The sequence below is a fragment of the Streptomyces sp. NBC_01268 genome (genome assembly GCF_036240795.1).
GTDB lineage: Bacteria > Actinomycetota > Actinomycetes > Streptomycetales > Streptomycetaceae > Streptomyces.
Genome location: NZ_CP108454.1, coordinates 980,418 through 1,035,508 on the forward strand (window position 1 = coordinate 980,418; position 55,091 = coordinate 1,035,508).

Genomic DNA, 55,091 nt, shown 5'->3' on the forward strand with positions numbered 1-55,091 from the left:
AACGAGCCGGAGAGCATCCGGTCCTCGTACTCCGGATTCAGGCCGTACTTGCAGTGATAGGTCTCCACGGCCGACTCCAGGCCCGGGTAGGCGGCGGAGAGCCGGCTGCCGGAGGAGAAGTAGAGCGGTGCCGTCTCCCCCACGAGCGAGCAGGCGAGCGGGACGATCAGCGGGGTGTCGGCGCAGGCGTCGTACTGCACGTCCTCCGCGTCCTCGATGCCCAGCACGTTGCGGGCGTACTCGATGAGCGCGTGCTGGAAGCCGCCACAGGTCCCGAGATACGGGATGCCGAGCGTCCGGGCGGTACGGATGGCGAGCAGCACGCCCGCCTGGTTGACGTACGGCGAGCCCGGGATCACCCAGATGCCGTCGTACTCGGCGATGCTCTCGGTCACGGCGAAGCTCGCGAGCCAGTCGACGTCGACGCCGAAGGCGGGTATGAGCTCGTCGAATCGGGCGTGGGAGGGCACACGGTCGCTCCGGTCGCCGACCAGTGCGAGCCTCGGGCTCCGGGTCATCGGTGGGTCTCCTGTCCGGTGGGGGTACGGGGGACGTTCACGCTGCCGCGGCGCCGGAATCCGGATGTCACCACAGCGGACGCCCGGTCATCCGGGGTGCCGGGGGGAGCCCGAGCAGCGCGAGCACGCTGGGGGCGATGTCGGCGAGGGTGGCGGGCCCGGTGGGCTGCCGCACCTCCTGCCCCTCCGCCGGAACGAGTACGGCGGGCACCGGGTTGGTGGTGTGACCGCCGTACGGCCGGGGGGCGCCGTCGGCCCCTTCGGCGAGCATCTTCTCGGCGTTGCCGTGATCGCCGACCAGCAGCACCCAACGCCCAGTCGCCCGTGCCGCGCGGCAGATGGCCTCGACCGCGCGGTCGGTGTACTGGGCGGCCTGGCGGGTGGCCTCGAAGTGTCCGGTGTGGCCGACGACGTCGATGTTGGCGAGGTTGGCGACCACGAGGGGCACCTCGTCGCGTCGCGCCGCGGCCGTGACGGCCTCGGTGACCCGGTCGATGTTCATCGCGGGCCGCGCCGTGTAGTCCGGGGCCGTGTCGCCGGTGACCCTGACGTGCTCCTCGACGGGCACGGGCCTCGCGTCCCTGCCGTTGAGGTAGTAGGTGACGTGCTCGAACTTCTCGGCTTCGGCGATGCGCACCGAGCGCACGCCGTGGGCGGCGAGCTGGGTGGCGATGCCGCCGCCCGCGTCCGCCCGGCGCACGAGCGGCGGGATCGGCGCCTTGGTGTCGTACTGGGCGAGGCTGAGGAAGGTGACGCCGCGCCCGGCGAGCCGACGGTGCAGGTCGTCCGCGAGCTGCTGGATGCGGTCGCTGCGGAAGTTGGTGAACAGGACGGCGTCGCCACCCCGCACCAGGCCGCGCGGTTGCCCGTCGGCACCGGTCACGACGCACGGCGGCACCCATTCGTCACCGCGCTGTTCGAGCTCCAGTGCCTCCCGCGGCTCGTCGATCGCCTCCCCCTTGCCGTCGACGACGGCGAGGGCGGCCTTCTCCGTCAGTTCGAGGTTCCCGCTCTTGTCCAGCGCGTAGCCACGCCCGACGACGGTCGCGATCCCCCCGATGCCGGCCTCGGCGGCGTACGCCTCGACGGTTGCGAGGTACGCGGCGGCGGTGTGGTCCGCCACGTCACGCCCGTCGGTGACGGCATGGACGTGGACCGCGGGCACGGAGAGCCGCGCCGCGATGCGCAGCAGCTCCTTGAGGTGGCGCACGTCGGCGTGGATCATGCCGTCGGAGCAGAGTCCGATGAGGTGGAGCGACCCGCCGGTGGCGGCGAGGCCGGTCAGTACGCCGGTCAGGGTCTCGTTCGACCGCATCCGGCCGGTGGAGATCTCCTCCTGGACGAGGACGCTGTCGTACGGGAGGGGCCGGCCCGCCCCGATCACCATGTGCCCGATCTCGGAGTTGCCGACGGTGCCGGGCAGCAGACCGACCGCCGTGCCGGAGGCGTCCGCGAGGACCGTCGGACAGCTGGTGAGCAGAGCTTCCAGGTACGGGGTGGAGGCGGCGGTCAGGGCGTTGGCGTCGCCCGGCTCGGCGTGGCCCCAGCCGTCGAGCACCAGGAGGACGCCTGGCGTCCCGGTGCTCACAGGGTGCTCGACGCGTCGTCGCGGAGGCTGTCCAGCTTCTGCCAGAAGGTCGGGAAGGACTTCGCGACGCAGCCGGGGTCCGTGATGACGACGCCTTCCGTGCGCAGGCCGGCGATGGCGAAGCACATGGCGATGCGGTGGTCGTCGTAGGTGTCGATGACGGCGCCCCGGGGCGTGCCGCCCGTGATCGTCATCGCGTCGTCGTGCTCCTCGACGGTGATGCCCATCTTGCGCAGTTCGGTGGTGACGGCGGCGATGCGGTCGCATTCCTTGATCCGCAGGCTGGCGATGTTGCTGATGTGCGTGGTGCCCTGGGCGAACGCGGCGACGACGGCGAGCGTGGGGACGACGTCGGGCATGGCCTCCATGTCGATGTCGATGCCGTGGAGTTCGCCGCCGGTCAAGGTGATGGAGTCATCGGTGACCTCGGCCGTGCAGCCCATGCGGACGAGGGCGTCGACGAGGCCGACGTCGCCCTGCTTGGATCCGCTACCGATGCCCGGAAGGGTGACCTTGCCGCCGAGGACGGCCGCGGCGGCCAGGAAGTAGGACATGCCGGAGGCGTCCGGCTCGACGGTGACGGTGCCGCCGCGCAGCTTCTGTCCGGCCGCGACGGTGAACCGGCTGTAGCCGTCGCGCTCGACGACGACGCCCATCTCGGCCAGGGCGGCGATGGTCATCTCGACGTACGGCTTGGACACCAGGTCGTCGACGATGTGGACCTCGGTGTCCTGCTCCGCGCGTGTGGCGTTGACGAGCAGGCTGGAGGTGAACTGGGAGCTGACGGCGCCGCTGATGCGGGTCGAGCCGCCGCGGAAGCTGGGGCCGGTGACGCGGATCGGCGGACTGCCGTTGCCCCGTACCGCCTCCGCCGTGACGCCGACGCCGGGCAGGGCGTCGAGCAGGGAGCCCATGGGGCGCTCCTGCATGCGCGGGGTGCCGGTGAGCACGGTCGTGCCCTCGGCGTGGCCCGCCATGGCGATCAGGAAGCGGATCGGGGTTCCGGCCGCGCCGACGTACACCTCCTCGGCGGGGGCCACCATGGGCCTGCCGGTGGGCGTGACCGAGATCCGCTCGGCGTCGGCGTCGATGTCCACCTCGACGTGCCCGAACGCACGCAGCGCGCCCGCCAGGAACCGGGTGTCGTCACAGACGAGGGCGCCCTCGATGGTGGTCGGCTCGCCGGACAGGGCGGCGAGCGCGAGGTAGCGGTTGGAGTAGCTCTTGGAGCCGAGGACCTTCACCCGCTTGTCGAAGGTCTCCAAGGGCCGGATGGTGACGCTCTCGGCCTTCATGCGCGGGTCTGTCCCGAACGAGCTCAAAGCCTCTCCCGGAGGTCATGGCGCCGTGGCGCCGGTGCTGACGCGTTCGAGACTGCGGGGGTTCCGGGGTGGCTGAGAAGGCGCTTCCCTGTGCAGCAAGTTGCCGGGCAACATGCTGCCTTACTTGATCGGAAAGCGAATCCGCGGCCCCATCAAGTGATCAACCACCGTGCTATCTTGAAGAAATTCGATTCAGCAGCAGACCCGGGGGGGCAGATGTTGCAGTCGCTCGGATTGGACGAACTGGCCCACACGATCTACCGCTTCGCACTCGACCACCCAGGGTCCTCGCTCGACGAGCTACTGACCGAAGTCGACGCGCCGGCGGCGTCCGTGCGCGACGGGGTGGGCCGACTCCTCGAACTCTCCCTCCTGCGCCAGGTCCAGGGCAGCCTCGTACCGACCCGGCCGCCGCTCGCCCTGCGCACGATGCTGGAGCGCCGACAGTCCGAACTCCTGCGCCGCCAGGAGGAGTTCGCCCACATCAAGGCGGCCGTGGACCGACTGTCGGAGGAGTACGAGGACGCCCAGGCCCGGGGCGCCCAGGCCGGCTGGGAGCGCCTGGAGTCGCCCGCGGCGATCCACGCGCGGATGGAGCACCTGGCGGACAGGACGACCGCCGAGTGCGTGTCCCTGCTTCCGGCGGACGTGAACGGCCCCGAGTCGCTGCACGCCCGCCGCCTGATGGACCAGCACATGCTGGACCGTGGCGTGCTGGTCTGGAACGTCTACCAGGAAAGCGTCTACAACGACCGCACCGGCCTCGCCTATGCCCGGTGGATCGCCCGGAGCGGCGGCAAGGTGGGGACGGCCCCGACACTGCCCCTCTGGCTCGTCGTCTACGACCGCACCACGGCGCTCCTGCCCGTCGAGCCGCGCGACCCGGCCGCCGGTGCGGTGCAGGTGACCGGGGCGGGATACCTCGCCGGCCTGATCGCCCTGTTCGAGCGGCTCTGCGAGAGCATGACGACCCTGGACGCCCCGGGAGCGTGCGACGGGGACCAGCCGACACCACTGGACAAGGAGCTGCTCCGGCTCATGGGCCAGGGGCTCACCGATGAGGCCGTCTGCAAGAAGCTGGGGATGGGGCTGCGCACCGCCCGTCGCATGATCGCCGACCTCATGGAACGCCTGGGAGCCCGCAGCAGGTTCGAGGCGGGGGCCAAGGCGGTCGAGCGGGGCTGGCTGCGCCCCTGCGCGTGCGGAGGCGATCAGCCGCAACGGCCGAGGGAACTCAAGAGCTCCTCCGTCCCGTTGGCGGTCGACCGGCGCCCGAACCTCGACATCCTGGTCTGAGTCCCGGAGGCTCAGGCCCCCGAGACCGCCAGTTCCTCCATGTCGGGAACGGCGAGCAGTCCGGAGAGCAGGCCGAGGTTGTCGCGGCGGATCCTGTAGTAGACCCACGTGCCACGGCGCTCGGAGGTCACCAGCCGGGCCTCGCGGAGGATCTTCAGGTGGTACGAGATCGTCGGCGCGGAGAGGTCGAAGGGCCCGGTGAGGTCGCAGACGCACACCTCGCCGTCACCGGTCGTGGACGCGATCATCGACAACAGCCGGAGCCGGATCGGGTCACCCAGCGCCTTGAACATCTTGGCCGTACCCGCGGCCCGCTCCTCGTCGAGAGGCGCGGCTATGACGGGCGTGCAGCAGGACACGGGCTGGATCACCTCAAGCTGTGACATCTGTTTAGTTTCACACTCGTCGAATCATTGTGCAACCGACCTGAGGCGTGACGAGAGGCACCGTACTCGCCTTCCGGGGAGGGGAGATGGCCCTGCCTCCGCAGGGTGGGGTTGCGGAGGCAGGGACCGCGCCCGGCGGTGGGGTGCCGTGGAGGAGGGCCGCCGGACGGGTCCGGGTGTCAGGGGGTGCCGACGGGCGCCTTGGAGACGCGGCAGGCGAAGCACTTGTACGCCTGCTGCCCGGAGAGGTTGTCGTAGTAGCGGTCGTCGACGAGGGTGTTCGCCGCCTCGTAGGAGTCGCCGCCCAGCTCCTCCGCCGACTTCTGGGCCGGGCCGAAGGTGTTCGGCAGGAAGACGGTGTCCTCCCTGATGCCCTCCCAGTGGAGCGCCGTCGCGGTGACCCGGCCCCGGGGGCTCTCGACGACGACTTCGTCCCGGTCCTCGATGCCGAGCCGCCGGGCGGTGTCCGGGTGGATCTGGAGGAGACGGATCCCGTTGAGCCGAGCACCCGTCGGTGTCCAGTGGGTGACGGAGGCGAAGTGGACGACGCTCGGCCGGCCGGTCATGCCCATGAGCGGGTAGTCGCGGTGGACGGACCCGTCGCCCTCCACACCGAGCCGAACGGGGTGGGTGACGGCCTGCGGGTTGACCGGACTGGTCACGAACCGCTTCTCGTACGCGATCGTGGGGTGCGCTCCGGTCACCTCGGGGTGGGTGTAGAAGCCGGGCAGCGCGGCGTGGCCGGCGGTGGCGAGCTCCCGGTCCAGCTCCTCCGTGAAGATCTCGATCTTGCCGCTGGGAGTCAGGAAGCGCCGCCCCTTCGCCGCTCCGAGGGACTCGGCGGCCTCGTACCAGGACGGGTGGTCCTGGTAGAGCACACTGACGCCGGGGTGTTCGGGAGTGGGGCAGGGCCAGCGCAGCGGTTCGGAGCGCTTCTCCATCCGCTGCTGGGTCATGCCGCCCATGCCGGGGGTGTGCCTGACGAATTCCGCCCAGAGGGCGGAGTAGTCCTTCCAGGCCGGCGGAAAGGCGTCCGTCCAGTACGAGGGGGCGTTCCGCCGGTCCTGCCGCGCGAAGGCGTGGGCGAGTTCGATCCAGATCTCGTAGTCGGTCTTCGACTCGCCGCACCGGGGCACCGCGGCCTCCTGCCAGCGGATGGCGCGGTCGTCCCGGCGCATGTACACGCCCTCGTACTCCAGCGGGGAGCTCACCGGCAGGACGACGTCGGCGTAGGAGGCCGCCTCTTCCATGAACAGGCCCGTGTAGACGTAGAAGTCCAGCTTCCGGAACGCCTCCTTGACCTTCTCCGTGTTCGCGGAGGAGATCAGCGGGTTGCCCTGGGTGATGATCGCCTTGAGCCGGTACGGCTCGCCGGTGAGGATCGATTCGGCGAAGTAGTCGGGCCCCACGGGCAGGGCCGTCCGGTCGATCTCGGGCGTACGGACCGTGAGCTCGGGCAGGTGCAGGTCACCGGGCCAGGTGTTGTGCATGAAGTTGCATCCGGTGCCGGGCCGGCCGATGTTGCCCGTGACCGCGGCCAGGAAGGTGAGGACGCGGTACGTGTCGAAGGCGCCGAGCTGGTGCGAGATGCCGGCGTTGCAGAAGATGGCCGCCCTGTCGGCGCGGGCGTAGTCGCGCGCGATGCGGCGGATGGTCTCGGCGGGCACGCCGGTGACGGTGGCGGCCCACTGCGGGGTGTACCCGGACGCGGCCATGTGCGCCCGGAGCTCCTTGAAGCCGAGCACCCACCGGTCCACGAACGCAGGGTCGTACAGACGCTTGTCGAGGATGTGGTGGAGGATGCCGAGAACGAGGGCCAGGTCGGTGTGCGGCTTCGGGGAGACCCATGCGTCGGCGAGTGCGCCCGTGGGCGTCTGCCGGGGGTCGACGACGACGAGTGTGGCGCCCGTACGCTCGCGTCCACGCAGCAGGTAGTCGAAGGTGACGGGGTGCGTCTCGGCCTGGTTGGTGCCGAGGAAGAGGAAGTAGTCGGCGGAACCGAGGTCGTCCCGGCCGGTGGCGCCGTCCGTGCCGTACCCGTTGGTGAAGTTGCCGAGGCCGAACGAGGCCTTGAGGGCGTTTCCGCCCGCGTCGTTGCAGACCGGGCCCACATCGGTGTTGTTGGGGCTGCCGAGGAGCGCGAACAGGCGGGCGACGAGGGAGCCGGTTCCGCGCGGGAGACGTCCGGTGGTGCGGTTCGCGATCGATGCGGCCTGCCCGCTGTCGCGGAGCGCGAGGAGCCGTCGTGCGATCAGGTCGAGGGCCTCGTCCCACGTGGCCTCACGGAAGGCGGATTCCTTCGACCCCTTCGGGCCGCCGGTGCGGATCAGGGGCTTGGTCAACCGCAGGGGGTTGTGCGTGATCTCCGCCATCATCGGCGCCTTGACGCAGATGTTGCCCCGCTGCACCGGGTCACCCGAGGAGCCCTGGACGCTGATGACGCGGTCGGCTCGCACGGCGACGTCGATGGCGCAGTTCGAGTTGCAGAACTGGCAGGCGCTCCTGACCGTCCGGTCGGGCTGCAGGGCCGCCGAGCCCTCGGAGTAGTTCAACAGGCCGCCTTCGCCGACGATGGCAGGAGCCGTGCCCTTGCCAGGACTTGTCCCGGTCGCGGAAGCGGTGGGCACGTTGACCATCAGGGCCGCACTCGTGAGCACGGCGCTCTGGACCACGTTTCGTCTGGAGACAGGCTTGCTGCTGTGGGACACGTCCGACTCCCCCTGTGGTGTGGCAGGCGTCGTGAGCCTATGGTGATCACCACCTCCTGTCTAGAGATTCATCGAATCAGCGGGCTACAGTGAGGCGCGCGCCGTCCCGACTTCCGGACTCGCTTGCCCCCAGGCATTTTTGGCGCTCCGTCAGCTTGATTCGGATCTCGGCAGTGAACCCGTAGGGAGGTGGGAATGGCTTCGCATGCGCTCTCTCGACCCGGCGCCGGCCTGGTCCGCGCCTTCCTGATGACCTGGATCTGCGTGGTGATCTCCGCCTGCGCGCACAGCGTGGCCACCGGGGCGGCACCCTCCTCGGGAGCGGTCGCGATCGGGACGGCGACCGCCTCCCTCCTGATCGCGACCTTCACTCGACGCCGCTTGTCGGTACGCGCGGGCACCGGCACGCTGGCCGCCCTCCAGGTCGGACTGCACGCGTTCTTCACGGCCGTGATGCCGGCGCGCCCAGCCGGCCACTCCATGGTCCCGATGACGCACGCCGGAATGGCACGGGCCCCGGCGTGGCCGGCTCTCATCCCGAGCGCGCCCATGCTGTGCGCCCACATCGTGGCGGCGGCCGTCGTCGCCTGGCTGCTGCACGGAGCGGACATCGCGATCGGTCGGGCGCTGGAACTCGCGCGCCTCCGCACGGCCGACGCCGTCTCGCTCGTCCGGCGCGCCTCCCACAGCCTCCTGGTCGCGTGGCGCCGCTCCCTCGACGCAGCGGCGACGAGGCTGCCGGACCGGCGGACCGTGTCCGAGGGAGCAGCGGCTCCTCCGTCCTCTGCCGCGGGAACGCTGCTCTCCCATGAGGTGACGCGTCGCGGACCTCCCCGATGGGCGGCCGCCCCCGGCTGACGTCGGCATCGCCGTGCTCGACCCGGGGCGGGACCACATGCCATCCCCTCGTCTCGTCCCCCTCGCGTGCGGCCCGCCACGGCGCCGCACGGGGACCCGCCACACCGGAGCCTCATCCATGCGCACGTTCGCTCGCCTCGGCGTCCTGGCCGCGACTGCTGTCGCCACCCTCGCCGTGTCCTCCCCCGCCTTCGCCCATGTCTCCGTCCAGCCGGAGGGCGCCGCCGCCAAGGGCGGCTACGCCACCGTCAACGTCAAGGTCCCCAACGAGCGGGCCGACGCCTCCACGGTCAAGGTCGAGGTGTCCTTCCCCACCGACCACCCCCTGGCCTCGGTCATGCCGCAGGCCGTACCCGGCTGGGACGTCACGGTGTCCAAGTCGAAGCTGGCCAAGCCCCTGACGCTGCACGGCAAGAGCATCACCGAGGCCGTCAGCAAGGTCACCTGGACCGCCACCGACAAGGGCATCCGGCCGGGCTACTTCCAGAAGTTCCCCCTGTCGCTCGGCCGGCTGCCCGAGGACGCCGACGAACTCGTCCTCAAGGCGCTGCAGACGTACAGCAACAAGGAGGTGGTCCGCTGGATCGAGCCGCAGGCGAAGGGCCAGGAGGAGCCCGAGCACCCGGCGCCCGTACTGCACCTGTCCGCCGCCACCGGTGATCACCACGGCGGGGCGACGGCGACGAAGGCACCCGACGCCAAGCCGGCGGCCGACGACACCCACGCGTCCGAGAAGGCGGCCGAGGCGCACGCCGCCGGTCACGGCAGCGAGAAGTGGCTCGGCGTGGCCGGGATCGTCCTCGGCGCGGCGGGGCTCGTCACGGCCCTGGTCACCAGCCGCCGTCGTCGCGACGCCTGATCCGGCGGCAGGTCACCGATGACGCCCACCGCCTCCCGTGCGTACCGATGGATGACGGTCCTGCTGGCCGGCCTGTGCCTGCTGGCCCTCGGCGGCACCGCCCCGGCCGACGCGCACGCGGTGCTCACGGCCAGTACACCGGCACGGGGAGCGGTGGTCGCCGAACCGCCCTCGCGGGTGGTGCTCACCTTCACCGAGGAGATCGCGCTCACCGCGGACGCCGTGCGCGTGCTGGATCCCGCGGGCCGCCGGGTGGACGACGCCCGACCCGGTTCGGAAGGCGGCAGCACCTACGTGGTGGGTCTGCGCGCGCCGCTGCCGCGGGGCACGTACACGGTCGCGTACCAGGTGGTGTCCGCGGACAGCCACCCAGTGACGGGTGCGTACACGTTCTCCGTCGGCGCACCGTCGGCGACCGCCGCCACCGGGGTCGCCGGTGTGCGCGACCCGGACGCGGGTGCGGTCGGGCGGGCGTACGCGGCGGCGCGGTTCGGGGCCTACGCGGGGATGATCGTCCTCACCGGCGCGGTCTGCTTCGTCCTCGTGTGCCGGCCGGGTGGGCGGCATCGGCCGCTCCGCCGCACGCTGGTCGCGAGCTGGTCCCTGCTCGTGGTGTGCACGGCCGCGCTGCTCGTCCTGCGAGGGAGCTACACCGGTTCGGGAACCCTCGGCGAGGTCGCGGACCCCGCACGACTGGGTGACGCCCTCGCGAGCAAGACGGGTGTGCTGCTGAGTGCGCGCCTCGCGCTGCTGGCCGTCGGCGCCGGAGCCTGGGCCTGGTGGCGGCGCGGGCCCGCGGAGCGGAGGGACCGGATCGCGCGCCGCGGCGCGGTCCCGCTCGGCGTGGCGCTGGCCTGGACCTGGGCTGGTGCCGAGCATGCCTCGGCCGGGCTCCAGGCAGCGGTCGCCATGCCCGTGGACGTGGTGCACCTGCTGGCCGCAGGCGCGTGGGTGGGCGGCCTGTTCGTCCTGGCGGTCGCGCTGGCGCGCGTCCGCGAGTTGCCGGTGGGGGCCTTGGCCCGGTTCTCCCGGGTGGCGCTCGTCAGCGTCTGCGCTCTCGTCGCCACCGGGCTCTACCAGTCCTGGCGGCAGGTCGGCTCACTGCCCGCCCTGACCGACACCCGCTTCGGGGTGCTGCTGCTCGCCAAGTCCGCCGTCGTGGCGCTGCTGCTCTGCCTCGGCTACGTCTCGCGGCGCTGGACGATGCGGCTGGAGCACACGTCCGCAAGAGGGTTCCGGCGCTGGGTCGCGGCGGAGGCCGCCCTCGGAGTCGCCGTCCTCGCGATCACCACGGCGCTGACCACGACCGAGCCCTCCCGGGCAGAGGAGTCGTCGGCATCCGCCGGGGGCGGGCTCGTCGTGTCGGTCGAGGCCGCCTTCGACACCGGAGGACCGAGCGGGGAGGGAAGGACCGATGTCGTCGTGGACCCCGGACGGGTGGGCCCCAACGCCGTCCACGTGACGGTGACGGACCCGGCCGGAGGACCGCTCGACGTACCGGAGATCCGGGCCGCGCTCACGTCGTCCGCCGGGATCGGCCCCTTGCCCGTACTCCTCCGTCGTGCGTCGGAGGGCCACTGGACCGTGTCCGGGTTCCAGGTGCCGGCACCGGGAACCTGGCAGCTCTCGCTGACGATCCGGACCTCCGACATCGATCAGGTCACGCTGCGTCGGCCGCTCGCGTTCCGGTGACGTCCGCCGTCGCGGCGTTGCGGCCGATCTCCGCGACCAGGTCCTCGACCCGCGTCCTGATCTCGTCGCGTATGCGGCGCACGACGTCGACGCCCTGACCCGCCGGGTCCTCCAGGGCCCAGTCGCGGTACTGCTTGCCGGGGAAGACGGGGCAGGTGTCGCCGCAGCCCATGGTGATCACGTAGTCGCTGGACTCCACCATCTCCGGGGTCAGCACCCGGGGAGTCAGGCCGACCAGGTCGATGCCGACCTCGGCCATGGCGACGACGGCCTGCGGGTTGACCTGGTCGGCGGGCAGGGTGCCGGCGGAGCGCACCTCGACCCGCCCCTGGGACAGGTGCCGGAGCCAGGCGGCGGCCATCTGCGAGCGGCCGGCGTTGTGCACGCAGACGAACAGGACGGAGGCGGTGGGGGCGTCGGCCATGGTCGATCCTCGGGTGGTGCGGGGTGGTGCTCTGGCAGGTGAGGAGTGACGGCGCGCCGACAGCAGCCCTGATGGGAAACTGGGGGAATGCGGTGGCCGCGACACCCCCGGCCATGAGAGTATCAGTCCATGCTGACATCAGTCGAGAGTGACCTTTTGCGCGTCCTCGCCGACCCCCTCCGACTCAGGATCGTGACCCTGCTGGCACGCGAGTCCCTCTGTACGACCCACCTCGTCGAGGAGACCGGCGCCAGGCAGACCAACCTCTCGAACCACCTGAAGGTGCTCAGGGACGCAGGCCTGGTCGACACGGAGCCGTGCGGCCGGTGGACGTACTACCGCCTCAAGCCCGAGGTCCTGACGTCGCTCGTCGGCGAGCTGGGCGGCCTCGCCGAGGCCGCGCGCGAGACCGCCGAGACCGGCCGCAAGCGGAGCTGCTGACATCGACGGACACTGACATCACCACACGCTGGTGTCAGCACATGATGATGTGAGAGCATCCCCGCATGCTCACCTCAGTCGACACTGATGCGATCGCGAAGGAGGGCCTCACCCGCAGGCTGTCCTTCCTCGACCGCTACCTCGCCGTATGGATCCTCGCGGCCATGGCCGCGGGTCTGGTCCTGGGGCGGCTCGTCCCCGGCCTGAGCGACGCGCTCGCGGGTGTCGAGGTCGGCGGGGTCTCGCTCCCCATCGCCGTCGGCCTGTTGGTGATGATGTACCCGGTGCTCGCCAAGGTCCGGTACGACCGCCTGGACGCCGTCACGGGCGACCGCAAGCTGATGGCGGCCTCGCTGGCCGTCAACTGGATCGCGGGCCCCGCCGTTATGTTCGCCCTGGCCTGGATCTTCCTGGCCGACCTGCCGGAGTACCGGACCGGCCTGATCGTCGTGGGCCTCGCGCGCTGCATCGCCATGGTGATCATCTGGAACGACCTGGCCTGCGGCGACCGGGAGGCCGCCGCCGTCCTGGTCGTGCTGAACTCCCTGTTCCAGGTCCTGGCGTTCGGCCTGCTGGGCTGGTTCTATCTGGACCTGCTGCCGACGTGGCTGGGGCTGGGCGACGGACAGGGGCTGGACGTCTCACCGTGGCAGATCGCCCTCAACGTGCTCGTCTTCCTGGGGATCCCCCTCCTCGCCGGTTTCCTGACCCGCCGAGTGGGCGAGCGGCGGATGGGCAGGGAGAGGTACGAGCGGGCGTTCCTGCCCCGGATCGGCCCGTGGGCACTGTACGGCCTGCTGTTCACGATCGTCGTCCTGTTCGCCCTCCAGGGGAGGACGGTCACCTCGCAGCCGCTCGACGTCGCCCGCATCGCGGCCCCGCTGCTCGTCTACTTCGCGGTGATGTTCTTCGGATCCTTCACCCTCGGCAAGGCCCTCGGGCTGCCGTACGACCGCACCGCGACGCTCGCGTTCACCGCGGCCGGCAACAACTTCGAGCTCGCCATCGCCGTGGCCATCGGCACCTTCGGCGTCACCTCCGGGCAGGCGCTGTCCGGAGTCGTCGGCCCGCTGATCGAGGTCCCGGTCCTCATCGGGCTGGTCTACGTCTCCCTGGCCCTGCGGCACCGGTTCGCCCGCGCCTGACCCGCGCGGCCGGGCACGGCGAGGCGGGCGGGCGGCGGACCCGCCGGCCGCCCGCCCGCTCGGTTCACCCCACGGGAGCGGGGCGAGGCACCGCCAGCGGCGGGTCCAACTGCACGGTCCGGTCGCAGAGTCGCGCCACCTGTGCCGGATCGTGGGACACGAGCAGGACGGTACGGCGCCCGCGCAGGGCGGCCACCGACTCCTCGACCGTGTCCCTGCTCCTCTCGTCGAGGGCGCTCGTCGGCTCGTCCAGGAGCAGGGCGGCCGGCTCCAGGGCCAGCGCCCGCGCCAGACAGAGCCGTTGACGCTGGCCGGCGGACAGGGTCTGGGCCGGCGTGTCGAGCCGGTCGCAGACCTCCTTCCACAACCCGGCCTCGTTGAGAGCCTGCTCGGCACGATCGTGCAGGACATCCTTCGGCGCCCGCATGACGTGCCTGATCCCGAAGAGGGCGTTGTCGAGGATGCTGCCGCCGAAGACGACGGGCGTCTGGGGCACGAGCACGACCTTCGTCCGCAGATCGGCGTCCCCCTTCCTGTGACCGATCGGCCGCCCCAGCACCTCCAGGTGCCCGTCCCTTGTGAGGCCCGCGGGGAGCAGATCCACGAGCGCGCGCAGCACCGTGGACTTGCCGGCGCCCGACGGCCCGCAGAGTCCGGTCGTGGACCCCGGTTCGAGCCCGAAGGAGACCGGCCCCACGAGGGTCTTCTCCCGGTCCCGGACCCGGAGTTCCCGCACCGCGATCACGTCGTCCATCGTTCCCCCTCGAAGCGGTTGCGCAGCGCCACGGCCACGCTGAGCAGTACGGCGGTGATGATCACCAGGACCATCGCGCTCCCCCACGCCTGTGAGACCGCCTGGGGGTCGCCCGAGTCCTGGGACAGGGTGAAGATGTGGGTGGGCAGCGCCTGCACCGGCGCGTTCACGATCCCGCTGGGCACCGCCGGCGCCCCGAAGAACACCGTGGCGGTGAACAGGAGCGGCGCGGTCTCCCCCGCCGCCCGGGCGAGGCCGAGCAGGAGACCGGTGACCGTGGCCGGCCAGGCGTACGGGACGACGACGGACCGGATGTACTGCGCGCGCGAGAGGCCGAGCGCCATGGCGCTCTCGGTCGTCTCGGGCGGCATGCCGCTGACCCGCCCGGCGGTCGTGAGGGCCACGACGGGGACGACGACCGGCACCAGCACGAGGGCGCCCGCCAGCCACGACCGGCCCCAGCCCATGGCGCTGCACACGATCACGAAGCCCGCGAGGCCGAGGAGGATGGTCGGCGTTCCTCCCAGCACGACGGTCACCGTCTGCAGGACCCGCGCGCCGCGGGCGGAGGCGTGAACGCCGAGCAGGATGCCCGCGCCGAATCCCAGCGGCAGGGAGATCAGCCCCGTCGTGGTGATCAGGATCAGCGTGCCGAGGATCTGGTCGCTGACTCCGCCGCCGGCCGACCCGGACGCTGATGTGTACCAGAACGAGGGCGAGAAGGCGGCACTTCCGCGGGTGGCGAGCACGGCTAGCATGGCCACGAGGAGCGCTCCGGGCAGGAGCAGCGCCCCGAGACGCAGGACCCGCACCAGCTTGTCGAGCTCCCCGCGCATCCGCCCGGACCGGTGCTGCCGGTCGCGGCCCAGCCCGGACCCTGACCCGGACGAGCGCCGGGTCCCCCACACCGTGGCCAGCGCGACCAGGGCGAGCAGGACGAGACCGAGGCCACAGATCGCGGCGAAGTACGGACCGGAGGTCCCCGCCAGGACCGGTTCGGGTCCGGCCAGCTTCGTGGTCAAGGTCTGGCCCGGGTGGACGAGCGAGTCGACGAGCCCGCCGAAGGACGTGGGCAGCCGCCCGTCCGCCCGCCCGACGACCAGGAACACGGCGATGGCCTCGCCGAGCGCCCGGGCGAGTCCCAGCAGCACCGCGGCCCGCATGCCCTGGCGGGCCTGCGGCAGCACCGCGGACCGCACGACCTCGCGGCGCGTGAGCCCGAGGGAGTAGGCGGCCTCTCGGTACCGGTCCGGCACGGCGGACAGGGCGTCCACGCTCACGGCCACGACCGTCGGCGTGATCATCACGGCCAGCACGACACCGGCGGCGAGCAGGCTGTCCCCGCCCGGCACGTCCCCGATCCAGGCGATGAGGGGCCGGACGGCGAGGATGCCGATGAGCCCGTACACGATGGAGGGGACGGCCGCGAGCAGCTCCACGCTCATGCGCAGCGGCTTGGCGAGCCGCGGCGGCAGGTACTCCGTGAGGGCGATCGCTCCGGCCCAGCCGACGGGAACCGCGAGCACGAGCGCGATCAGGCAGACGACGGCGGACCCGTAGATCATGGCGAGCCCGCCGAAGACGGAGTCCGCCGGATTCCACGAAGCCCCGGCGAGCAGGGCGAGCCAGTCGACCTTCCCGCTGAAGAGCCCTGCCCCGAGGTAGCCGACGACGACCAGCAGGGACCCCGCCACCGAGAGCGCCCCGGCGCACACCCAGGCCCAGACCCACGAGGAGGGCCGTGGGCGAGGCGATGTGTCCGGTGCGGCCGGCGGCCGCACCAGCGTCTTCGCTGTCACGGGCTACTTCCCGATTTGCTTGAGGGTCAGATAGCCGTGCTTGGGCAGGAGTGCCTGCCCCTTCTCGGACAGGATGTAGTCGATGAACTTCTTCGCCGTGTCCTTCGGCTGCCCGTTCGTGACCATGTAGAGCGGGCGGCTCATCGGGTACTTCCCGGTGGCCACGTTCTCCGAGGACGGGGCGATCCCGTCGAGCGTGACCACGGCCAGCTTGTCACGCCCCTCGACGAAACCGGTCGACAGCGGGGCGACCGCTCCCGGCGTCGACTCCAGCTTGTTGCGCGTCTCCAGGTTGCCGCCGACGATGGCGAAGTTGTCGGAGTTCGGCGGCGGCGGGGGCTTCTCCCCGTGGTAGAGGTACTTGTCGAGCACCTCGCGGGTGCCGCGCCCCGGCTCCTTGTCGTAGACGAAGACCGGGAGGTCGGGACCGCCGATCTCCTTCCAGTTCGTGATCTTCCCCTCGAACAGGCCCTTCACCTGGTCGACCGTCAGGTTCTTGACCCCGGCGTCGGCGACCTGCTTCGTGATGATGACGCCCACCGCGTCGGCGCCGATCTGCGTCTCGACGAAGTCGGTCTTGGGACTGGCGGACCGGTCCGCGTCCGCGATCGGCTTGGAGCTGAGCGCGATGTCGATCTGCCCGGCCCCGAGCTGCGAGATGCCGCCGGCCGAACCACCCTGCGTGGCGACGGTGATGTTCAGACCCTGCGCCTTCAGCGCCTCGGCGGCATCGGCGGCGACGGGCGCGACGGTGGTGGAACCACTGGCCTGAAGCGCCTTACCCGAGCCCGCCTCGGCATCGGCGCAAGCCGTCGCGAGCGAGGCGACGAGCACCGCGCCGGAGGCGAGGTACGCGAACCTGCGCCGACTGACCAACCCTGCGGACCGCGCGCTGCCCGACGTCAAGTCCTGCGGCTGCGAAGGCGATTCCATGGTGCGGGACATGCAAGGTCCTCCCCCAGTCGGTCTCTGATTTGAACGGAGTCTAAGCAGCCAGGCAGGTGACTGAGAAGCCTCTACGAACAACCGTCTGTACAACTGGAGTTCACATTGCCCGCACTTCTCATACATCTTCCGTTTCCTTGATCGTCCGTTTGCGTGAGCCGGGTTGACATCCGGGTCCCGATGTCGGCCAGCGGCCGGGTCTGCCACCGGTGCTCCGGAACGGACTGGGCGGCGGCCCGCCCTCTCGTTCAATAGACGTCGCGGACGTACCGCTTGTCCGCGGACATCTGCTTCACGTACGCGGCCGCCGCCTCCTCGTCCATCCGGCCGTGGCGGGCGACGACCTCCCGCAGCATCCGGTCGACGTCCTTCGCCCTGCGGGCGGCGTCGCCGCAGACGGCGAAGCGGTAGTAGGAGTCGGTGGCCTCGCGCTGCTCGCCGAAGGAGAGCGGCCTCCCGAAAGCAACACGGTCCGGCTGTCCTGCTTCCCCTGGCTCATCGCCGCCCTCGCCGTCGGCGGCTTCCTCGGCCTGGGGCTTCTCCTCGTCATGACGCGCGAGCGGTGGCGTGCCCGGCTGCGGCGTCGCGCGGCAAAACGTACGGCGCTGCGCGCACTGCGGCGGGAGCTGCGGGCGGGGAACCCGCCTGCCGACCGGCACTCGTAGCGGTACTCCGAACGAGTCCGTCACCGTCGCCGCGCACGATAGCCCGCAGATCCCTACGGCGCGCGGCGTGCGACCTGGGCCGATCCAGGCGGGTGAACGGCCCACCGAAGTGCGACGACCGCGCTCCGGTGATGGAATTGACCTACGTGACGGGGGTTCCAGGGGGGCATCAGCGAGCACCAGAGGTGACGCAGTGAGCGACGCATTCGAAGAAGTGGGCGACGTAGGCCCGATCGACTATCTGGTCGTCGAGTTCCCCGGCAACCGGATGACCGGCGAGGGCTTCCCCATCCTCGTCGACCTCGTGGACCGCGGCCTGATCCGGATCCTGGACCTGACGTTCGTCAGGAAGGACGACGACGGATCTGTGACCGGCCTGGAGATCGCCGACCTCACCGGCGACGGCCGGCTCGACCTGGCCGTCTTCGAGGGAGCGTCGTCGGGACTCCTGGGCCAGGACGACATCGAGGAGGCGGGCGCCGCGCTGGAGCCCGGCAGTTCCGCCGGCATCCTGGTCTACGAGAACCTGTGGGCCGCACCCTTCGCCGCCGCCCTGCGTCGCGGCGGAGCCCGGATGGTCGCCTCCGGAAGGATCCCCGTGACCGACCTGGTCGACGCGCTCGACGCGACCGAGTCCGCTCACTAGCCGCAGAGCCCGCCAAGGCAGAAGGGACACAGTCATGCCAGGTCTCCTCCGCGGAGTCGCCCGCACCGCCGTGGTCGCCGGAACGGCGACCGCCGTGTCGAACCGTGTGTCACGCCGACAGCAGGGGCGGTGGGCGGCGCAACAGGGAAACGAGGCGCCCCCGCCCCAGCAGGCGTCCTACGCCGAACCGCCGGCGGCTCCGGCTGCCGTCGACATGAGCAGCAAGATCGAACAGCTGAAGCAGCTCGGCGAGCTCAAGGACCAGGGCGTCCTCACGGAGGCCGAGTTCGAGGAACAGAAGCGCAGAATCCTCGGATCATGACCGGACACCGGTGGCTGCGGGGCTGAGACGCCCCCTGCTGGGGCGTCACCGTGAGGGTCCCGCCGGCGTGCCTGCCACCATGCGGACGCCGTCCTGAGCTGGAGCACGAAGCGGCCGACGCCCGTGATGGCGGGCGTCGGCCGTGTCGTGGGGGTTGGGGGTGGATCCGGCGGCTGTTCCGTCGCTGTCGACGACTCCACTGACGTGGTACGTCAGAAGCGAGATCCGGGAGTGGGCGTCGATCGACGCGGCGAGCTGGGCGCGGCTGGTGCCGCCTCCGCCGCTGCCGGCGGGTCGCCGCCCTGTCGTACCTCCCGGACTGCCAGGTGGTCCGGCCCGCGGTGCGCTGGGCCGCGTCGGTGCGGGTCGGCCAGATGTCGATGTCGAGCCCGACCTCATGGCTGGCGTGGCCCGGGATGTCACCGCCGTGCTCGAAACCGGTGCGGGCGTCCGCTCCCCGCCCGCCTCGCCCCGCCGCGGACTCCCGGCGCGGACTCCCGGCGCGGGGGCGGGGCAGACACCGCGGGCCCTCCAGGGGCGCGTAAATCCGTGGACGGACCCGCGGAAGATCACGTACGGTGTGGCTCCACGCTCCGAGACCAACGGAAGGAGGCGAGTGCCGTGCAGTTCACACCTTTCCAGCGCTCCCTCTTCCGCTGTCCCGGCGTGGTTCTTCAGTTCTGACCGGGAGCGCTCCAAGCAGCCTGCATCCCGGAGGAACCCGTGACCGATCTGGTCATCCGCTCGCTTTCCGCGAGCGACGCACATCTTTTCGACGCACTCCCCGACCCCCTGGGCGCCCGTGAAGGCCACCGGCTCACCCGGTTCCGCCCCGACTGGAAGCGCGTCGCCCTGCGCGACGGCGAGGTCGTCGCACGCGGCGCGTGGTGGGGCGGTCCCGACGACGCGGAGCCCGTCAACGTCAACTGGTTCGACGTGGCGGAGGGCGAGGAGGAGGCCGGGGCCGAACTCCTGCGCTCCGCTCCCTGGCGGGTCGAACTCGAGATCAACCTGCCCGGCGGCTGGCGGGAGGAGCCCGAGCTGCGCGCCGGCGCCGAGGCGCGCTTCGCCTCGGCACGCGCCGCGGGGTACGAGCCCCTGGTGGAACGCTTCCTGTACCGCTGGACCCCGGAGCGCGGTCTGCCCGAGCGGCCCGGACGCCTGCGCTTCGGCGCCGAACCCGACGACACCGTGTTCCTCGACGCCCTGCGCCGCATCCACTCCGTCACCCTGGACGCCCACGCCCTCAGGGCCATCGAGGAAGGCGGCCTCGACCAGGCCGCCCAGGAGGAGCTCGACTTCTTCCACTGGTGCCCCTCGCCACGGGAGTGGTGGCAGATCGCACGCACCCCGGAGGGCGACCTGGCCGGCATCCACATCCCGGCCCACAACCCCTCCGGCCCGACCATCGGCTTCATCGGAGTCGTACCGGAACAGCGCGGCCGCGGCTACGCCTACGACCTCCTCGCGGAGTGCACCCACCACCTCGCCGAGCAGGGCGCGGAGTTCGTCACAGGAGCGACGGACCAGAGCAACTTCCCCATGGCCGCGAACTTCGCCAAGGCCGGCTTCCCCGTCGTCAGAGAACGCATCAACTTCCAGCCGACGGGCCGAGCCGCCTAGCGAGGAGGAGTGCGCGGTGGGTGGTCCGGGGCGAGGGCGGGTCCGGACCGCCGGCCGGCGCCCGCCGCCCTGCCGGTCACGGGTCCGCACAGCCGGTTGCCCGGTTCGGCCGGGTCGTCGCTGATCCAGAACTGGATCCACAACTCGGTGAACTCGGGGCGGCTGAGGTAGCCGTCCCCGTCCTGGTCGAGGTGGGCGAAGACGTCGGCGACGTCGACGCGCTCGCCGTGCCACGTGTCGACCAACCGCTGGTGCTCGGAGGGGGAGATGCGTCCGTCGCCGTTCTCGTCGACGGCGTCGAACACCGTCTCGGCGGTCGCGGCGACGACCTCGCGCATCGTGGGCAGCAGATCGACCATGGCCAGGAGTTCGTCCAGGTCCACCTTGCCGTCCCCGTCCGTGTCCACGTGGGCGGCGAGGTGGTCCCACCAGCCCAGCATGAGCGACTCCACGCGTACCGACAGTTCGGATCCCGGTGTCACGCGGGGCAGTCGCCTCCAGCGCTCCGCGAGCGCCTGGAAGTCGCGCTGATCGAGGTAGCCGTTGTCGTCCGCGTCGAACGCGCGGAACATGTCGACGAGCTTGTCCCGCTGGAACTGACTTGCCACGGTCTGCCTCTCCGCCGGGATCCGGTCCTCGGCGATCCTGCCCCCGGACGAGCGCGCCGCAACGGCGCCCGGTGGCACGAGGCGGCTCGCGCGGCCCCCGTTCGCGCCCTCCTTCCGGCCCCGTACGCACAGGAAGGAGCGGACGGTGCGGCGCAGGACCCGAGCGGACGCGTCCAGGACCGGCTCAGCTCACCGGCCCGATGCCAGCGCCCCGACGAACAGTCCCGACCCGACGGCCACGAAGACCCCGCCGATCGCGACGAACAGCCACCACAGCCCGGTGCTCTCGGCCGCCGGCGTCCAGCGCGAGGGCTTCGCCGGGTCGTAACGGACTTCGACCCTGGCGCCGAGACGAGGGCCCCTCTCCAGCGAGCGGGCGATGGGCGTCCTGGTCTCCATGGCCTGGCCGTCGGCCGTGGCCCAGGCTATGACCCGGTAGTAGACGGTGGTCCCGGAGCTGCGGAGGGTGATGCCGGCATCCGAGCCCGGACCCTCCAACTGCGTGGGTTCGAGGCGGACCACCACGCCCTGCGCCCTCTCTCCCTGCCGGACCAGTCGTCGGATCTGCCGGATCCTGCGGTAGGCGGCCGCGGCGGCGAGAACCCCCGTCGGGATGAAGGCCAGCGCGAGGATCCAGAGGACCTGGGAGGAGGACATGAGAGCTTCTCGATTCAGCAGTACGGCGCGACCGGGGGCCCGACGCAGGGATCAGACGCAGGGATCAGACGCAGAGGTCGGACACAGAGGTCGGACACAGAGGTCGGACACAGAGGTCGGAGGCAGAGGTCGGACACAGCACTCGGACGCGGGATTCACGGGGTCGGCCCGCCCCACCGGCCCGACCGGTCACTGCCCCGTGTCGACCGTAGGGCGCGGGTTGGTCGTGTCGAAGTAGACCCGGTCCCCGGTCTCGTCGAAGTGGAAGGTGCCTGCGTACAGCCCGCCCGTCATCTCGTCGTCGAAGGACGCGCTCCGGACCCACCTGGCGCTCTTGGACACGTACGGCACGAGCGCTTCCGGCGGCCGGCCCGGTGTCGCGGGCCGGAAGGCCCACTTCGGCGCCCCGGTGAGGGCGCGGACTCCGCCCGCCCGGAGCTGGGCGAATCCCACCACACGGACGTCGGTGGGGCCGGGAACGGAACCGCGCGAGTCGGCGCCGAGCACCGTGCCGAGCCAGTGCACGTCGGAAAGCCGGCCGAGGGCGGTGAAGCGACGTTCCAGCGGTTCGGGGTCCGTACGGACCTTGCCGTCCTCCGCGCTCTTCGCCGGCGACGTGCAGGCCCCGAGTGCGGCCGCCGCGCCGAGCGCGAGGACGCCCCGGCGCCCGAGTTTCACCACGCCGCTCATCGAACCCTCCCCCGCAGCCCCGGAAACAAGACGCCGTGATCGTAGCGGCCCGGCCCGACGCCACCGCCGACGGGACTCCACCCGCACCCGCGCCCCCCGCCCCAGGGCGCCGGGGCGACGGCCTTGGCAGGGGGTGTACACGTGTTTACCCTAGGGGTGAACAGATGTGCACCCCTCCTGGCCTTCTGGAGCCCGATGCCCTCCGCGATATCCGCGCCCGGTCCGACGCCCGGCCCCGCCCGTTCCCGGCTCGTCGTCCCCGTCCTCGCCTTCTGCGGCGTGGTCGTCGCCGTCATGCAGACCCTCGTCGTGCCGCTCCTGCCGCACGTGCCCGAGCTGACCGGGGCGAGCGCGGGCGCCGCGGGGTGGCTCGTGACCGTCACCCTGCTCACCGGTGCGGTGTTCACCCCGGTCCTCGGCCGGGTCGGCGACATGTACGGCAAGCGGCGGGTCCTGCTCGCCTCGCTCGGCGTGCTCACCCTCGGGTCCGTGCTCTGCGCGGTCAGCTCCGACATCGGCGTACTGATCACCGGCCGAGGCCTTCAGGGCACGGCTCTCGCGGTGATCCCGCTGGGCATCAGCATCATCCGCGACGAGCTCCCCGCCGAACGCGTACTGCCCTCGATCGCGCTCATGAGCTCCACCCTCGGCATCGGCGCGGCGATCGGACTGCCCCTGGCCGCGGTCGTGACCGAGAACTTCGACTGGCACACCATGTTCTGGGCGTCCGCCGCACTCGGCCTGCTCGACCTGCTGCTCGTGCTGTGGATCGTGCCCGAGTCCGCCGTGCGCTCCCCCGGACGCTTCGACGTACCGGGCACGCTGGGCCTCACCGCGCTGCTGGTCGGTGCCCTGCTGGCGATCACGCAGGGCTCGGGCTGGGGCTGGACCTCGCCGCTGACGCTCGGCCTGCTCGGCGCCTCCGGAGCCGTCGGACTGATCTGGGGCCGGTACGAGCTGCGTATCCCGTCCCCGATCGTGGACCTGCGGGTGTCCGCCCGGCCCGCCGTGCTCCTCACCAACGTCGCGGCGCTGCTCATCGGCTTCTCGTTCTACGCCAACTCCCTGGTCACCGCGCAGCTCGTGCAGGAGCCCACGAGCACCGGCTACGGCCTCGGCGCGTCCATCGTCGTCAGCGGGCTCTGCCTGCTGCCCGGCGGACTCTCGATGGTGGCGCTGTCCCCGCTCTCGGCGCGGATCTCCGCCACGTACGGCCCCCGTACCGCGCTCGCGCTCGCGGCCGCCGTCATGACCCTCGGCTACGTCGTGCGCGTCTTCACCAGCCACAGCCTCTGGCTGATCGTCGCCGGCGCCACCGTCGTCTCCTGCGGCACCGCCATCGCCTACTCCGCGCTGCCCGCCCTCGTCATGCGGGCGGTGCCGGTCAGCGAGACCGCCTCGGCCAACGGTCTCAACACACTGATGCGTTCCGTGGGCCAGGCCTGTTGCAGCGCCGTCGTCACCGCCGTACTGGCCCAGGTGACCTTCGTGGTGGCCGGCCGCACCGCGCCGACGCTCCACGCCTATCTGCTGATCTTCGTGGTCGCGGCCGGAGCGGCCCTCGCCGCGCTCGCCGTCACCCTCTTCCTGCCGTCCGACCGCCCGGACCGGGACACCGCGCGCGGCGGCGACCGCGCGGGCGATACGGTCGCGGTGTCACCGCCCACCAGTGCCGCCCGAGGGAACGCATGAGCACCGCCGACGAACCCACCGCCCCGGCCCCGGCCCCGGCCCCGGACGAAGCGGACCGCTCCGGACCGCCCGACGGCCCCCCGGACGCGGCGGACTCCCCTGGCGACACGGGGAATGCGGGGGAAGCCGGGGAAGCGGGCCCGGAGACCGGACGCGAGGCCATCATCCGCGCCGCACGGCGGGCGTTCACGCTCAGGCCCTACGCCGAGGTCACCATGCGCGGCATCGCCGCCGCCGCCGGCGTGAGCCCGTCCTTGATCGTCAAGCGGTTCGGCAGCAAGGAGGTCCTGTTCAACACCGTCGTCGACTTCCGCCCGGCCGCCGCCGAACTCTTCGCCGCCCCGCTTCCCGACCTCGGCCGGCACCTCGTCCTGACCATGGTCGACCTCCGCGACCGGCTCCGCGGCGACCCGCTCCTCCGCGTCGTCTTCTCCCTCGGCATCGAGGACGAACGCACCCTGCTGCGCGCCCGCTTCCGCGAGCAGGTCACCGACCGGCTCACCGGCCTCCTCACCGGCCCCGACGCCCGCCTGCGCGCGGAACTCGTCGCCGGCCAACTCCTGGGCCTGGGTGCCACCCTGAGCCTCCACCGCCCCGACGGCGCCACCGCCCACACCACCGCCGCCCGGCTCGCGGAGCTCTACGCCCCCGGCATCCAGCACCTCGTCGACGGGACCTGAAGAGCGGCGGCTCAGCGGACACTGCCAGGGTCGCGGCCGGCACCGGTGGCGGTATCGACATCGGCACCGGCACCGGCACCGGTGGCGGCATCGGTATCGGTGCCGCTGTCGGCCCCCGTCTCCGCTGCGAGCCGTTCCAGGTCCGTCGTCAGTGAGGCCAGCCACGACACGGTCGCGTAGTACGCGCGCGGCGCGCCCGGCGGGTCGGCGGCCAGGACGGCCGAGGCCGTGCGCGCGTGGAGCGGTGCCTGTGCCTCCGCGGTGTCCCCGGTCGGGTCCATGCCGGCGGAGGTGAGCAGCATGCCCGCCGCGACCCGGTCGCCGGCGCGGAGGACGGATTCCGAGGCCTCCGGGCCCAGCGGCGGGACCACGACCGGCTCGGCCGGTACGAGGAGCCGGTCGGCGCCCCACAGCGTGTGGTGTCCGGCGATCAGCGCGGCCTGCCAGTCCCGGCGGGCCGGCGGCGGGCCGTGGCCCCGGGGTTCGCTCTGGTACTGCGCGTACGCCGACTCCGCCATGACCAGGGCGTGTTGCAGGCTGCGGTGCCCCGGCGCCGTGACCACCGGCGTGCGTCGCCCGCCCGCCGCGATCTGCGCCGTGGTCGCCACCACGATCTCCGCGGTGATCCGCAGCAGCACCGCGACCGACCGCCGCAGTTCGTCATGGGCGCCCCGCGGCCAGGCCAGCAGTCCGAAGACGGCGCCGATGGCGCTGCCGGTCACCACGTCGAGCAGCCGGAACTCGGCGAGCTGCCAGGTGGCCGGTGCCAGCTGCGCGAAGACCAGCGCGACCACCACCGTGAACAGCGCCTGTGCCCAGCCGACGCCCTTCACCGGCCCCAGGGTGAAGGTGACCAGCATCAGCGGCGGGAGCGCCACCGCGTACACCTCGATGTCGGTGCCGACGAACGCCAGCAGCGCCGCCGCGACCAGCGCGCCGACGAGCGTGCCGGTCAGCGCCTTCCGTTCCGTCGTCCGGGTCTCCCGCACCGTCGTCCGCGTCAGCGTCAGGGTCGCCAGCAGCACCCAGAAGCCGTGCGGGAGCGTGTCGACACCCGCGATCAGCCGGGCGGCCGCCAGGGCCAGACTGATGCGCACGGCGTTCTGGAAGAACACCGACCGGCCGCCCGCGTGGCCCGAAAGCCGCCGCCACCACAGCCGGGGCGCCCGTTGCCGCGCGTACCAGAACCGGCCCGGCGCCGGTGCGTCGGCTGCCCGGCCCCGTACGGCGATGTCGGCAGCCGTGGACATCGCGAGCGCCGCGTCCGCCACCTCCAGGAGTGCCGCGTTGCGGCGCAGTGCGGCGGGAGAGCCGTCCTCGGTCGCCGCCAGCGCCTGGCGCGCCTGGCGCAGGCCGGCACGCGTCCTCCCGTCGGGCACGTGGCCCCGCAGCCGGGCGGCCGTCTCCCGCGCCGCCTCCGTGACCGCCCGCAACGGGTCCGGTCCGCTCGGTTCCGCGCCCGCCGGAGGGGGCGGCGGCAGCACCGTCAGTCTGCCGAGCAGGGTGCGCGTGGCGAGGCCGGTGTGGGCCAGGGCCCTCTGCCGCAGCCCCGCCCCGGCCGGGCGTTCCGCCTCCGGTACCTGGGAGGAGCGGAGCCCCGTGCTCAGGTCCCGGGCGGTGCGCCGTACGGCCTCCGGAAGCGTGTACGGGGCGGTGCGCAGCCGATCCGCGCAGTGCGCGGCTGCCTCGGCGGCCCGGGCGGCCCGTTCGCGGTAGGGCAGGGCCGCGGGCTCGGGCAGCAGCGTCAGCTCGGCGACGATCAGCAGGGCGAGTCCGAACGTCGCGCCCGCGAGCCGTTCGCCCAGGGAACCGGGGTCGTACGGGGGGAAGGACGGCAGGATGTACATCAGCTGCAGCCCCGTGGCCGCACCCGCGAACCGCGGTCCGCCGACGGCCATGAACGCCAGCGCGAACCCGACGACCAGCATCCCGAGAACCGCGCTCCACGTCCGCACGGAGAGGTAGGTGCCGAGCGTGATCAGCACCCAGCACACGGGCACCGCGCCCACCAGCACCATGGCTCGCTGGCGCCCGGAGCCGGGGAGGCGGGACAGGCCGGCCATCGCGATGGCGGCGAACAGCGCGTAGGTGGCGCCGACCGCCAGGTCGAAGCCGTAGAGCAGCACGTAGAACCCGGCCCCGGCGGCGATCGTGACGCGCAGCGCCCTGCGCGCCGCCGCCCGGTAGGCGGGCGGCAGCCGTCGCGGGAACGGGCCACCCATGCCCCCATGATCGCCCGCCCGGCGGCACCCGGCACGACGGGGGCCCGGCGGGCCCGCCGACCGGTGCGCCGGTGCGCCGGTGCGCCGGTGCGCCGGGCGGCCCGGTGGCTCGTCCCGTCGGGGTAGCCCGCCCGGCGGCCCCCGGGGCAGGCTGGTGCGCATGAACGAGTTGCGCGGCGCGGGCGTCGTCCTGCGCCCTTCCGGCCCCGGGGACGTCCCCGCCCTGACCGCCATCCGGACCACCCCCGAGGTCCGGGCCCGGTGGCGCGGCGGTGACGACATGGCGGGGGAGGTGGCCTCCGACCTCGCGGATCCGGCCACCCACTGCCTGACGGTGCTCCACGACGACCGGATCGTCGGAATGATCCAGTGGTACGCCGAGGAGGAGCCGGACTACCGGCACGCGGGGATCGACCTGTTCCTCGACCCCTCGGTGCACGGTCAGGGCCTCGGCACCGACGCCGTCCGCACCCTCGCCCGCCACCTGGTCGACGACATCGGCCACCACCGGCTCGTCATCGACCCGGCGGCCGACAACGTCGCCGCGATCCGCTGCTACGAGAAGGTGGGATTCCGGCCCGTCGGCGTGATGCGGCAGTACGAGCGGGACGCGGACGGCGGCTGGCACGACGGGCTGCTGATGGACCTGCTGGCGTCCGAACTCGTGCGGTGACCCCGGCCCGTCCGGCTCCGGGCCGGGCGTACGCGCCCCGGTCCCGGCGCTGCCACCTCCGGGGAATCGGGGTCGCCCTTCGGGGCAGGAGGGAGGGGACGGACACCCGGGGCGACCCGATCCGGTCGCCCCGGGTCCTCACGCCGGACCGCCGCCCGTCCGCCGCCGCTCCGGTAGCGGCTTCCGTCAAGGAGGCAGAGGGTGGGGTGGGCGTGTGTGACGACGAAAGGGAGAGTAATGACCGAGAGCCGACCCGCGACGACGACCGACTCCGGTGCCCCGGTGGAAAGCGACGAACACTCGCTCACCGTGGGGCCGGGAGGTCCGGTCCTCCTCCAGGACGCCTACCTGATCGAGCAGATGGCGCAGTTCAACCGGGAGCGCATCCCGGAGCGCCAGCCTCATGCCAAGGGCAGCGGGGCGTTCGGCCGTTTCGAGGTCACCCACGACGTCAGCCGGTACACCAAGGCCGCGCTGTTCCAGCCCGGGACCCGCACCGACCTCGTCGCCCGCTTCTCGACCGTCGCCGGGGAGCGCGGCAGCCCGGACACCTGGCGGGACCCGCGTGGCTTCGCGGTGAAGTTCTACACGTCCGAGGGCAACTACGACATGGTCGGCAACAACACGCCGGTGTTCTTCGTCAAGGACCCGATGAAGTTCCAGCACTTCATCCGGTCCCAGAAGCGCCGGGCGGACAACAACCTGCGCGACCACGACATGCAGTGGGACTTCTGGACCCTCTCCCCCGAGTCCGCGCACCAGGTCACCTGGCTGATGGGAGACCGGGGCATCCCCCGCACCTGGCGCCACATGAACGGCTACACCTCGCACACCTACATGTGGATCAACGCGTCCGGTGAGCGCTTCTGGGTGAAGTACCACTTCAAGACCGACCAGGGAGTCGAGTTCCTCCCGCAGGCCGAGGCGGACCGCATGGCGGGGGTCGACACCGACTTCCACGTGCGGGACCTGTTCGAGCACATCCGGGACGGGGACTTCCCGTCCTGGACCCTGCACGTGCAGGTCATGCCGTACGAGGAGGCGGCCGGGTACCGGTTCAACCCGTTCGACCTCACGAAGGTCTGGCCGCACGGCGACTACCCGCTCATCCCGGTGGGCCGGATGACGCTGGACCGCAATCCCACCGACAACCACGCCGAGATCGAGCAGGCGGCGTTCCAGCCGAACAACTTCGTCCCCGGTATCGGTCCGAGTCCGGACCGGATGCTGCTGGGCCGGCTCTTCTCGTACGCGGACGCCCATCGGGCCCGCATCGGCACCAACTACCAGCAGCTTCCGGTGAACGCGCCCGTCGTCGACGTCCACACGTACTCCAAGGACGGAGCGATGGCGTACCGGAAGACCTCCGACCCGGTGTACGCGCCGAACTCCAAGGGCGGGCCCGCCGCGGACACCGAACACCACGGCAACCCGCCGAGCTGGACCGCCGACGGCGAGATCACCCGGGCGGCGTACGTCGACCATCCCGAGGACGACGACTGGGGGCAGCCCGGCACCCTGGTGCGCGAGGTCCTGGACGACGCGGCCCGGGACCGGCTCGTGGACAACGTGGTCGGCCACCTCCTCGACGGCGTGAGCGAACCGGTCCTGGCCCGCGCCTTCGCGTACTGGACCAACATCGACGCGACGGTCGGCAAGCGCATCGCCGAGGGCGTCCGCGCCGGGCAGGGCTCGTAGGAGCCGGCATCGAGGAGGCACGGTGGAAGGGTTCTCCGTCTTCACCGATGCGCTCGACGGCCCGATGTACGTGGTCACGGCCGCGTCCGGGGGCCGTCGGGCCGGCTGCCTGGTGGGTTTCACCTCGCAGTGTTCCATCGACCCGCCCAGGTTCGTGGTGTGGCTGTCGACCGCCAACCACACCTACCGCCTCGCCCGCACGGCCGAGCACCTGACCGTGCACCTGCTCCACGAGGAGGACCGGGCGCTGGCCGAGCTGTTCGGCGGGGAGACGGGCGACCGGGTGGACAAGTTCGCCGGGGTCGGCTGGCATCCGGGGGAAGCGGGCAGCCCCGTCCTGGAGCAGCTCACCACGTGGTTCACCGGCCGGATCGAGGCACAGGTCGAGGGCGGCGACCACGTGGGCTTCCTCCTGGCGCCCGTGGCGGTGGGCCCGCCGACTGCGGGCCCGCCTCCCGCGCTGCTCCGGTACCGGGCGCTACGGGACCTCGACCCCGGCCACCCCGCCTGAGACGGCTCCGGACCGAGCCCGGGGCGTGCCGTGCGGGACGTCCGCGTCGCTCACGGGTGTCGCGGCGGCGTGGCCGCGGCGAGGGGGACGGGGTCGTGGAGCAGCGCGCCCGCCAGTGCCCCGCCGAACACGACGACGCCCACGCCCACCAGCCACGACTGGACGACGAGGACGGTCCCGAACACTCCGTAGGCGACGGCCCCCGAAGCGATCAGCGGTGAGAAGACGAACCGGGAGAACAGCCTGAGCCCGAGCAGTCCCAGCATCGTGGCCACGGATCCGGGCAGCAGGGCGCCCCAGGCGACCCGGCCGCCGAGCAGCATCCGCTGGGACCACCAGAAGAAGAGGGTGCCGGCGAGCGTGGTGACCACGCCGCGGGCCGGGGCGTCCCGCCACACCGGGGAGTTCGCGGACAGGAAGAGGACGCCGATCAGGGCGGCCAGCCACACCACCTGTCGCCATCTGGCCCGCCAGTGGGCCGGCGGCAGGTCCCACACCTTCTCGTAGCCGGACTGCACCAGCTGGCCGAAGGAGAGCCCGAACACGCCGAGCACGGCGAGGCCGAACGCCGTCGTGGCACGCCGTACCTGGCCGGGTTCGGCGAACAGTTGCGCGATGTCGCCCCGGGCGGTCGCGGACACGCCCAGCCCGTCGCCCAGCCACTGGGCGAAGCCCCGTCCGCTCGCCGGATCCGCCGCGGACACGACGATCAGGAGCGGCACCAGCGTCAGGAATCCGAGCGCCGCGAAGCCCAGGGCCCTCTCCCAGAGTCCGACCTCGCGGAAGCGCGCCCAGGCGTGGGACCACGCACGGCGGAAGGCGCGGCCCGCCCGGCGCAGCGGTCCCGGGCGGGCCGCGCCCCCGGAGCGCGCCCCCGGCTGCTGTGCCGGGTGGGAGCGCATCCGGCCCCGGTGTCCGCGTTCGCGCATGGGAAACCGCCCTGCTCGTCTCCGGTACCAGGCTCGTCGCCCTGGCGACTGCCCCGCGCGGCCGGAGGGAACCCCCGGCCGTCAGTCGGGCGGCTCCTGCGGGCGGGGCGCCCCCGGCTGCGGCGGCTCGGTCGGCGGGCTGGGCCTGCCGGGCGGTGCCGGGGGATCCGGTCGCGTCGGCGGCTCGACCGGATCCGGCGGGCCGGGCGGTCGCGGGGGTGCGGGCGGGGACACCGGCGTGGTGTCGGGGTCCGACGGGACGGGGACGGTGCCCATGGTGAGCGGCAGCCTATCGACCGAGAGCATGTTCGAGCTCCTTCTTGTTCATCTTGGAGCGGCCGTGGATGTTGCGCTGCCTGGCCTCGTTGTACAGCTGCTCCTTCGTGGGGCCCTGGGAGCCGCTGTGCGAGTGCAGGCCGCCGCGCCGGGAGGACGACATGTCCTTCAGGGAACTGCGGCTCGCGGTCTTCGACTCGCCGTGCCGGGCTCGTTCCTTGTTCACCGTGCGCGCGGCGATCTCCTTGGCGCGCTTCTCGCTCTCGCCTCGCTCTTCCGCGCTCTCCTTGATGTGCTCGTACTGCCGCTCCCGCTTGGGGCTCGATCCTCGAGGCATGATCACGCCTTCCTTTCCTGTGCTCGCGGTAGGCGTGTACCCACATCCGCGAGGGGCACCCGGCCTCCGGGCGGGCCGAGACCCGGACTCCGGAGGGGGTCCCCCATGGCCGTGCGGGCTCCTTCGTCCCGTACCCGCCCGTGGGCCGCCGGATCAGGTGCTGTCGGCGAGCATGCCCTCGCGCAGGCGGTTCAGCGTGCGTGAGAGCAGGCGGGAGACGTGCATCTGGGAGCAGCCCAGTCGTTCCCCGATCTGGGCCTGGGTGCGTTCCTCGACGAACCGCAGGTGGATGATCTGCCGGTCGCGCTCGTCGAGGTCGGCGAGGAGCGGGGCGAGGGCGTGGAAGTCCTCCACCAGTTCCATGGCCGGGTCCTCGCTGCCGATGTAGTCGGCCAGCGACGCGTCCCCGGCCTCGTCCTCGCCGCTCAGCGCGGCGTCGAGCGAGGAGGAGTTGTAGCCGTTGGAGGCCAGCCGCGCCTCGGTGACCTCCTCCTCCGTGAGGCTCATCAGCTCGGCCAGTTCCTTGACCGTCGGCGTCCGGCCCAGGCGCGTGCCGAGTTCCTCGGTCGCCTTGGCCAGTTCCACCCGCGCCTCCTGCAGACGGCGGGGCACGTGGACCGCCCAGGAGGTGTCCCGGAAGAACCTCTTGATCTCCCCGACGATGTAGGGGACCGCGAACGTGGTGAACTCGACCTCCCGGGAGAGCTCGAAGCGGTCGATCGCCTTGATCAGGCCGATCATGCCGACCTGGACGATGTCCTCCATCTCGTCGGCGCGGTGACGGAACCGGCCGGCCGCGTAGCGGACCAGGCTCATGTTCATCTCGATGAGGGTGTTGCGCGCGTACTGGTACTCGTGCGTCCCCTCCTCCAGCACCGTGAGCTGCCGGAAGAAGACCTTCGAGAGGGCCCGCGCGTCCTTCGGGGCGACCGCCGGCGGGTCCGGGACCTCCGGCAGTGTCCCCGTCCCGACCTCAGCGCCTGTGGTCGACATCGTGGTGACCGTCACACCGTTCCCCTCTCGTCCTCAACCCGACCCCGGGTCCGTGACCCCGGTGGCTGCCCGCCTACCCGGCGAACGCAAGACCATGCACGGTCCACGTGCCCGGTCCGGATCTCCTGCCTCCGGGTTCCGGCACGGGCGGGCCGGGCAGACGGAACGTGCGGCAGGGCCGAACGGAGGGGAGAGGAGCGGGACATGACACGGGATCCCTCGATGAGAGCCGTCGGATGGGCGCGGACGCTGCCCATCAGCAGCGGGGTGAAAGCGGCACGGGACTGGACGCGGGAGCATCTGGTGGCACTCGGTTGGGACCGCACGGCACCGGACCAACTGGACTCCGTCGTCCTGGCCGTGTCCGAGCTGGTCACCAACGCCCATGTCCACGCCCGCAGCGACGCGCAGCTCATCCTGACGTGGGACGAGGAGTGCCTGCACGTGACGGTGCATGACGGGTCGTCCCATGTGCCGGAGCAGCGCCACCCCGACGACGGCGCCCTCGGAGGGCGCGGCATGCTCCTGATCGACGCGCTCGCCGACGCCTGGCACACCCGCCCCTGTCCCCGGGGCAAGGACGTGACCGCCTGCTTCCGTCCGCCCTCCCCCGGCCGCCCTTCCTGAGTCAGCGCCTGAGGGAGGCGAGCAGCGGCCGCCAGTCGATGTGCTGCTCCTCCGAGCCCTGCGGGACGAGGGCGAAGGTCTCCTCCACGAAACGGGTGAGCCCGTCCTGGCCGCAGCGGACCGTCGCGCAGTCCCCGGGGTGGCCGAGCCTGATGAGGAAGTCGCCGTCGGGGGTGGGGCTCAGGTGGACTTCTCCCGTGCCCGTGGGGGTGTGCGAACCGGTGAGGACCATCTCCCGGTCCAGCCACCACACGATGGGGCGCGCGCCGAGGAGATGGAAGGCGATGCTCAGCGCATGGGGGTCGCGGGAGGAGTATCCGACGGTGGTGTCGACCGGGACCCCGGCGTCCGGGGCGAGGAGTTCCATGGGCAGGTGCCGCTTGAGGGTTCGCGGTGCGGGAAGCGGCGTGACGGGGTGCTGGGGCATGGAATCCTCCGGCTTCGGGGCATGGCGAGCGGGTGCGCTCTCCGCTTGACCCGTCATGCGCCTGTCACACCTCGTGCCCCTGAGGAGGGGTGTGCCGATCCTGTGGCGGATTCGTGAACGCCGGCTCGGGTGGCGCCCGGAAGGATCACGCAGCGTCCCCCGCACGGGCGGTCGGATCCCGATCCGTGCGGGGCGCGGCCGCCTCAGAGGTCGCGCCACTTGGCCTGGCCGAAGGAGAAGACCCCGAAGAGCATGAGACCGACGGCCACGGCGAGCAGCAGCCAGGGGCCCGCCGGGGTCTGCGCGTACGAGCGGATGGCGTCGTCCATGCCCTTGGCCCGGCTCGGGTCGAACGCCACGGCCGCCTTCACGCCGGAGAACCCGAGCGCGGCGAGGACGAGACCGCGCCCGACGCCGCCGGACACCCCGGTCACGTCCATGAAGCGGCGCTGACGCGTCGTCAGGCGCCCCCACACCAGGTGGTCCCGGTACTTCCGCAGGACCGCCCTGCCGGCGATCCAGAGCCCTGCCGCCAGGACGCCGGCGGCGACCGCGCCGACCCACCAGCGCCCACCGGGGAGTTCGAGCAGGCGGGCGGTGAGGTCCCGGCTCTGCCGGTCGGTGGAGCCCTCGCCGCTCCCGCGTTCCCCCGTCGCGAAGGCGAGGACGAGAAGGGCGGAGCCGGTGTGGAAGACGCAGCGGCCGGCGGCCAGGGCGCGCCGGTGCGCCTCGTCCCCCTTGGGGCCGGCCGCTCCGAGGAGCGCCTCGGACAGGCGCCACACCGCCATCCCGGCGAGCCCCGCGCCCAGGGCCCACAGGAGGACGGCGCCGAACGGGGTGGCCGCGATGTGCGCGAGGGCTCCTCCCCGGTCGGCCTGCTCACCGGTGCCCGTGAGGCCGATGCGTACGGCCAGTGCCCCGACGAGCAGGTACAGCACTCCGCGCGCCGCGAACCCGGCCCGGGCGCCCGCCCGTACGGCCTCGCCGCGGGCCCCTTCGCCGGTCGCGGTCCCGGACGCTCCCGCCTTCGCCGTCGTCTTCGCTGTCGTCATGTCGGCTCGCTCCTCTCGGTCGAGCTCCGGGTTCCCTCCCCGTGCCGGACGAATCCCCGGCGGGGCGGTTTCGACCGCGGACGGGCGGTCAGGCGAACGGAGAGACGAGTCCCGACTCATTCACCAGGAGGACCGCATGGGAACCCGGGAGCGCCGCATGGACAGCTGGCGGGCGGACGCGGCCTGCCGCGAGGTGGACCCCGACCTGTTCTTCCCGGTGGGGGTGGGCCCCACCGCGCTCGCCCAGGCCGAGGAGGCCAAGGAGGTCTGTCACCGCTGTCCCGTGCGGGAGCAGTGCCTGCGCTGGGCCATGGACGACTCCCGTCAGGTGACGGGCGTGTGGGGAGGGCTCACCGAGACCGAACGTCGTTCCCTGCGGCGGCGGTCGCGCCGCACGTCCGACGAGCGGCACTGACGCCCGGACGGCGGCCCCGGGGCCGTCCGGACCGGCACCCCGCGCGGGCACCGGTCCGGACGCATGCCGGTCCGCTGGGCCAGGCGCAGGCCCGTCCGGCGGGTCAGGCGCAGGCCCGTCGGCCTCCTGCCCGTCAGTCGCCGGTTCCGGCGTCCGGCAGGAGGGAGAGGCGGGCCCGGACCCGCTTGCCGTCCGGGTCCGGCTCCACGCTCACGGTCTCGCACACGGCGACGACGATCTCCAGGCCGTGCTGCCCGATCCGGCGCGGATCGTGTCCGCGGGGTACGGGGGCGGCCGTCGCGCGGTCGAACACCGAGATCTCCACGGCGTCCTGACGCAGCTCGAGGAGGAGGCGGCAGGGGCCGGAGGTGTGCCGGACCGCGTTGGTCACCAGCTCGCTGACCACCAGCGTCGCCAGGTCGATGCGGTCCTCGGTCACCGGGCGGTGCCGGACGGCCGGTGCGGCCGCGAGGAAGTCGGCGGTGAAGGCGCGGGCGGACCCGATCGCGCCGCCGTCGGCGGTGCTGTCGAAGACGGTGCTCGCGGACAGCAGGGGTTCCGGCGCCGTGCGCTCGGCGGTGATGGCGTCCGTCATGGCCCTTGCTACTCCCCTCGTACGGATGGGCGGGCGCGCTGGGCACCTCGTACTCCGCCTTTCCCCACTTCACGGTTTCCACACCGCCCGTATCCGGGATCACCCCCGGCGCCGTCGTGTCAGGGGGTCCCGGGAGGCGGGAGGGGGCCGCCGTCCCGGGGCGTCGCGGCACCCGGCCGGCCGGTCTCGGGCCCGTGCCAGTCGAGGCAGACGACGAGGACGGACTCGGGGGCGCCGGGGGACGCCTCGCGCAGCGCACGGACCACGGCTCGGGGAGCGTCCGCGCAGCTCAGGTGGCGGGCCTGGGCCAGCGCCCGGGCGACGGGACCGTCCCCCGCCTCGCCGTCCCCGGCGGAGCGGGGCTCACCCGGGTCGCAGGCGACGAACACGGAACGGTCGCCGGGCAGGAGGCGCAGGCGCTGCGTGGCGTAGACGGTGTCCTCGAACATGCCGAGGGGCAGTTGCCGGTCCAGCTCGACGCGCTCGGTGGTGGACCCGCGGATCCGCCAGAGCGTCGGCGACCCCGCGTCGACGACCTCGATGCCGCCGGTGGCCAGGTCGAAGCGCAGCAGGAGGGCGGCGAGCGCGCTCTTCCCCCGGTAGTGGCCGTACAGCGCCTGGTCGGTGAGGCTGGCCTGCCCCACCAGGTCGAGTCCGGCCCGCCGGGCGTTGCGGATCGCGTTCAGGGCGAGGGTGCTGACCAGGGCGGCCGGCGTGCCGGGGCCGGCGCCGTCGGCGACGACCAGCAGCAGCTCGTCCTCGGTCGCGCTCCAGTCCAGGAGGTGGCCTCCCGAGGTGTAGGCGGGTTCCCAGTAGGCGTGCAGGTCGAACGCCGGACCGCTGCAGCCCCGGCCCGGCAGGGTGTCCCACTGGATCTCCCCGGCGACGGTGAGGGCGCGTGTCCTGCGGGTGCTGCGGTACAGGTCGGTGTGGCGGTCGGCGACCCTCAGGGCGTGCCCGAGCGTCTCCGCGACGCGGCCGAGGCCGGCGACGGACTGCGCGGTCGCGCGGTCCGGGGGCAGGAGGACCACGAGCACGCCGAGCCGGTCGCCGCGGACCGTGACGGGAAGGCAAACGGTCGCCGTGGGCCCGTCATCTCGGAAAAGATATGGTTGCTGCGTGCGGAAGACGCGACCGACGGGCCCGGTGTCCACGGGCACGTGCCGCACCCGGGCTGGTGTCTGCACGGGCCGCACGGGCCGCAGGGACGTGCACCCGTAGTCGACGAGCAGCAGGTCGGCGGAGGACGCGGCGTACTGCTGCGCCAGACTGGTACGGAGGGAGTCCAGGAGGAGGTGTGGTGCCGCCCCGCGCAGTGCGCTTTCCACTGTCACGTGTCGATCCACCGAATCCGTACCGCCTTCTGGAGAGATGTGGGAATGACCGGTCCGTCGGAAAGCCGACGTCCTCGGCCCCGGACGCCCGAGGAGTGTCGGCAGGCATGAACACCAACCCGGACCCGTCCCAGCGGGAGCGGCAGCAGACGACCCAGGCCGCCCGGGAGCTCATCGAGCTCCTGGAGGTGCTGTGGGAACGCGGCCGGGACATGGTGTCGCCGACGCCGGTGTCGGCGAGTCAGCTGCGCGTGCTGTACAGCCTGGACCGCGAGGAGGGGATCAGCCTGCGCACCCTGGGCGACCTGCTCGGGTCCGCGCCGCCTTCGGTGAGCCGCATGTGCGACCGGCTGGAGGCGCTGGGCTTCGTCCAGCGGCTGCCCAGCTCGGTGAGCCGTAGGCAGCTGGAGCTGCGCCTGACCGCCCACGGCAAGGCGTACCTGCGGGACCTCCGGGCCCAGCGCGAGGAGGCCCTGCTCGCGGTCATCGGCGCCATGTCGCCGACGAGCCGCAAGGCGTTGCTGCGGGGACTCACCGGGTTCCAGGAGGCACTGGGGCAGGACGCGCCGACGGCCTCGTCACGCCCTGACACGTCGTTGAAGGACGTCAGTTCGGCCTGATCGCCGCGCACCGCCGGCTCCGGCCGGCCGCACACCCCATGTCCCCACTGCCACCCTCCGGTGATCCTTGCCGCGTTCAACCGGGCCCGAGCCAGGTGTTGCCCCAAGGATACAGTTGTCACACGGCAACTGTTGACGGGGTCCCGTGCCAGTCGAGACAGACGACGAGGGCGTCGTCGTCCAACGGGGTGCCGCCGTGGTACGCGGCGAGCTCGCGCAGCACCGCCTGCGGCACGTGCGTGGGCGGAAGCAGCCGGGTCCCGCTCAGCGCGCGGGCCAGCGCCCGCTCCCCGTAGCTCTCCCCGTCGGGGGAGACGGCGGCGTACACCCCGTCGCTGCCGAAGAGCAGGCGGTCCCCCGGGAGCACGGTGAACCGCTCCGGTACGTAGGGGGAGTCCTCGAACATGCCGAGGGGCAGCTGGGCCTCGAAGGAGACGCGCTCGACGGAGTGGCCCCGCAGCCGCCACAGACGAGGCGAGCCCGCGTCCACGGCTTCGACCTCGCCCGTGACGAGGTCGAAGGACAGGAGGAGCACCGACACGAAGGCGCTGCCCCGGTACTGCGCGTACACGGCCTGGTCGGCCAGGGCGGCCTGGTCCGCGAGGCCCAGACCGGCCCGGCGGGCGTTGCGGAGCGCGTTGATCGCCAGGTTCGTCAGCAGGGCGGCCTCGATCCCCTCCCCCATGCCGTTGGTGACCGTCAGGGTCAGCCGCCCGTCCGAGACGGACCAGTCGTAGTTGTCCCCGAAGATCGCGTAGGCCGGTTCCAGATGGGCGCCGAGGGCGAACTCGGGACGGGCGCACGAGCGGCCGGGGAGCAGCTGCCACTGCATCTCGGCCGCGAGGGTCAGCCGGGTCGCCCGCCGCGCCAGGACGTACAGGTCCGTGTCCCGCTCGGCCACCAGGATCTCGTGCCCGAGCGCCTCGCAGACCTGGCCGAGTCCGGGCAGCAGGGCCCCGACGTCGGCCCCCGCGGGGAATCCGGCGGTGAGGACGCCCAGGCGGTCTCCCCGTACGGTGACGGGAAGGTGGGCCCGGACCGAGTCGGCCTCGCGGGTGACGTACGGCTCCTGGGCGCCGAAGGCACGCCCCTGGGGGCTGTCGTGGATCGGGACCGACGGCACCGCACCGGGTGTGCGCTCGACGAGCTGGAGCGTTCGCAGTGCGTAGTCGGCCAGCCGGAGTTCCACCCCCAGGGCGCCGCAGTGCTCCCGCAGGGCGTCCTCGACGACGCTCACCAGCCGGTGCGGAGCTGCCCTGCGGAGCGCCTGCTCCACGTCGGCGATCTCGTGCACGTTCTCCCGCTTCCTTCCTCCCGGGGCGCGGTCCCGTGCCCCGGGGCCGCACCTCCCTGCGTCCGTCTCGTGGTCTATCTCGTGCCGGCCGCGGCCAGTGCCGCGGCCAGGTCGGGGTGCGGCGGGATCGTGGTCGTCACTCCGGTGATCTCCAGGATGCGTCGCACCGCCGACGTCGGCGCGGCGAGGTACACGTCTCCCCCGAGCGCGCGTGCCTTGTGGACCGCTCTGATGAGGACGTTCAGACCGGAGGAGTCCATGAAGCCCAGTGCGGACAGATCGAGGACGAGGTGGGCCCGCCCCTGCCGGAGCTGTTCGCTCAGGTCGTCCTGGAGCAGGGGAGCGGTCTCCATGTCCAGCTCACCTGCCAGGGCCAGCACCGCCGTGCCGGCGTCACGGATCGTGACGCCGACGTCGAGGTTCGGTTCGCGCTCGGACATGTTCCCTGCTTTCCACGGTGGGGACGGGCGGTGGGACGGGCGATCGGCGATCAGTTCACCTGGACACCGATCAGACACGTGTCGTCGTCGGTGTCCGACTTGCTGCGCGACAGCAGCAGGTCGAGACGTCCTTCGAGGCCGTCGGTCGGCAGGCGGGCGGTGGCCAGCAGTTGGGCGACGGAGTCGTGGACGGAGGTGTCCCGCCGTTCGACGAGACCGTCGGTGTACATCAGCACGGTGTCGTCGGGTTCGAGCCGGAGCTCCGCCTCCTCGTACTCGGCTTCGGCGAGAGCCCCCAGGAGCATGCCCCGGAGCAGCGGCAGGTCGGCCGCCTCGCTCCCCCGGACGAGCACCGGCGGGAGGTGCCCCGCACGGGCCCAGCGCAGGGTCCGTGTCCCGGGGTCGTAGATGCCGCAGACGGCGGTGCCCGTGACCTGGGCCGTGAGGTGGTGGGCGACGCTGTTCAGCCAGGACAGCAGCTGTCCCGGCCCCGCGCCGGTGACGGCGAGGCCGCGCAGGGCGTTGCGCAGCACGACCATCCCGGTGGCGGCCTCCACTCCGTGGCCGGCGACGTCACCGACGCACAGGAGCACCTTCTTGGACGGCAGCACGACGGCGTCGTACCAGTCGCCGCCGACCATGGACTCGGACTCGGCCGGGCGGTAGCGCACGGCGACGTCGAGTCCCGGGGCGTCGAGCGGTGGTTTGGCCGGGGGCATGATGGCGTGCTGGAGCTGGAGGGTGAGCCGGTTGCGTTCCACCGCCTCCTCCTCCGTGGCGACGAGACGGTCGCGGGTGGCCATGAGGGCGACCTCGGTCCAGTGCTGCGCGGAGATGTCCTGGTAGGCGCCCCGGACCGCCTGGAGCCGGTCGTCGGTGCCCAGCGCGGGTTCGGCGATCACCCGGATGTGGCGGGTGACCCCGTCCCTGCGCAGCAGCCGGAAGGCCGTGGAGCCCGCCCGCCGCTGGTGCAGGACGGAGTGGAGGAAGCGCCGGATGGCGTCGGCTTCGTCGGGATGGGCATGGGACGCCAGGTCACGCAGGGAGACGGGCGGTTCCCCCTCCTCCCGGCCGAAGAGGTCGAAGAGCTGGCCGTTCCAGGTGATCTCGCCGGTGAGCACGTCCTCCTCGAAGGCGCCGACCCGGCCGAGACGCTGGGCGTGCTGCAGCAGGCTGGCGAGGCGGGCCGACTCGTCCTCGATGCGCCAGATGAGGAAGACGCTGGCCCCGTGGCGGCTGATGCTGATGTCGGCGAGCGAGGAGAGCGGCACCTGGTCCACGAGCGCGGTCAGCCGTGTCCGCCGGGAGCGGAAGGGCTCTCCCGTGGCGTAGACCCGCTCGATCCGCTCGAAGAGTTCGGTCCCGCCCGCCGTCGCGGGATACGCCTCCAGGAGCAGCGCCCCGTCGACGGCGCTCCGGGGCCGGCCTGCCGGGTCCTGGAAGTGCGCGTTGGCGTGCCGGATCCGGAAGTCGGCCAGCCTCCCCGCCTCGTCCAGGTGGGGGGTCAGGACGAGTGCGGGGTCGTGGAGCCCGTCGGCGAGCTCGGCCAGTTCCAGCGGTCCGTCCCCGCCCGGGACGCCGGAGCCCGTGGACACGGCCTGCGCCGGAAGGGCTTCCAGGGTGTGGGCGCAGAGCTCGGCGAGGGCCTCGATCTGGCGCTCCACGGCCTGGGGCTGCGGGTCCAGGGGGCCGTCCCAGCAGATCTCCAGCACGCCGTGGATGCGGCCGCCGGTCCCGGCGGGGACGACGACCCGGCCGCCGTCGGGGTGGCGCGCGCGTCCGATCGAGGGGATGCCGGCGGCTGCCAAGGAGGGGTACCGGACCGTGCGGCGGGCGGTCAGCGCCTGTCGGGCCGCGGTGGTCACGCCCGGCGGTACGTGGTGCCAGCGGGCCGCCTCGTCGGCGCCGAATCCCGCGTGGCCCCGCAGGCTCAGCGAGGCGTCGGGGCCGGTGGTCCAGATCGCGACGGCGACGGCGCCGAGGGGTTCGAGGGCGTGCGCCAGCAGCGACTCGGCGACGGACTGGGTGTCGCCGGCGCCGAGCGCCGCGCTCTCGGCCGTACGCAGGCGCACGCCGACCGAGGCGTCGGGGCCGGTGACCGGACCGGGGGCGCCGGGCCCGCCGACGGTCGTCCGGAGGAAGTCGCCGGTGACCTCGGTGACCCGGTCGCGGGCCGCCTGGTTGATGATGTCCGCGGCCAGCTCCAGCGGGGAGAGCCCGGCCTGCCCGGCCAGCTCGGCGAGTTGCCGGGCCGCCTGGGCGGGCCCGCACCCCAGGCGCTCGACGAGCACTCCCTTGGCCAGCTCGACCAGGGCACGCCCCTCGGCCGCCGCGTGCGCGGCCCGTACCTCGCCGCGCAGCCGCTCCACCGTGGCCGTCAGCCGGCCGACCGTGCCGCGGTCCGACCCCGGTCGGTCGCCGTCGGGGGTGGCGTGTGCGGGGCCGGCCACCACGGCCGCCTCCGGCTCCGCGGCACCGTCCCCGTGGGGGCCGGAGGACGGGTCTCCGCCACGCAGGTGGGGGCCACTCACGTCGACGACTCCTCGGGTTGGGCGGCGTGGGGGCCGCCGGACGGACGGGACGGGGCGCGCCGGGAGGGCGCGGTGCCCGCCGCCGGGGTGCGGTACGGGCCGGTGCGGACGCCCACGCGGCTATCCGTCGTTCAGCCAGCGGCCGACGCAGGCGATGAGTTCGTCGGCGTCGACGGGCTTGGTCACGTAGTCACTGGCGCCTGCGGCGAGGCTCTTCTCCCGGTCCCCCGGCATGGCCTTGGCGGTGACGGCGACGACGGGCAGACCCGCGAACTGCGGCATCTCCCTGATCCGCGCGGTCGCGGTGTAGCCGTCCATCTCCGGCATCATCACGTCCATCAGGACCAGGTCGACCGCCGCGTGCGCGAGCAGTGCCTCGATCCCCTTCCGGCCGTTCTCGGCGTGCAGGACGGTGATGCCGTGCAGTTCCAGGATGCCGCTGAGGGCGTAGAGGTTGCGGGCGTCGTCGTCGACCACCAGGACGGTACGGCCGCGCAGCGTGGTGTCGATGGTCTGCGGTTCGGGGGCTCGGTGTTCTCCCCGGACGAGGGGCACGACATCGCCGGGCTGCTCGGCGGAGAGGTGCAGGGCGATCCGCTCGCGCAGTTCGTCCAGGCTGGAAAGGAGCTCCAGCGGCCTCCGGCGGGCCAGCTCCTGCAGGGCGCGCTCCTGTTCCGCGGCCATGCGGCGGTTGTTGTGGGCGAGGACGGGGACGGAGTGCAGGGCCTCGTCGCCGTCCATGGCGTCCAGGAAGCGCAGGGCGTCGCCGTCCGCCATGTCGACGTCGAGCACGACGCAGTGGAACGGCTGGGTGGCCAGCGCGGTGGCGGCCTCCTGGGGGCCGACGACCGCGATCAGTTCGACGTCCTCCCGGTCGGCGCGGCCGGCGTCGGCGGCGAGTTCCGTGACGGCGTTCTCGGCGACCAGCGCGAGGAGCCCGCGCGGGCGCTCCTCGATCACGAGGAGGCGCCGTGTCGGCCGGGTCGACGGTGCGGCGGGACGCGTGCGGAGGGCGCGGGCGTCGCCCGGGGCCGGCGCCTCGACCGGAGGGAGGCCACGGCCGTCCGCCGTCGGGGCGGCGGGGGCGGGGTGCTCCGTGAAGTCGGTGCGGGTGACGGGCAGGTAGAGGGTGAAGGTGCTGCCCTCGCCCGGCACGCTGGCGACCGTGAGGGCGCCACCGAGCAGATAGGCGATCTCACGGCTGATGGACAGGCCCAGGCCCGTGCCGCCGTACTTCCGGTTGGTCGTCCCGTCGGCCTGCTGGAAGGCGCCGAAGATCGCCTCCAGGTTCTCGCGGGCGATGCCGATGCCGGTGTCGGTGACGCGGAAGGCGACGACCGGGCCGCCCCGGTGGACGGTCGCCGGGAGGTCGTCCTCCGGCACCGGTTCGATGCGGAGCTCGACGGCGCCCTGCTCGGTGAACTTGACGGCGTTGGACAGCAGGTTCCGCAGCACCTGCCGGAGCCGCGAGTCGTCGGTGACCAGGTCGACGGGGATGCCCGCGGCGGTCGAGACGGTGAAGGCGAGGCTCTTCTGCGACGTGAGGGGGCGGAAGGTGGCCTCGACGTAGTCGAGGAGCCGGCGCAGCGCCACGCGCTCCGGGTTGAGGTCCATCTTCCCGGCCTCCACCTTGGACAGGTCGAGGATGTCGTTGATCAGCTGCAGCAGGTCGGACCCGGCCGAGTGGATGATGCCGGCGTACTCCACCTGCTTGGCCGTGAGGTTGCGGGTCGGGTTCTGGGCCAGCAGCTGCGCCAGGATCAGGAGGCTGTTGAGCGGGGTGCGCAGTTCGTGGCTCATGTTGGCCAGGAACTCGGACTTGTACTTCGAGGCCAGCGCGAGCTGCTGGGCGCGGTCCTCGATCTCCTGGCGGGCCTGCTCGATCTGGAGGTTCTTGGCCTCGATGTCGCGGTTCTGCGTCGCGAGGAGGGCCGCCTTCTCCTCCAGTTCGGCGTTGGACCGCTGGAGTTCCTCCTGCTGCACCTGGAGCTCTTCGGTGCGGGAGCGCAGTTCGCCGGCCAGCCGCTGGGACTCGTCCAGGAGTTCGTCCGTACGGGCGTTGGCGACGATGGTGCTGAGGTTGACGCCGACCGTCTCCATGAGCTGCTCCAGGAAGTCCCGGTGCACGGAGGTGAACGGGCTGAAGGACATCAGCTCGATGACGCCGAGGACCTGGTCCTCGACGACGACCGGCAGCACCACCAGGCTGCCCCGGGAGGTGCTGCCGAGCCCCGAGGAGATGGTGACGTAGTCGTCGGGGACGTTCTCGGCGGCGATGGTGCGGCGGCTGCGGGCGGCCTGCCCGACGAGTGACTCACCCAGCCGGAAACGGTCCTTGCCGCGGTCGCCGGCGGGTCGGCCGTAGGAGCCGACGAGCCCCAGCTCGACGCAGTCCGCCCCCTCCTCCGCCAGGTAGAAGGCGCCGTACTGGGCGGCCACGAGCGGGGTCAGCTCGTCCATGACGAGTTCGGCGACGACGGCCAGGTCACGGTGGCCCTGCATCAGCGCGGAGATCCGTGCCAGGCTGGACTTCAGCCAGTCCTGTTCCTGATTGGCCCGGGTGGTCTCGCGCAGCGAGCCGACCATCGCGTTGATGTTGTCCTTGAGCTCGGCTACCTCGCCCGAGGCCTCGACGGTGATCGAGCGGGTCAGGTCGCCCTCGGCGACGGCGCTCGCGACCTCGGCGATGGCGCGGACCTGGCGGGTCAGGTTCCCGGCGAGTTCGTTGACGTTCTCGGTCAGGCGCTTCCAGGTGCCGGAGACGCCCTCCACCTCCGCCTGTCCCCCGAGCCGGCCCTCGCTGCCGACCTCCCGGGCCACGCGGGTCACCTCGGCCGCGAACGAGGACAGCTGGTCGACCATCGTGTTGATGGTCGTCTTCAGCGCCAGGATCTCGCCGCGCGCGTCCACGGCGATCTTCTTCGACAGATCACCGTTGGCCACCGCGGTGGCGACGTGGGCGATCGCCCTCACCTGTGCGGTGAGGTTCCCCGCCATGGAGTTCACGGAGTCCGTCAGGTCCCGCCAGGTGCCGGAGGCGCCCTTCACGTCGGCCTGACCGCCGAGGATGCCCTCCGTGCCCACGTCACGGGCCATGCGCGTGACCTCGTCGGCGAAGGAGGAGAGCTGGTCGACCATCGTGTTGATGGTGTTCTTGAGCTCGAGGATCTCGCCGCGGGCGTCCACGTCGATCTTCTGGGACAGGTCTCCCCGGGCGACGGCGGTGGCCACCTGGGCGATGTCGCGGACCTGGCTGGTGAGGTTGCCGGCCATGGCGTTCACCGAGTCGGTCAGGTCGGCCCAGGAGCCGGAGACGCCCGGCACCACGGCCTGTCCGCCCAGTGTTCCTTCCGTGCCGACCTCACGGGCCACCCGCGTCACCTCGGACGTGAACAGGGAGAGCTGGTCGACCATGCCGTTGAAGACCCTGGAGATCTCGCCCGTCAGACCGCCCGCGTCGTCGGGCAGGCGGGTGCCGAAGTCACCGTCCCGCACCGCCGTGAGACCGGCCAGGAACTGCCGGAGCTGGGGCTCCGCCACCGCGCCCGGCTCCTGCCGCCCCTCGGTCGAGGTGCCCTTGATCGTGGTCTCAGACATGCCCCATCCTCGTTCGCCATCAGGCATCCGCTCGCGGGCCGTCCGTTCACGATCCCGTGCGGCTTCACCCGCGTTCCCTTCACGGCCCCGGCCTCGACCGTTGCCGTACGGCAATGATGACGACCCTACCCCCACGTGATCGACAGGAGGAGGGCAGTGCCGCGTCAGGCGGCCGGAACCCGCCGTCGGACCGCTTCCGGGCACTCTTCCCCGCATGCGCCGCCGGAACCCGGGTACACGACGCGTCGAGCCGGGCGGCCGACGCCCTGCCGACGAGGGGAGCAGCACGTGCTGATGGCCCATCCCGTGGTCCTGCGCGATCTCATCGACCGGTACGAGGCACTCCGGGTGCTCCAGGCGGAGAACGGCGGCGACGAGGTGCGCCGGCGCATGGACGACCTGGCGTACACCCTGTGCGTCTCCACCGGTACGCGGGACATCGGAGCGGCGCTGGTCGCGGCCCGCTGCCGACTGCCCGGTGCGCGCCCCGAGGACGGCTCGGCGCTGACCGCCTGAGCGCCCTGAGCACCTGAGCGCCCTGAGCGCCTGAGCACGTGGACGAGCCCGGCACCCTCCTTCCGGAGGGTGCCGGGCTCTCCCGTACCGTGCGAGCCGGCGCCGGGGGCGGGCCGCCTACCAGCGGTACCAGCGGCCCGTGCGCCCCTTCGGCCGGGCCACGAAGCCCAGGAGCCACAGGACGAGCACGATCACGGCGATCCACCAGAGCGCCTTGACCGCGAAACCGAAACCGAAGAGCAGCAGGACGAGAAGGAGAACCAGCAGCAGGGGAACCATGTGGAGCGACCTCCTGGAATGACGGGTGCTCAGGGACGAGGGGACGCGGCGCCTGCGTGTGGGCGGCGCCGCCGCGCTAGAACGGGCCGCCGACGCGGTAGTACGCCACGAGGTCCTCGCGGTACTGCCGGTCGGCGAGGTGCTCGTCGGAGAGGAACTGCGGCGCCTCCTTGACCTGTTCCTTCCTCAGGCCGAGGTGGACGGTGTGCTCGTCGAGGTCGACGCGGGTCACGGCGCTCGCCGGGATCAGCACCTCCCTGCCGAAGATCCAGACCCCCGTGTCCACGACCAGATACGCGTCGTCGACCTCGTCGGAGTGCCGGTCCACCTTTCCGATGGAGCCGTCGGCCGCCTCGACCCGCCATCCGGTGAGGTCGGTGCCCGCCAGATGGCCGGAATCGGTGTCGTAGGCCCACCCGTGGTCGGTCATCGCTGTCACTCTCCTCATGCGTGTGCGTCGTGTGCGTCGTGCGTTGCGTCCGTGCATGCGTCGCGTCCGTGCATGCGTCGCGTCCGTGGCATGCGTCGCGTGCGTCGTTGCGGATCGTGGGGGAGCTCCCCGCGTCTCCGCCCCGTGGGCGACACCGCTCAGAGCAGGTCGCGCCGGTCGTCCTCGGTGACCGTGGGTGCCACCGGCGGCACGACCATGCGGCGACGGCGAAGGACGCTGGTGTAGACGGCGGTTCCGATGACGCCGACCGCCATCAGGATGAGCCCGACCAGGTCGAGGTCGACTCCTTCGAGCTCCCAGTCGGTGGCGAAGGTGAGGATGGCCCCGACGGCGATCAGGATGATGAACAGTCCCAGACCCATGATTGCTCCCTCCCAGAGGGGGTTGGACGTCGTCCGCGTACCCGGGTTTCCGTGGTTCACGCGGACCGCCACCGGCGGCCCCCGGCCCCCGAGACCGGGTTCCCGCGTCCACGCCGGGATGTTCACGGCCCGACGGGGCACGCGTCAGCCGTGGGACAGCGCGCCGCAGGACGGCGCTCCCCGACCCAGGGCCGGTACCAGAAGGCCGAAGGACACCCCCAGGGAGGACCGATGCAGGTCCGTGCGAGGCCCGTCCGTCCGGATCTCCGGCCGACGGTGCACGACGTCGCCGGCCGATACCGGCTCGACGGAATGGTGGGGCGCGGTGGCGCCGCCGACGTCTACGAGGCGCTGGACCTGCGCCTGCGGCGGGCCGTGGCCGTGAAGCTCTTCCGGTCCTCGCCCGTCTGCCGGCCGGAGGCGCAGTGCGAGCGGGAGGGGCGGCTGCTGGCCCGGATGCGGCACCCCGGACTGGTGAGGCTCTACGATTCCGGCCTCGACCTGGGCCGCCCGTTCCTGGTGATGCAGCTGGTGAGGGGGACGACCCTGCGCCGCCGCATCGAGCGCGCCGCCCTCACCCCCGCCGAGACCTGCCGCCTCGGGGCGTCCCTGGCCTCCGCCCTCGCCCATGTGCACGCCCGCGGTGTCGTCCACCGCGACGTCAAGCCGTCGAACATACTCCTGGACGGCGCAGGCGCTCCGCACCTCGTCGACTTCGGCATATCCCGCCCCTTCGACACCGCCGGCGGGCCCGCTCCCGCCGATCCCGGCGGACTCGTGGGCACCGCGTCCTACATGGCTCCCGAGCAGGCCCTGGGCCGGCCCACTGGCCCCTCGGCCGACGTGTACGGACTGGGTCTCGTGCTCGTCGAGGCCCTGAAGGGCGAAGCGGAGTACGGAGGAACGCCGTTGGAGGCCGCGCTCGCCCATCTGGATCGCTCACCGGTGCTTCCGCCGGGCCTTCCGGCTGAGCTCACCGGGCTGCTCACGGCGATGACCGCCCGGGCGCCCGGGGCCCGGCCCACGGCCCGCGCCTGCGCCCGGGCCCTTGCCGGCCTGCGGATCCCGGCCCGCCACGCGAGCACCGCACGCGCCCACGGCACGGCCCGCCGAGCCGCCCGGCCCGGTGGGCGTTCCGGCCTCCCCCGGCGGGCGCGCGTCGTGGCCGCGGGCCTGGCCGCGCTCGGGCTCACGGTGACCGGCTCCCTGGACAGCGTCCCGGAAGGAGACGGTACGGCGGCGCATCAGCCGGCGGGCCACGCCGGCCCCGACCACGGGCCGGGCCGGGGAGCCTGACCCGGCCGACGGCCCCGGCCCTCCTCGCCCCGGGCACGGACGTGTCGCACCCGCACGCCCGAAGCCCCTCGGGCGGCCCGTCCGGCGGGCGACCCGACGGCGCGGGTGGAGGGCGGCTGCCGGCACGTCACATGGAGCTCGGAGCGGTCCAGTTCGGGTCGCGGCCGCTCAGTCCCACCGTACGGTCCAGCAGCGGTGCCCGTTCCGGTACGGGCACGACGGGGCCGAAGATTCCGCCGCCGTCGTCCCCCTCCTCGGCCGAGGCCAGCAGGAACGCGTGCGAGGCGTGCAGCGCGGCCGGGTCGGGGGCGTAGTCCTGGCCGGTGGCCCGGGCCAGATCCCAGCCGTGGATCACGAGTTCGTCGGCGGCCACCATCCCCGCGACCTCGCCGGGCAGGTCCACGCCGCCCGCGCGCGTGAGTCCCGTCCACGCGTCCGGATCCCGCCACGCCTCGGCCAGCTCCGACAGCACCAGGGGCAGTTCCGTGCGCCAGTCGGCCGGCAGGATCGGCCGGGTGCTGCCGGGCGGGACGGCCGTGCTGGGGCCCAGGTCCTTGCGGGCGGCGTCACGGAAGGCCACGGACAGGCCCGCCAGGTGCGCCAGCAGGTCGGTCACCGCGTACTCCGGGCAGGGCGTCCGGTGGGCGAGCCGCGCCTCCGGGACTCCCGCCGCGAGACGCGCCACGATCAGCGCCTGGGGTCCGAGGTCGAGATCGGTCGAGGGTGTCATCTACGGCTCCTCCGGAGAGACGGGTCTGATAGGTGGACCGGCCGCGCGCGCCGAACTCATCGCGGGGCGGCGAGGGAATCGTCGGCGGTCGGCGCTCCGCCCCACCCGACCCGCCCGTGTCACCCCTCCGGGCGGGCGAACGATCATCGTTTCATCACCTTGCCCGGCGGATTCCCCGCTTTCCCGGCGGATTCCCCGCCGAAGCGCGAGGCATACCGCGCGTCCACCGGAGCAGACGCAAAAGGGTCAACGCCGCACCCGAGCGGCCCAAGTCGCGCACCACGCGTGATCGACCGCGTACGGCCGGGAACCCCTGACCCGGTGCCCGGGGACCACTCGCCGCGCCCGCCCGCTCCGCAGGAAGGGAACCCCGTCATGACCCCAGTGCCCCCGACCGTCGCGCTCGGACCCCACAGCGACCTCGCCCAGGTCTTCGAACTCGCGCAGCAGCTCAGGGTCGACTCGGTGCGCGCCAGCACGTCGGCGGGCTCCGGCCATCCCACCTCCAGCCTGTCCGCGGCGGATCTGATGGCGGTGCTGATGACCCGGCACCTCCGCTACGACTGGGCGGCCCCGGACAACCCGGCCGGTGATCACCTGATCTTCTCCAAGGGGCACGCGTCGCCCTTGCTGTACGCGATGTTCAAGGCGGCCGGCGCGATCGGCGACGACGAGCTGATGACCACCTACCGGCGCTTCGGTCACCGCCTCCAGGGGCACCCGACCCCCGTCCTGCCCTGGGTGGACCTGGCCACCGGCTCCCTCGGCCAGGGCATCGCGTACGGGGTCGGGATCGCGCTCGCGGGCCGTGACCTGGAGCGGCAGCCCTACCGGGTGTGGGTGCTGTGCGGCGACAGCGAGACGGCCGAGGGGTCCGTGTGGGAAGCGCTCGACAAGGCCGGGCACCACCGGCTCGCCAACTTCGTCGCCCTCATCGACGTCAACCGCCTGGGCCAGAGCGGTCCCACCGAGCTGGAGTGGGACACCGACACGTACGCCCGGCGCGTCGAGGCGTTCGGCTGCCGGGCGCTCGTGGTCGACGGCCACGACCTGGCGGAGGTGGACCGGGCCCTGACGGTGGCCACGGACGGAACGGCGCCCACCGTGGTCATCGCCCGGACGGTCAAGGGCCGGGGCGTGTCGGAGGTCGCCGACAAGAACGGCTGGCACGGCAAGCCGTTGCCGAAGGACATGGCCGAGCGGGCCGTCGCCGAGCTGGGCGGCGTCCGCCACCTGGCCGTACGCGGCCCGATGCCGCCGGTGGCCCGGCCCACCGGCGCGGACGGCGGCGCCGGCACGGCCGGGACGGCGCCGGTGGAGCTGCCGCGCTACGAGGTCGGGGACGAGGTCGCGACCCGGGTCGCGTTCGGCGCGGCCCTCGCCGCGCTCGGCGCCCGCCCCGAGGTGGTCGCGCTCGACGCCGAGGTCGGCAACTCCACGCACACCGAGGACTTCGGGAAGGCCCATCCGGAACGGTTCTTCCAGACGTACATCGCCGAACAGCAGATGATCGCCGACGCCGTCGGCATGGCCGTACGCGGCTTCCGCCCGTACGCCACGACCTTCGCCGCGTTCCTCACCCGCGCGCACGACTTCATCCGCATGGCCGCCGTCTCGCAGATCACCATGTCCCTGTGCGGGACGCACAGCGGCGTCGAGATCGGCGCCGACGGGCCCTCGCAGATGGGCGTCGAGGACCTCGCCATGATGCGCGCCGTCCTCGGCTCCACGGTGCTCTACCCCAGTGACGCCACCTCCGCCGCGGCGCTCACCGCCACCATGGCCGACCTCGACGGCATCTCGTACCTGCGCACCACGCGCGGCGCGTACCCCGTCCTGTACGCGTCCGGCGAGGCCTTCCCGGTGGGCGGTTCCAAGACCCTGCGGCAGGGCGAGGAGGACCGGGTCACCCTCGTGGGCGCGGGCGTGACGCTCCACGAATGTCTCGCCGCCGCCGACGAACTGGCCGCCGACGGCGTCCGGGCCCGAGTCGTCGACCTCTACTCCGTCAAGCCGGTCGACACCGACACCCTCGTGCGGGCCGCCCGCGAGACCGGTGCCCTCGTCGTCGTCGAGGACCACCACCCCGAGGGCGGCATCGGCGAGGCCGTGCTCTCCGCCCTCGCCCCGGGCGGCCACCAGCCGGCCTTCGCCCACCTCGCGGTCACCCGTCTGCCGGGCTCCGGCACCACGGCCGAGCTCCTCGACGAGGCCGGCATCTCCCGCGGCCACATCGCCCGCGCCGCCCGCGGCCTGCTCGACCGCTAGGGCCTGTCGTGTGTGCCGGCCGGACCGGTGGGGCCCTGCTCGGGGTGCAGGTGTCCGCCGGTGGTGACGACGATCAGGGTGTCCTCGGGCGACCAGCGGCGCGTCCCGGTCTTCGGCGGGTTGAGGAGCGGGCTCCGGGAGCCGCCGGGGCGGTAGCCGAGCGCGGTGGCACCCCGGCGGCCGGCGGCCTCCACGAGCGTGGCGAAGGGTGCCTCGGTGCCGGCGGGGACGTAGTCGGTGGCGGGGCGGAGCCGGACCGCGTTGCCCGTCGGGGAGAAGAGCTCGTCGAAGGCGGCCGCGAGTTCGGTGGTCTGCGAGACCTGGGCCATGAGCAGGCCGACGAGCCGTCCGCCGACCACGAGGTCCGTGTGCGGGCCGCCCGGGGCGAGGGGATGGTGGTGGGCGTCGGTCAGTTCGGCGACGGTGGGGGTACGGCGCCCCGACGCGCGCTCGGCGGCGCGGAGTCGGAGGAGGGTGACGAGGGTGTGCTCGTCGGGGTCGGGGTGCCCGTCGGGCCCGGCGAGGACGAGGACGTGGTGGGCGGGGCCGAGGGCCGGGAGGTCTTCCTCGCGGGTCGCCTCCCAGCCGTTGCGGGCGAGGCCGTCGACGATCTGCGGGCCGCGCCGGTTCCAGCCCAGGACGAGGACGCGGCGGGGGTCGGCGGCGCCGTGAGTGTCGGCGGGGGTGACGAGCCTTCCCGTCTTGGCGGGCTTGGCCGCCTTGGCGGCTCCTACGGCCTTCGCCGGCTTGCCGCCCCTGACGGCCTTCGCCGATCTGGCCGGCTTGGCGGCTCCTGCGGCTTTCGCCGCCTCGGCCGGCCTCGCGGCGGGGAGGGGCGGGGGTGGCGGTGCCGGGGTCGTGGTCCAGGTCGGCGGGGCCTCGTCCTCGGCCAGGACGACGACGGCGTCTCCGGGGGCGAGGACCGTTCGCGGCGGCGGGTTGAGGAGCGGCGAGCCGTCCGGGCGTACGAGGCCCACCACGCACGCGTCCGCGCAGGCCGCCCGCAGCTCGGCGAAGGTCCGGCCGCCGAGCCCGGGGACGCGGTGGACGTGCAGCTCGGCACCGGCGAAGTCGAGCAGGTCCTCCAGGACGAGCGACAGTCCGGGTTCGAGGACGCACTGGACGAGGATCCGGGCCGCGATGCCGTCGACGTCGAGGACGACCGCGCCGGGCCCGGCGGCGAGCCGGGCGGTGGCGACGTGCCGGGTCTGCCGCACCGCCGCCACGACCCGTACCGGGCGCGCGTCGCCGACCACGGCCCGCAGCGCGAGCAGTGTCTTGACGACCTGGGTGTCGGCCTCGGGGGTGTCCGGCGGCAGCACCACGACCGCGCCCGCGGCGGCCGGGCTGACGCGGGCGAGGGCCGCCGGGTCGGCGGGGCGGCCCCGGCGGCAGAGCAGCCGGACGCGGCGGCCACCGGCGGCGGTGACCACCGCCCGTAACTCCCGCTCCATGTCCAGCTTGTCGCGGTCGGCGAGGACCACGACCGCGCCGCGCCGCCGCTGCGCGTGCGCGGCGAGCAGCTCGGCGACGAGCGTCGGCGTCTGCTCGGACCAGCCGAGGACCAGCGAGTGGCCGCGTTCCACGACCGTCGACTGGCCGCGGTGGAGCTCGGTCAGCCGGTCCGTGATCGCCGTGGTGACGAGGCCGACGAGCGTGGAGACGTAGAGCAGGGAGACCAGGGCCAGGAGGACGGAGAGGACGATCCGCAGCGGCGGGCCGACCTCGCCGCCGAGACGGAGGGTCTGACCGACGGTCCGCCAGACCGTCTCCATCTTGCCCTGGACCGTGTCGGGCGAACGGCTGTCGGTCCAGACGAGGAGGGCGCTCGCCGGTGCCACCACGGCCAGGCAGACCAGCGCCAGCCAGCCCGCGACCGTGGTCATGCCCTTCACCACGGTCCGGTCGATCCAGTACCGCGTCCGGTCCCGCAACGGTGGCGCGGGCCGATACCGGGTCGGGCCGAGGGCAGGCGGGGGCGGGCCGGCCGCCGGGCGGCTCGTCCGCTGGGGCGGGACCGTGTACTCGCGCTCCTTACGCACGTCAGCAGGGTGACGGCGGCGCCGGGCCGAAACGCCGTCGACGGGCGCCGTTCATCCTTTCGGGCAGGCGGCCGGGAGTCATGCGTTCGACCCGCGCGCGCCGCCGCGCTCCCCTGCGCGCCCGGCGTCGGGCGGGGTGACGTCCCGCCACCGCCGCCCGGCCGCCCCGCCGGAGGGCGGGGCGGCCGGAGGGCGGGGACGCCGGCGCGTGGACGGCGGCGGGGCCGCCGGGGGCGTCACCGGCGGACCGCCACCGCCGCCTGGTGGCCCGAAGGCACGGCCACGTCGGCCAGGAGCCATCCGGACGGGGCCGTCGGGGCGGGGCCCGAGCCGACGTACTCGGACGAGGGGTCGGCGCCGAGCCCGACCCCGGTCCCCTTCAGGTACGCCTCCTTCCGCGTCCACACCCGGGCGAAGGCGGCCGGGCGCAGGTCCTCGGCGAGCGCCGCCAGTTCGGCGGACTCGGCCGGGTGGAGGACCTCGGCGAGCTCGGCGACGAGGTGCGGGGCCGGGATCCGCTCGATGTCCACGCCCACCGGGGTGGTCGCGACGGCGATCAGGCTCATCCCCTCGCAGTGGGAGAGCGAGAAGTGCAGCCGCCCGTCCGGGAGCACCGGCCGCCCGTGCGGCTCGCCGCAGCAGGGGCAGGGCGCCCGCTCCACCGTGACGCCGCGCGGTGCCACACCGAGGTGGGCGCCGAGCAGCCGGCGCAGGCCGACGTGCGCGCACAGGTACGTGGCGCGGTCGCCCGGCCGCCGGAACTCCCCGGCCCGCGCCAGCTCCTCCGCGTCGAGGACGAGCGAGGCGTAGCGGGCGGCGCTGTCCTCGTGCGTCTCGGTGGCGACCAGCCAGAGCTGCGGGCGGCCGGCCCGGGGCCCGGGCGGCAGCACCGGCGCCGAGGGCAGCGGCGGGAGCGGGGAGGGACGGAGGAGGACGGGACCGGGCCGGAGGTACGGCTCGGCGGGAGGGACGGACGGGTCGAGCGACGGGACCGACAGGGCGCCGGCGGGGGCGGACAGGGCGGGAACGGGGACCGACAGGGCGCCGGCCGGGGCGGACAGCGCGGGAACGGGGACCGACGGGCCGGGCTGGGGGACGGCGAGGTCGTCGGGACCGGGGGCGTACGGGGTGGGCCTGGGTACGTGCAAGGTGGGCTCGGGTACGTGCGGGGCCGGCTCGGGTACGAGCGGGGCGGGCTCAGGTTTCACGGTGGGCGGAGGTGCGGGAGTCTGCAGGGTCATGTCTGCCTCACACGGACGTGGCGGTGGTCTCCGGTGCGGTACGGATGCGGTCCTCGGTGCGTCGCGCGGCGGCCTTCCCCGTGGTGTCGGCCCGCAGCGCGAAGGCGGCGGCGATCGGGGAGACCAGGGCGAGGCCGGCGCACAGCAGCCAGGTGCCGGTCACCCCGAGGTGCAGCGAGACCGGGGTCAGGACGGCGAGCGAGAGCGGGGCCGCGCCGATCCCCGACAGGGTGAAGGTCGACATCGCGGCCCCCATCCGGCCTTCGGGCACCGCCTGCTGATAGGCCGTGACCAGCGCCGGGCCGTTGAGGCCCGAGAGCAGGCCGACGGCGGCGGCCGCCCCGGCGAGCAGCCCCGGCGACGGGACGAGGGCCATCGCCCCCATGCCGAGGGCCAGGCCGGTGCCCGTCACCACCAGCTTGAGGTGGGTCGGGATGCGGTGGGCGAGCGCGGCGCCGAGCGCGGCCGAGGCGAGCGCTCCCGCGCTGAAGGCGGCGAGGACGAACGCGACCGTGCCCACGCCCCAGCCCTGGTCGGCGGCGCGCAGCGGCAGCGCGACCTCCGCCGGCCACAGGAAGGCCAGGTCCATCGCGAAGCACGCCACGAACATCCAGCGCAGGCGGGGGTGCGCGGCGAGGAGGCGGAAGCCGTCGCCCGAGCGGCGCAGCAGCGACGGGCCGCCCTTCCCGGCGGCCTCGGGCCGCTTCATGCCGTGCGTGACGTGCGCGGAGCAGCCGAGCCAGACGGCACAGCCGACGGCGGCGGCCGTCATCGCGACCGGCAGTCCGCCGACCACCACGAGCCAGGCGCCGAGCGGGGAGCCCGCGATGGGGGCGAGGCGCAGCACCATGGAGAAGAGGGAGTTGGCGCGGCCCAGGTGCTCCTGGGGTGCCAGGTGGGGCAGCAGGACGCCGGAGGCCGGGCCGCTGAGGCCGAGCAGGACCCCGTCGACGAGGGCGATGACGACCAGCGGCCACAGGGTGTGGGTGGTGGCGGTGACGACGGTGCCCGCGACCA

The 55,091-nt window shown here is 73.0% G+C and carries 53 protein-coding genes (2 of these 53 cut by a window edge); 20 read left to right on the forward strand and 33 right to left on the reverse strand.

Features of this window, described 5'->3' with window-relative positions:
- The 3 genes from OG309_RS04115 to aroA all read right to left on the reverse strand — a co-directional run.
- A protein-coding gene (locus OG309_RS04115; RefSeq protein ID WP_329418337.1) for a glutamine amidotransferase-related protein crosses the window boundary here: on the reverse strand, window positions 1-518 show its 5' portion. 175 nt of this gene lie to the left of the window's left edge; 518 of the gene's 693 nt are visible here — the first part of the coding sequence; its start codon is at window positions 516-518; the stop codon falls past the left edge of the window.
- 67 nt (window positions 519-585) lie between these two features.
- Complete coding sequence (gpmI, locus tag OG309_RS04120; protein WP_329418338.1) at window positions 586-2,106, reverse strand: 2,3-bisphosphoglycerate-independent phosphoglycerate mutase; 1,521 nt, start codon at window positions 2,104-2,106, stop codon at window positions 586-588.
- Window positions 2,103-3,401, reverse strand: a complete 1,299-nt coding sequence (gene aroA / locus OG309_RS04125; RefSeq protein ID WP_329418339.1) for a 3-phosphoshikimate 1-carboxyvinyltransferase — start codon at window positions 3,399-3,401, stop codon at window positions 2,103-2,105. The genes gpmI and aroA overlap by 4 nt, the downstream gene beginning before the upstream one ends.
- Window positions 3,402-3,644: 243 nt before the next feature.
- Between aroA and OG309_RS04130 the strand changes: the two genes are divergently transcribed.
- Window positions 3,645-4,724, forward strand: a complete 1,080-nt coding sequence (locus OG309_RS04130) for a helix-turn-helix transcriptional regulator (protein WP_329418340.1) — start codon at window positions 3,645-3,647, stop codon at window positions 4,722-4,724.
- An 11-nt stretch (window positions 4,725-4,735) separates the two neighbouring features.
- On the opposite strand, the gene OG309_RS04135 is transcribed toward OG309_RS04130, so the two are convergent.
- Both OG309_RS04135 and OG309_RS04140 read right to left on the reverse strand, forming a co-directional pair.
- The gene (locus OG309_RS04135; RefSeq protein ID WP_329418341.1) at window positions 4,736-5,110 is read right to left on the reverse strand and encodes an ArsR/SmtB family transcription factor; all 375 of its coding nucleotides are present in this window, start codon (window positions 5,108-5,110) and stop codon (window positions 4,736-4,738) included.
- A 179-nt stretch (window positions 5,111-5,289) separates the two neighbouring features.
- The gene (locus OG309_RS04140) at window positions 5,290-7,818 is read right to left on the reverse strand and encodes a molybdopterin-containing oxidoreductase family protein (RefSeq protein WP_329418342.1); all 2,529 of its coding nucleotides are present in this window, start codon (window positions 7,816-7,818) and stop codon (window positions 5,290-5,292) included.
- Window positions 7,819-8,013: 195 nt separating this feature from the next.
- Here OG309_RS04140 and OG309_RS04145 point away from each other — a divergent pair, with 195 nt between their 5' ends.
- From OG309_RS04145 to OG309_RS04155, 3 genes are all read left to right on the forward strand, one after another.
- Complete coding sequence (locus tag OG309_RS04145; protein ID WP_329418343.1) at window positions 8,014-8,676, forward strand: hypothetical protein; 663 nt, start codon at window positions 8,014-8,016, stop codon at window positions 8,674-8,676.
- 118 nt (window positions 8,677-8,794) lie between these two features.
- Entirely contained in the window at window positions 8,795-9,535 is a 741-nt protein-coding gene (locus OG309_RS04150) for a YcnI family copper-binding membrane protein (RefSeq protein WP_329418344.1), read from the forward strand.
- A gap of 18 nt (window positions 9,536-9,553) precedes the next feature.
- Complete coding sequence (locus OG309_RS04155; protein ID WP_329418345.1) at window positions 9,554-11,227, forward strand: copper resistance CopC/CopD family protein; 1,674 nt, start codon at window positions 9,554-9,556, stop codon at window positions 11,225-11,227.
- Here the strand turns inward: OG309_RS04155 and OG309_RS04160 are convergent.
- On the reverse strand, window positions 11,196-11,651 hold the full coding sequence (locus OG309_RS04160) for an arsenate reductase ArsC (RefSeq protein ID WP_329418346.1): 456 nt from the start codon (window positions 11,649-11,651) through the stop codon (window positions 11,196-11,198). The genes OG309_RS04155 and OG309_RS04160 overlap by 32 nt on opposite strands.
- A 129-nt stretch (window positions 11,652-11,780) precedes the next feature.
- On the opposite strand from OG309_RS04160, the gene OG309_RS04165 reads away from it, so the two are divergent.
- Window positions 11,781-12,092 carry an ArsR/SmtB family transcription factor gene (locus tag OG309_RS04165; RefSeq protein ID WP_329418347.1) on the forward strand — a complete coding sequence of 104 codons (312 nt, stop codon included), beginning with the start codon at window positions 11,781-11,783 and terminating at the stop codon, window positions 12,090-12,092.
- Window positions 12,093-12,157: 65 nt separating this feature from the next.
- Window positions 12,158-13,237: an ACR3 family arsenite efflux transporter gene (gene arsB, locus OG309_RS04170; protein WP_329418348.1), complete on the forward strand. Its 1,080-nt coding sequence runs from the start codon at window positions 12,158-12,160 to the stop codon at window positions 13,235-13,237.
- A gap of 64 nt (window positions 13,238-13,301) precedes the next feature.
- Here arsB and OG309_RS04175 read toward each other — a convergent pair whose 3' ends face one another.
- The 4 genes from OG309_RS04175 to OG309_RS04190 all read right to left on the reverse strand — a co-directional run bounded on the left by OG309_RS04175 (window position 13,302) and on the right by OG309_RS04190 (window position 17,394).
- The gene (locus OG309_RS04175) at window positions 13,302-13,991 is read right to left on the reverse strand and encodes an ATP-binding cassette domain-containing protein (protein WP_329418349.1); all 690 of its coding nucleotides are present in this window, start codon (window positions 13,989-13,991) and stop codon (window positions 13,302-13,304) included.
- Window positions 13,979-15,790: a phosphate ABC transporter permease subunit PstC gene (pstC, locus tag OG309_RS04180; RefSeq protein WP_329418350.1), complete on the reverse strand. Its 1,812-nt coding sequence runs from the start codon at window positions 15,788-15,790 to the stop codon at window positions 13,979-13,981. Before pstC ends, OG309_RS04175 begins: the two co-directional genes overlap by 13 nt.
- Window positions 15,791-15,793: 3 nt before the next feature.
- A complete protein-coding gene (locus OG309_RS04185) occupies window positions 15,794-16,735 on the reverse strand; it encodes a phosphate ABC transporter substrate-binding protein (protein ID WP_329418351.1) in 942 nt (313 codons plus the stop codon).
- Between the two features lie 248 nt (window positions 16,736-16,983).
- Window positions 16,984-17,394 (reverse strand): hypothetical protein, encoded by a 411-nt coding sequence (locus OG309_RS04190; RefSeq protein WP_329418352.1) that lies wholly within the window; start codon window positions 17,392-17,394, stop codon window positions 16,984-16,986.
- A gap of 199 nt (window positions 17,395-17,593) precedes the next feature.
- Here OG309_RS04190 and OG309_RS04195 point away from each other — a divergent pair, with 199 nt between their 5' ends.
- The 3 genes from OG309_RS04195 (at window position 17,594) to OG309_RS04205 (ending at window position 19,991) form a co-directional block, all read left to right on the forward strand.
- Window positions 17,594-18,046: a DUF6325 family protein gene (locus OG309_RS04195; RefSeq protein ID WP_329418353.1), complete on the forward strand. Its 453-nt coding sequence runs from the start codon at window positions 17,594-17,596 to the stop codon at window positions 18,044-18,046.
- A gap of 34 nt (window positions 18,047-18,080) precedes the next feature.
- The gene (locus tag OG309_RS04200; RefSeq protein WP_329418354.1) at window positions 18,081-18,368 is read left to right on the forward strand and encodes an SHOCT domain-containing protein; all 288 of its coding nucleotides are present in this window, start codon (window positions 18,081-18,083) and stop codon (window positions 18,366-18,368) included.
- Between the two features lie 723 nt (window positions 18,369-19,091).
- Entirely contained in the window at window positions 19,092-19,991 is a 900-nt protein-coding gene (locus OG309_RS04205) for a GNAT family N-acetyltransferase (RefSeq protein WP_329418355.1), read from the forward strand.
- Here OG309_RS04205 and OG309_RS04210 read toward each other — a convergent pair.
- The 3 genes from OG309_RS04210 to OG309_RS04220 form a co-directional block, all read right to left on the reverse strand.
- Window positions 19,988-20,599, reverse strand: coding sequence for an EF-hand domain-containing protein (locus OG309_RS04210; RefSeq protein WP_329418356.1), 612 nt, complete (start codon window positions 20,597-20,599; stop codon window positions 19,988-19,990). The two genes, OG309_RS04205 and OG309_RS04210, sit on opposite strands and share 4 nt — an antisense overlap.
- 189 nt (window positions 20,600-20,788) lie before the next feature.
- Window positions 20,789-21,256 carry a DUF3592 domain-containing protein gene (locus OG309_RS04215; protein ID WP_329418357.1) on the reverse strand — a complete coding sequence of 156 codons (468 nt, stop codon included), beginning with the start codon at window positions 21,254-21,256 and terminating at the stop codon, window positions 20,789-20,791.
- Between the two features lie 189 nt (window positions 21,257-21,445).
- Window positions 21,446-21,946 carry a hypothetical protein gene (locus tag OG309_RS04220; protein ID WP_329418358.1) on the reverse strand — a complete coding sequence of 167 codons (501 nt, stop codon included), beginning with the start codon at window positions 21,944-21,946 and terminating at the stop codon, window positions 21,446-21,448.
- Between the two features lie 195 nt (window positions 21,947-22,141).
- On the opposite strand from OG309_RS04220, the gene OG309_RS04225 reads away from it, so the two are divergent.
- On the forward strand, window positions 22,142-23,638 hold the full coding sequence (locus OG309_RS04225; RefSeq protein WP_329418359.1) for an MFS transporter: 1,497 nt from the start codon (window positions 22,142-22,144) through the stop codon (window positions 23,636-23,638).
- Window positions 23,635-24,318, forward strand: a complete 684-nt coding sequence (locus OG309_RS04230; RefSeq protein ID WP_329418360.1) for a TetR/AcrR family transcriptional regulator — start codon at window positions 23,635-23,637, stop codon at window positions 24,316-24,318. Before OG309_RS04225 ends, OG309_RS04230 begins: the two co-directional genes overlap by 4 nt.
- 11 nt (window positions 24,319-24,329) lie before the next feature.
- Here OG309_RS04230 and OG309_RS04235 read toward each other — a convergent pair whose 3' ends face one another.
- The gene (locus OG309_RS04235; protein ID WP_329418361.1) at window positions 24,330-26,540 is read right to left on the reverse strand and encodes an FUSC family protein; all 2,211 of its coding nucleotides are present in this window, start codon (window positions 26,538-26,540) and stop codon (window positions 24,330-24,332) included.
- A gap of 160 nt (window positions 26,541-26,700) precedes the next feature.
- Here OG309_RS04235 and OG309_RS04240 point away from each other — a divergent pair, with 160 nt between their 5' ends.
- From OG309_RS04240 to OG309_RS04250, 3 genes are all read left to right on the forward strand, one after another.
- On the forward strand, window positions 26,701-27,213 hold the full coding sequence (locus tag OG309_RS04240) for a GNAT family N-acetyltransferase (RefSeq protein WP_329418362.1): 513 nt from the start codon (window positions 26,701-26,703) through the stop codon (window positions 27,211-27,213).
- 237 nt (window positions 27,214-27,450) lie between these two features.
- Entirely contained in the window at window positions 27,451-28,911 is a 1,461-nt protein-coding gene (locus tag OG309_RS04245; RefSeq protein WP_329418363.1) for a catalase, read from the forward strand.
- 22 nt (window positions 28,912-28,933) lie between these two features.
- Window positions 28,934-29,422, forward strand: a complete 489-nt coding sequence (locus tag OG309_RS04250; RefSeq protein WP_402545000.1) for a flavin reductase family protein — start codon at window positions 28,934-28,936, stop codon at window positions 29,420-29,422.
- 50 nt (window positions 29,423-29,472) lie between these two features.
- Here OG309_RS04250 and OG309_RS04255 read toward each other — a convergent pair whose 3' ends face one another.
- The 4 genes from OG309_RS04255 to OG309_RS04270 all read right to left on the reverse strand — a co-directional run bounded on the left by OG309_RS04255 (window position 29,473) and on the right by OG309_RS04270 (window position 31,957).
- Window positions 29,473-30,351 (reverse strand): ribonuclease BN, encoded by an 879-nt coding sequence (locus OG309_RS04255; RefSeq protein ID WP_329418364.1) that lies wholly within the window; start codon window positions 30,349-30,351, stop codon window positions 29,473-29,475.
- An 81-nt stretch (window positions 30,352-30,432) separates the two neighbouring features.
- The gene (locus OG309_RS04260) at window positions 30,433-30,657 is read right to left on the reverse strand and encodes a hypothetical protein (RefSeq protein ID WP_329418365.1); all 225 of its coding nucleotides are present in this window, start codon (window positions 30,655-30,657) and stop codon (window positions 30,433-30,435) included.
- Window positions 30,641-30,964, reverse strand: a complete 324-nt coding sequence (locus OG309_RS04265) for a plasmid stabilization protein (protein WP_329418366.1) — start codon at window positions 30,962-30,964, stop codon at window positions 30,641-30,643. Before OG309_RS04265 ends, OG309_RS04260 begins: the two co-directional genes overlap by 17 nt.
- Window positions 30,965-31,117: 153 nt before the next feature.
- Complete coding sequence (locus OG309_RS04270) at window positions 31,118-31,957, reverse strand: RNA polymerase sigma factor SigF (protein ID WP_329418367.1); 840 nt, start codon at window positions 31,955-31,957, stop codon at window positions 31,118-31,120.
- A gap of 204 nt (window positions 31,958-32,161) precedes the next feature.
- Between OG309_RS04270 and OG309_RS04275 the strand changes: the two genes are divergently transcribed.
- Window positions 32,162-32,584: an ATP-binding protein gene (locus OG309_RS04275; RefSeq protein ID WP_329418368.1), complete on the forward strand. Its 423-nt coding sequence runs from the start codon at window positions 32,162-32,164 to the stop codon at window positions 32,582-32,584.
- A 1-nt stretch (window position 32,585) separates the two neighbouring features.
- Here OG309_RS04275 and OG309_RS04280 read toward each other — a convergent pair whose 3' ends face one another.
- Window positions 32,586-33,011, reverse strand: a complete 426-nt coding sequence (locus OG309_RS04280; RefSeq protein WP_329418369.1) for an SsgA family sporulation/cell division regulator — start codon at window positions 33,009-33,011, stop codon at window positions 32,586-32,588.
- Between the two features lie 203 nt (window positions 33,012-33,214).
- Complete coding sequence (locus OG309_RS04285) at window positions 33,215-34,063, reverse strand: DUF1206 domain-containing protein (RefSeq protein ID WP_329418370.1); 849 nt, start codon at window positions 34,061-34,063, stop codon at window positions 33,215-33,217.
- Window positions 34,064-34,220: 157 nt separating this feature from the next.
- Here OG309_RS04285 and OG309_RS04290 point away from each other — a divergent pair, with 157 nt between their 5' ends.
- A complete protein-coding gene (locus OG309_RS04290) occupies window positions 34,221-34,478 on the forward strand; it encodes a WhiB family transcriptional regulator (protein WP_329428119.1) in 258 nt (85 codons plus the stop codon).
- Window positions 34,479-34,611: 133 nt separating this feature from the next.
- Here the strand turns inward: OG309_RS04290 and OG309_RS04295 are convergent, their stop codons facing one another.
- Both OG309_RS04295 and OG309_RS04300 read right to left on the reverse strand, forming a co-directional pair.
- A complete protein-coding gene (locus OG309_RS04295; RefSeq protein WP_329418371.1) occupies window positions 34,612-35,073 on the reverse strand; it encodes an ATP-binding protein in 462 nt (153 codons plus the stop codon).
- Between the two features lie 119 nt (window positions 35,074-35,192).
- On the reverse strand, window positions 35,193-36,407 hold the full coding sequence (locus tag OG309_RS04300) for a PP2C family protein-serine/threonine phosphatase (protein ID WP_329418372.1): 1,215 nt from the start codon (window positions 36,405-36,407) through the stop codon (window positions 35,193-35,195).
- 107 nt (window positions 36,408-36,514) lie between these two features.
- Between OG309_RS04300 and OG309_RS04305 the strand changes: the two genes are divergently transcribed.
- Window positions 36,515-37,027, forward strand: coding sequence for a MarR family winged helix-turn-helix transcriptional regulator (locus OG309_RS04305; protein WP_329418373.1), 513 nt, complete (start codon window positions 36,515-36,517; stop codon window positions 37,025-37,027).
- A gap of 118 nt (window positions 37,028-37,145) precedes the next feature.
- Here OG309_RS04305 and OG309_RS04310 read toward each other — a convergent pair whose 3' ends face one another.
- The 4 genes from OG309_RS04310 to OG309_RS04325 all read right to left on the reverse strand — a co-directional run bounded on the left by OG309_RS04310 (window position 37,146) and on the right by OG309_RS04325 (window position 44,889).
- Window positions 37,146-38,321, reverse strand: coding sequence for a PP2C family protein-serine/threonine phosphatase (locus OG309_RS04310; RefSeq protein ID WP_329418374.1), 1,176 nt, complete (start codon window positions 38,319-38,321; stop codon window positions 37,146-37,148).
- Window positions 38,322-38,395: 74 nt separating this feature from the next.
- The gene (locus OG309_RS04315; protein WP_329418375.1) at window positions 38,396-38,761 is read right to left on the reverse strand and encodes an STAS domain-containing protein; all 366 of its coding nucleotides are present in this window, start codon (window positions 38,759-38,761) and stop codon (window positions 38,396-38,398) included.
- 50 nt (window positions 38,762-38,811) lie between these two features.
- Window positions 38,812-41,292, reverse strand: coding sequence for a SpoIIE family protein phosphatase (locus OG309_RS04320; protein ID WP_443067536.1), 2,481 nt, complete (start codon window positions 41,290-41,292; stop codon window positions 38,812-38,814).
- A 120-nt stretch (window positions 41,293-41,412) separates the two neighbouring features.
- Window positions 41,413-44,889 (reverse strand): HAMP domain-containing protein, encoded by a 3,477-nt coding sequence (locus tag OG309_RS04325; protein ID WP_329418376.1) that lies wholly within the window; start codon window positions 44,887-44,889, stop codon window positions 41,413-41,415.
- Window positions 44,890-45,177: 288 nt separating this feature from the next.
- On the opposite strand from OG309_RS04325, the gene OG309_RS04330 reads away from it, so the two are divergent.
- A complete protein-coding gene (locus OG309_RS04330; RefSeq protein WP_329418377.1) occupies window positions 45,178-45,405 on the forward strand; it encodes a DUF5133 domain-containing protein in 228 nt (75 codons plus the stop codon).
- A gap of 117 nt (window positions 45,406-45,522) precedes the next feature.
- Here the strand turns inward: OG309_RS04330 and OG309_RS04335 are convergent, their stop codons facing one another.
- The 3 genes from OG309_RS04335 to OG309_RS04345 form a co-directional block, all read right to left on the reverse strand.
- Window positions 45,523-45,684, reverse strand: a complete 162-nt coding sequence (locus OG309_RS04335; protein WP_329418378.1) for a DUF5670 family protein — start codon at window positions 45,682-45,684, stop codon at window positions 45,523-45,525.
- Between the two features lie 76 nt (window positions 45,685-45,760).
- Window positions 45,761-46,114 (reverse strand): PRC-barrel domain containing protein, encoded by a 354-nt coding sequence (locus OG309_RS04340; protein WP_329418379.1) that lies wholly within the window; start codon window positions 46,112-46,114, stop codon window positions 45,761-45,763.
- A 158-nt stretch (window positions 46,115-46,272) separates the two neighbouring features.
- Window positions 46,273-46,497, reverse strand: a complete 225-nt coding sequence (locus OG309_RS04345) for a DUF6458 family protein (protein WP_329418380.1) — start codon at window positions 46,495-46,497, stop codon at window positions 46,273-46,275.
- A 231-nt stretch (window positions 46,498-46,728) separates the two neighbouring features.
- On the opposite strand from OG309_RS04345, the gene OG309_RS04350 reads away from it, so the two are divergent.
- On the forward strand, window positions 46,729-47,793 hold the full coding sequence (locus OG309_RS04350; RefSeq protein WP_329418381.1) for a serine/threonine-protein kinase: 1,065 nt from the start codon (window positions 46,729-46,731) through the stop codon (window positions 47,791-47,793).
- A 127-nt stretch (window positions 47,794-47,920) separates the two neighbouring features.
- On the opposite strand, the gene OG309_RS04355 is transcribed toward OG309_RS04350, so the two are convergent.
- A complete protein-coding gene (locus tag OG309_RS04355) occupies window positions 47,921-48,523 on the reverse strand; it encodes a TIGR03086 family metal-binding protein (protein WP_329418382.1) in 603 nt (200 codons plus the stop codon).
- Between the two features lie 375 nt (window positions 48,524-48,898).
- On the opposite strand from OG309_RS04355, the gene OG309_RS04360 reads away from it, so the two are divergent.
- Window positions 48,899-50,791: a transketolase gene (locus OG309_RS04360; RefSeq protein WP_329418383.1), complete on the forward strand. Its 1,893-nt coding sequence runs from the start codon at window positions 48,899-48,901 to the stop codon at window positions 50,789-50,791.
- Here OG309_RS04360 and OG309_RS04365 read toward each other — a convergent pair.
- The 3 genes from OG309_RS04365 to OG309_RS04375 form a co-directional block, all read right to left on the reverse strand.
- A complete protein-coding gene (locus OG309_RS04365; RefSeq protein ID WP_329418384.1) occupies window positions 50,788-52,833 on the reverse strand; it encodes a CASTOR/POLLUX-related putative ion channel in 2,046 nt (681 codons plus the stop codon). The genes OG309_RS04360 and OG309_RS04365 overlap by 4 nt on opposite strands.
- 236 nt (window positions 52,834-53,069) lie before the next feature.
- Window positions 53,070-53,831: a 4'-phosphopantetheinyl transferase family protein gene (locus OG309_RS04370; RefSeq protein ID WP_329428123.1), complete on the reverse strand. Its 762-nt coding sequence runs from the start codon at window positions 53,829-53,831 to the stop codon at window positions 53,070-53,072.
- 250 nt (window positions 53,832-54,081) lie between these two features.
- A protein-coding gene (locus tag OG309_RS04375; protein WP_329418385.1) for an MFS transporter crosses the window boundary here: on the reverse strand, window positions 54,082-55,091 show its 3' portion. The gene runs 280 nt beyond the window's last position; only the last 1,010 of its 1,290 coding nucleotides appear in the window; its start codon lies off the right edge, out of view — the gene reads right to left on this strand; the stop codon is at window positions 54,082-54,084.

Bases quoted from the DNA above. Each gene is read 5' to 3' on its own strand.
- OG309_RS04260 (WP_329418365.1), bottom strand. From the start codon at position 30,657: ATGCTCTCGGTCGATAGGCTGCCGCTCACCATGGGCACCGTCCCCGTC.
- OG309_RS04135 (WP_329418341.1), bottom strand. From the start codon at position 5,110: ATGTCACAGCTTGAGGTGATCCAGCCCGTGTCCTGCTGCACGCCCGTC.
- OG309_RS04350 (WP_329418381.1), top strand. From the start codon at position 46,729: ATGCAGGTCCGTGCGAGGCCCGTCCGTCCGGATCTCCGGCCGACGGTG.
- OG309_RS04305 (WP_329418373.1), top strand. From the start codon at position 36,515: ATGAACACCAACCCGGACCCGTCCCAGCGGGAGCGGCAGCAGACGACC.
- OG309_RS04245 (WP_329418363.1), top strand. From the start codon at position 27,451: ATGACCGAGAGCCGACCCGCGACGACGACCGACTCCGGTGCCCCGGTG.
- OG309_RS04360 (WP_329418383.1), top strand. From the start codon at position 48,899: ATGACCCCAGTGCCCCCGACCGTCGCGCTCGGACCCCACAGCGACCTC.
- OG309_RS04240 (WP_329418362.1), top strand. From the start codon at position 26,701: ATGAACGAGTTGCGCGGCGCGGGCGTCGTCCTGCGCCCTTCCGGCCCC.
- OG309_RS04155 (WP_329418345.1), top strand. From the start codon at position 9,554: ATGACGCCCACCGCCTCCCGTGCGTACCGATGGATGACGGTCCTGCTG.
- OG309_RS04215 (WP_329418357.1), bottom strand. From the start codon at position 21,256: ATGTCCTCCTCCCAGGTCCTCTGGATCCTCGCGCTGGCCTTCATCCCG.
- OG309_RS04325 (WP_329418376.1), bottom strand. From the start codon at position 44,889: ATGTCTGAGACCACGATCAAGGGCACCTCGACCGAGGGGCGGCAGGAG.
- OG309_RS04225 (WP_329418359.1), top strand. From the start codon at position 22,142: ATGCCCTCCGCGATATCCGCGCCCGGTCCGACGCCCGGCCCCGCCCGT.
- OG309_RS04265 (WP_329418366.1), bottom strand. From the start codon at position 30,964: ATGCCTCGAGGATCGAGCCCCAAGCGGGAGCGGCAGTACGAGCACATC.
- OG309_RS04290 (WP_329428119.1), top strand. From the start codon at position 34,221: ATGGACAGCTGGCGGGCGGACGCGGCCTGCCGCGAGGTGGACCCCGAC.
- aroA (WP_329418339.1), bottom strand. From the start codon at position 3,401: ATGAAGGCCGAGAGCGTCACCATCCGGCCCTTGGAGACCTTCGACAAG.
- OG309_RS04160 (WP_329418346.1), bottom strand. From the start codon at position 11,651: ATGGCCGACGCCCCCACCGCCTCCGTCCTGTTCGTCTGCGTGCACAAC.
- OG309_RS04230 (WP_329418360.1), top strand. From the start codon at position 23,635: ATGAGCACCGCCGACGAACCCACCGCCCCGGCCCCGGCCCCGGCCCCG.
- OG309_RS04255 (WP_329418364.1), bottom strand. From the start codon at position 30,351: ATGCGCGAACGCGGACACCGGGGCCGGATGCGCTCCCACCCGGCACAG.
- OG309_RS04335 (WP_329418378.1), bottom strand. From the start codon at position 45,684: ATGGTTCCCCTGCTGCTGGTTCTCCTTCTCGTCCTGCTGCTCTTCGGT.
- OG309_RS04345 (WP_329418380.1), bottom strand. From the start codon at position 46,497: ATGGGTCTGGGACTGTTCATCATCCTGATCGCCGTCGGGGCCATCCTC.
- OG309_RS04270 (WP_329418367.1), bottom strand. From the start codon at position 31,957: ATGTCGACCACAGGCGCTGAGGTCGGGACGGGGACACTGCCGGAGGTC.
- OG309_RS04340 (WP_329418379.1), bottom strand. From the start codon at position 46,114: ATGACCGACCACGGGTGGGCCTACGACACCGATTCCGGCCATCTGGCG.
- OG309_RS04285 (WP_329418370.1), bottom strand. From the start codon at position 34,063: ATGACGACAGCGAAGACGACGGCGAAGGCGGGAGCGTCCGGGACCGCG.
- OG309_RS04165 (WP_329418347.1), top strand. From the start codon at position 11,781: ATGCTGACATCAGTCGAGAGTGACCTTTTGCGCGTCCTCGCCGACCCC.
- OG309_RS04145 (WP_329418343.1), top strand. From the start codon at position 8,014: ATGGCTTCGCATGCGCTCTCTCGACCCGGCGCCGGCCTGGTCCGCGCC.
- OG309_RS04175 (WP_329418349.1), bottom strand. From the start codon at position 13,991: ATGGACGACGTGATCGCGGTGCGGGAACTCCGGGTCCGGGACCGGGAG.
- OG309_RS04315 (WP_329418375.1), bottom strand. From the start codon at position 38,761: ATGTCCGAGCGCGAACCGAACCTCGACGTCGGCGTCACGATCCGTGAC.
- OG309_RS04200 (WP_329418354.1), top strand. From the start codon at position 18,081: ATGCCAGGTCTCCTCCGCGGAGTCGCCCGCACCGCCGTGGTCGCCGGA.
- OG309_RS04150 (WP_329418344.1), top strand. From the start codon at position 8,795: ATGCGCACGTTCGCTCGCCTCGGCGTCCTGGCCGCGACTGCTGTCGCC.
- OG309_RS04220 (WP_329418358.1), bottom strand. From the start codon at position 21,946: ATGAGCGGCGTGGTGAAACTCGGGCGCCGGGGCGTCCTCGCGCTCGGC.
- OG309_RS04275 (WP_329418368.1), top strand. From the start codon at position 32,162: ATGACACGGGATCCCTCGATGAGAGCCGTCGGATGGGCGCGGACGCTG.
- OG309_RS04130 (WP_329418340.1), top strand. From the start codon at position 3,645: ATGTTGCAGTCGCTCGGATTGGACGAACTGGCCCACACGATCTACCGC.
- OG309_RS04355 (WP_329418382.1), bottom strand. From the start codon at position 48,523: ATGACACCCTCGACCGATCTCGACCTCGGACCCCAGGCGCTGATCGTG.
- OG309_RS04235 (WP_329418361.1), bottom strand. From the start codon at position 26,540: ATGGGTGGCCCGTTCCCGCGACGGCTGCCGCCCGCCTACCGGGCGGCG.
- OG309_RS04295 (WP_329418371.1), bottom strand. From the start codon at position 35,073: ATGACGGACGCCATCACCGCCGAGCGCACGGCGCCGGAACCCCTGCTG.
- OG309_RS04185 (WP_329418351.1), bottom strand. From the start codon at position 16,735: ATGTCCCGCACCATGGAATCGCCTTCGCAGCCGCAGGACTTGACGTCG.
- arsB (WP_329418348.1), top strand. From the start codon at position 12,158: ATGCTCACCTCAGTCGACACTGATGCGATCGCGAAGGAGGGCCTCACC.
- OG309_RS04280 (WP_329418369.1), bottom strand. From the start codon at position 33,011: ATGCCCCAGCACCCCGTCACGCCGCTTCCCGCACCGCGAACCCTCAAG.